This is a genomic window from Cloacibacillus sp. (assembly GCA_036655895.1).
Taxonomy (GTDB): Bacteria; Synergistota; Synergistia; order Synergistales; family Synergistaceae; genus JAVVPF01.
Map to the genome: position 1 here is coordinate 621 of JAVVPF010000006.1, position 57,671 is coordinate 58,291.

Consider the following 57,671-nt stretch of genomic DNA (forward strand, 5'->3'; position numbering starts at 1 on the left):
GTCTTTTAAAGAATATTTCGACAAGGTATTCGCTGCGCCGCAGAGTCTTGAAGCTCAGCAGATGATAGACAAGATATCCACTAATCACACCTTTTTCTTTAGGGAGCCGTCATGTTTTGAGCACATGAAAAACACGGCGCTCCCGGAACTTCTCAAACGCGGAATAAAACAGATTTCGATATGGAGCGCCGCCGCCTCCACGGGCCAGGAATGTTACAGCATCGCGATGCTGCTTGACGATTATCTTCGGGCGCACAAATCGGAGGCTTCATTTACCGTAGTTGGGACCGATATCAATTCGCAGGTCTTAAAGACCGCAGCCGCAGGCGTTTATCCGCAGTCCGAGTTTTTTAAAATACCTGCGGTCTTTCGCGGTCGTTACTGCACCCAGCGTTCCGACGGCTCTTTTGAGATCTGCGCCGATTTAAAATCCAAGATATCGTGGCATAAGAACAATCTTATTGACCCGACGAACGCCGTCTTCCGTTACCATCTTCTTTTTTGCCGCAATGTAATGATCTATTTTGACGCCCCGACAAAACAAAAGCTGATGCAGAGGCTGCACCGCGCGATTTATGACGACGGCTATCTTTATCTGGGCAGCACTGAGACTATCGACCCGGGGCGCAAATATTTTGCCTATATATCTCCCTCTGTTTTTGCAAAAAACAAGGTGACTAAATATGAGCGTTAGCGAGATACGCCTCTTTATTTTAGAACGTTCTCCCAAGATGATGATACGGCTTCTTTCGTTTTTTGAGAGCAAGCTCGATATCCGCGTTGTGGAGGCAAATCAGGATGTCAACGCTTTTTTGAGCGAGGCTGGCAGTTTTGAGATGAAAACGCTGATGGGCCGTCTCAGCCCGGACGTCATAATTGTGGACCTGTGCGAGCCTATAAAGCACGATTTGATAATACTGGCCAAGATAAGGGAGATGTCCTTCGTGCCAGTCATCGCCTTTACGTCGCTCGACCTCACGCGCAAGGAGGTTGCTGAGATGGGCTTCTATTCCGTCGTGCACAGGCCGGCGCACGACGATGAGAACGACCTCGCGCCGTTTAACAGGATGCTCTACCACATAAGAAACGCCGCGTATTTGAACGCAGCGAAGAGCGCGCTTTCCGCGGATAGAAAAGGCGCCGTTTTAACGCAGCCGGCTCATCGAAGGTCCTCTTTTACCAGCTCGATACGGCTCGTCGCGATAGGGGCGTCGGCCGGAGGCACAGAGGCGCTTATGAAGCTCGTTTCCGGTTTTCCCGAAGATATGCCGTGCGTGCTCATCGTGCAGCACATCACGAAAGGCTTTGCCGGGATATTCGCTGAGCACCTTTCTAAAAAGGGTCCCATTCCCGCGCGCGTCGCCTTTGACGGAGCGCCCATCCAGCCAAATATCATCTATGTAGCGCCCGACGACGCTCACATGCGTGTGGAGCGCTGCGGCATACAGTACACCATCAGGTGTACGTCGGAGGAAAAAATTTCTGGGCATCGTCCCTCCATCGACGCTATGTTCAGCTCCGTCGCGGCGAGCGTGGGACGTTTTGCAATCGGGGTCATACTCACCGGAATGGGAAAGGACGGCGCGTGCGGACTGCTTGAAATGCGCCAGGCGGGCGCGGCTACGATAGGGCAGGACGAAGCGACATCGCTCATATACGGAATGCCCAAAGCGGCCTATACGCTCGGCGCGGTCGAAAAACAGCTTCCGTTGGGCGATATAGCGGGAGAGATAAGCGATAAAATTTCCAAATAAATGCGAATAGAAAATAAATAAGAATAAATATCTCGTTTGAAATATGATATTATATAACAATTAACAATTTTCGAAGATTTATCATAGGGGAAAAGGTTCGGTTGTGGGGAGGCCGCTGATGTCAAAATACAACATGCTGATTGCCGATGATTCTGAACTGAACAGGGCCGTTCTGCATAAAATATTTGCGCCGGAATACAATATTTCCGATGTCTCTGACGGTTCTGAAGCAATGGAATATATCATAAAAAACGGAAAGACTCTGAACGTCGTGCTGCTGGATATTTATATGCCCAAGGCCGACGGTTTTGAGGTGCTGAAGGCGATGGCGCAGAGGAAGCTGCTCGATACCGTGCCGGTCGTCATAATAACGGGCTACGGCAATCCTGAAAACGAGGAGCTGTGCCTTGAGATGGGCGCCTGCGATATCATCAACAAGCCCTTCAACGCTGGGACGATAGTCCGGCGCGTGCGCAACGTCGTCCAGGCGTGCCAGCACAGGAACAAATTAAAGGAGATAGCGCTCAGCCTTGAAAACAAGCTTCAGCGCAGCTTAGTCAATATCATAGATACTCTTTCCACCATCATTGAATACCGTAATCTTGAATCGGGCCAGCACATCGTGAGGACAAGGCTTTATACAAAGATACTGCTGCGCGAGGTGGCCGCGGTAAATCCGGCCTACGGGCTGACGGACGAAAAGATAGCGGCCATATCAAGCGCCGCCGCGCTTCACGACGTAGGCAAGATAGTCATACCTGACGCCATCCTCAACAAACCTGGCAGGCTGACGCCGGATGAATTTGAGATAATGAAGACGCACGCGGCCGAGGGCAGCGCGATAGTCGGCCATCTTGGCAACGACCACCATGAGGAATATCTGCGCTATGCGCATGAAATAGCGCTCTGCCATCACGAAAGATGGGACGGAGGCGGTTACCCCTGCGGGCTTGCGGGAGGCGCGATACCTCTTTCCGCGCAGGTGACGGGCGTAGTCGACGTTTACGACGCGCTTACGACAAAACGCGTCTACAAGCCGGCCTACTCCCACGATAAAGCTGTGGAGATGATAGTAAACGGCGAATGCGGAGTTTTTTCGGCTGAGATGATGGATTGTTTTCTAAGCGCCGCGCCAAAATTCAAGGTGCTCGGCGACCGCTACAGCGACGACGCGGAGGAAAACAGGCTTGAGGTGCCTGCGAACAATCTCAACGCGCTGTGGGAGGCGTCTGAGGGCGACGCGGCGGATATCTCCTGCGGCGCCTGTTTCAACGATGCGCTCGACAAATACGGAGAACTGTTTTTCAGAGTCGATATACCAAAAGGGCGCGTGTACTTCAGCAACCAGGACATAACGTCTTTTTCGGCCGCCTTTTCGCTCTCTTTTGAGGAACTGGATGAGATTCTTGCGCCGAACGTGCATTCCGACGACCTGTATAGTATAAAAAAACAGACGATGCTCATTGAAAGCGGAATAGGATGCGACGCTCTCGTCTTTAGATGGCATAACGGCGGCGGAGCTTTTAAAACGGTGCGGGAAGAGACGCATATATATAAGGACTCTAAAGGAACCGGCAGATACGCGCTCGGCGTGCTGAGCGTCACAAACGAATGTAGAGGTGGAGTTTAAGTGAAGAAGATTCTTATTGTAGACGACGCGGTTTTTATGAGGAGCGTTATCCGCGGCATCCTTGAGAAGGGCGGCTATACAGATTTCTGCGAGGCGGAAGACGGCGTCGCAGCCTTTGAACGCTTTCAGGAATACGGGCCGGACCTCACCATTTTAGATATTACGATGCCGCGGCAGGACGGCATAGTCACGCTGAAGCAGATAATGGCTGAATCGCCCCAGGCCTGCGTCATCATGTGCTCCGCTATCGGACAGGAACAGCAGATAGTAAAGGCCGTTCAGTTGGGAGCGAAGGATTACATCGTGAAGCCTTTCATGCCGGAGAACATGCTCCGCGTTGTGCAGCGTCACTTGAATGGCGAAGATGAAGAATAACGACGCGCGTCCCGAATCTATTGATGATTTTAAAAACGATGTGCTGAAAGAGATAGGCAACATCGGCTCCGGCCATGTGCTGACGGCGCTTTCCGCTTTCACGAACAAAGAATTTTCCCTCTGCGTGCCGGAGGTCGAATTTCTTGATTACGACGAACTTCCAGCGAGGCTGGGGTCGTCGGAGGAGCTACGCGTCAGCGTCGCGCTTAAAATTTCGGGCGACATAAGCGGCATGTTCATGTTCCTCGCCGACCGAGAGCTTGCTGGGGCGCTTCTTGAATCGGTCGGGCTTGCCGCCGACACGCGGGACGAGGCGTGGGAGGTGAGCGTCATGCAGGACTCGGCGCTGAAAGAGATCGGAAATATAATCTCAAACTCCTACATCAACGCTATATGCGAACTGACGGGGCTTGATATGACAGTCTCCGTGCCGGCGATGGCCGTCGATATGCTGGGTTCCCTGCTTGTGCTGCCCATCATCCACTTTGCGGTGACAGATTCAAAAATACTCTATGTGCACAGCGCCTTTCGCATCAACGGAGAGAACTATAACGGAAACGTCATACTCTTTCCCGACTACTCCTCTATGGAGACGCTGCTCGGAGCCATCGCGAAGTATTGATGGATATCGTCCAGAAATTTTATGTAGGCATAGCGCAGCATAAGGTTGTCGCGGAGCCGGCGCTTCTTGTATGCAGCGCGCTTGGCTCCTGCGTCGCGGTCTGCCTCTACGATCCGTTTGCGCGTGTGGCAGGCGTCGTCCATATACTTCTGCCGGACGCGCGGCACACTTTGAAGCGTGAGAACCCGGATAAATTCGCGGACGCCGGCGTCGAAAGCCTCGTAGCAGAGATGGCCGGCATGGGAGCGCACAAAAAAAGACTGCGCGCAAAAATTGCGGGCGGCGCCTGCCTCTTTGACTTTGGCCCGCGCGGCTCTTCTTCCGATACGGAAATCACAGCCGCAGCCTCGATAGGGGACAGAAATGTAGAGGCGGTCAAAGCTGTGCTGGCTCTGCTCGGCATTCCCATCGTCGCGGAGGACGTCGGGGAAAGATACGGCCGCTCCGTCTATTTTAATTCGGACGGCGGCGCAATGAGGGTAAAAAGCGTAAAATCAGGAGAAAAGGAACTATAGGGGAGGCGCAGAGATGGGCTTTTTCAGTAAGACACAGACGGAAAGCGCGCCTGAGGTGCAGTGTGTAAGCTATATCACCTTTAAATGCGGAGGCCAGGTGTACGGCATACCTCTTGAGTTTTTCCTGGAGATAACCGCCGTGCCCGAAATATCCAAACTGCCCGACACAAGCGGAGTGACGGCGGGCGTTATCGAGCACAAAGGAAGCGCCTGCGTGGTGACGGACATGTCGATGAAACTGCTGGGGCGTCCGGCGCGCGTCACTGATAGAAGCTGTGTTTTGATATTGTCCGAAAACGGAGCAAAGCGGGGCTGCCTCGCGGAGGAGCCTGGCGAAATAATCAAGGTCCCGGCGAGCGGCATTGATAAAGAAACTACGGAGGGGTTCCGCCTCTGCCGTTTTGGCGGCAGAAACATTCTGCTGCCTGAGAAAAATATTTATTTGTCATAGGCAAGTCCAAAGTACGGGAGGGTTTTATGATGAGACATGGCAAGGAAAAGTTCAAGGCGTCGACGATCATGACGCTGTGTACGCTGGCGACCATAGTGCTCGTTGTTCTTGGCATTGTTGGGGCGGTCAACTGTCTGCAGCAATATAAGAAGATGACGACCGACATCAACAGTCTGACGCGACTTCGCAACACTATCAAGGATTTTCTTTATGTAAACTACGAACAGCGCAACAACACGCAGCTCTTCGCGCTGACGCTGAAACCGAAATACCGCAACAGATGGTTTGATATGGATCGGCAGGGCGACAGGGCGCGTATAGCGAACGAACTGCGCAGCGTAGGCCTCGACTCGAAAGAAAACGCGCTGCTTACCGAGGTGCTGCGTCTGGCGGCGCTTGCCGCCGAGGAACAGGAAAAGGCGCTCCGCGTCGACGAAAAAAGCGGCGTCGACCTCTCGTCTGCGGCTATGGTGTCAGGCCGCGTCGTAAACCAGCAGGCCTACGACGAGCTTACTCGCGCCGCGGCGGAGATAATCGGCACAGACCGTTATCAGTCGCAGCAGGAACAGCTTTTCGACGCCTTTACGAAGCTTCAGGAATCTATGTTAAAGCGCGTGCTGGGCGGACTTGCGGCGTCGCAGAACGTGATGAAGCAGTGGCTGCTCTTTGAAATAGCGATACTTGTAGCGCTTCTGCTCATGGTGCTCATTGTGCATTGCGCGGTCAGAAGACGCATGATCACTCCAATGCAGGTTATCGAAAAACATTTCGCAAAAATAACGGAGGGCGACCTCCACACGCGCATCACGCTGAACGAGGACAATACTGAGACGGGGCAGCTCGTGGCCGCCGCCAACAAAATGCAGGACATGTTCAGCCGGTATATCAAAGAGGTGGAGGTCGTGCTGCATGAACTTTCGCGCGGAAACCTCAACCAGAGCGTGAGCGACGATTTTATCGGCGATTTCGTGAAGATAAGGGAATCTCTGTCTCAGATAATCACCTCGTACAAAGCAAGCTTCGCTGAGATAAACAACGCGGCGTTCGAGGTATCAAACGGTTCTGAACAGATAGCGATGAGCTCTCAGTCGCTTTCGGAGGGCGCCACGGAACAGGCGAGCACCATCCAGGAGCTTACCGCGAACGTAAACGAAGTTACCGCCAGAATAAGCGAGACGGCGGAGAACGCGGAGGGCGTAAAGGGCGCGGCTATCGAGATGACTACGGTCATCAAAAACGGCAGCCAGTCGCTTTCAAAGCTCGTACAGGCCATGAAAGACCTCAACAAATACTCGTCGGACATATATAAAATAGTCAAGACGATAGACAACATCGCCTTCCAGACCAACATCCTGGCGCTCAACGCCTCAGTCGAGGCGGCGCGCGCCGAGCAGAACGGAGCCAGCTTCTCCGTCGTAGCCGACGAGGTGAGGGCGCTTGCGGCGCAGAGCGCGAAATCCGCGCAGGCGACGGCGCAGCTCATCGAAGACACTCTCAATACGATAAAAGAGGGCGGCGAGATAGCCTCTGCTACGGAAGACGTGCTCAGCACCATCGTAGACCGGTCGGAGAACGTGCAGCACCTTGTCACGAAGATAACCGAGGCTATGGAATCGGATTCTGTCGCAGTTCAGCAGGCTCTGTCGAGCCTTGAACAGCTTTCGTCGATAGTGCAGGCCAACTCCGCAAGCGCGGAGGAGACGGCCGCCGCCTCCGAGGAGATCTCGGCGCAGGCCGCGGCGATGATGGACCTTGTCAAAAAATTCAGCTGATGCGCCTGGCGGATCAAAGGCGGTGATGCAATGGCGGACAACGGAGCTTTCAACGAGCAGTTTTTAGACCTCTTTATCTTTGAGACGGGGAAGTACCTTGACGAAGTCGACGGGATACTGCTCTCTAACGAAAGAAAAAAGAGCTTTACGGAAGAAAACATAAACGACCTCTTCCGCGTAACGCACACTATAAAGAGCACCGCGGCCATGATGGGCTACGACATCCTTTCGTCGTTCTCTCACAAGCTGGAGGATCTTTTTTCAGCGATACGTGCGATGGGCAGCCGCGCGGGCGGCCTTGACGAAAAGCTCTTCGACCTCCTCTTCAACTCGCTGGAGGCGATGCGTCAGGAGCTGAAGCGTTCGCCCGGCGTGGAAGACGGCTCTGAGAGCTTTGAAGGGCTTACGCTTGAAATAGCGCGCATTACCGACGCGATGAGCGCGGAGACGAAAAAGCCGCAAAACGCGGACGGCGGCGCGGCCCTTGCCTCCCTCCGCGTCACGCTCGAGCCTGGCTGCGCAATGGCCGGCATCCGCGCCTTTATAATCTGCACGCAGCTGCGCCAGATATGCCCGGAGCTGACAAGCGACCCGGAAGATATGGAAAACCGGCCGGAGACGGCGGATGAGATATTAAAAAACGGCTTCACTGTGACCTTCCCTGCGGAACATCTTGAGAAGATGATGCGCAAGGCCTCGTCGGAGCTTTATGTACAGCGCGTAGAAAACGTGGAACGCGCAGAAAACGCCTGCGCCGATACGGACGCGGCGCTTGCGCGGGAGCCCGCTCCATCCGATGGGAAATCTGAGGCGCAGCGGGCGCCCGAGGAAGAGAAGCCCGCGCCGCCTGCCTCGCAGCCCGCGCCTTCACAGCCGGCCTCTCCGCCTCCCGCGCAGGAGGAGCCGTCCTCCTCGTCTTCTGACGTCTCGCAGCCGGAGGCTTCGTCGGACAAAATGATAAACGTCTACCTCTCAAAGCTGGACAAGCTTCAGGACATAACGGGAGAGCTTGTCATAGCGGAGTCCATCGCTGAGAGCGCCGTGCTCTCGTGCGAGGGGCTCTCGGAGAACGCGGCGGCCGCCATCACGAGGCTCAAAAAACTGACGGACGTCATGCGCTCCGTCATAATGTCGCTGCGCATGACGCAGCTCTCCGACCTTTTTCGCAAGATGCACAGGGTGACGCGCGACACGGCGCGTAAGCTTGGCAAAGAGGTGGAGTTTGAGGCGGACGGCACGGACAACGCCGCGGACAAGCGCATCATCGACGAGCTGAGCGACGTGCTTTCACACGTCGTACGCAACGCCATCACGCACGGCATCGAAAGCGCGGAGGAACGCGCCGCGATGGGCAAGCCGGCTGTGGGACATATAAAAATGACGGCGCGCAACACCGGAAACGGAATAATAATCACCATAGCCGACGACGGGCGCGGCATCTCCCTGCCGCTCGTCATAGAGGCGGCGCGCAGAAAAGGGCTGCCCCTCAAAGAGACGGCCAACTACACAAGCGGCGAGATATTGCAGCTCCTCATGACCTCCGGCCTCTCTACGAACCAGAGCGTAGACCAGTATTCAGGCCGCGGCGTAGGGCTTGACGCCGTAAGGGTCGCGGTAAAAAAACTGCGCGGCACCATAACGCTAGAGACGGAGGAGGGGCGCGGCACCTGCTTCACCATCAGCATACCGCAGACTCTCGCGATAATGGACTGCATCAAACTTGAAGCCGCGGGCAGCCTCTATATGCTGCCTGTCTCGGACATCTATAAAATAGTCGTGCCCGAAAATAAAAATCTTCTGACGCTGCCGGACGGCACGCAGCGGCTGCTCTTTAAGGGATTCACCATACCGCTTCTGCGGCTGGACCTCCTCTTCGGCCTTCCGCGCGGCGAACAGGACTTTGAGCGCGGAATAATCATAGTGATCGAAGGCGAAGAAAACGCCTGCGCCGTCTACGCGGACAGGCTGACGGGCCAGCAGCGCGCCGTCATAAAGCCTATGCCGCGCTTTCTGCGCTATTTCAACACGGAACAGACGGGCATCTCTGGCTGCACCATTTTAGGCGACGGCAGCATAAGCCTCATAATCGACGCAGAGGCGATGCTTGCAAGAGCGGAGGAGATGATGCTGTGATGAAAAACAGCCAGAACGAAGCGCTAGTCTTCGACCTTTCCGGGCGCAGCTTCGCGGCGGAGCTGCGGTATATCGTTGAGACGGTGCAGGCGCTTCCGATAACGGGCGTCCCTATGCTTCCGCGCTATATTCTCGGAGTGTCGAACCTGCGCGGCAACATCATCCCGGTAATAGACCTTGAAGATTTTTTTAAGGAAAAGGCGGGACAGGCGCGGGACGTGCAAAAGGAACGCGAAGGAAACAGCTGCGTAATAGTGCTGCGCTGCGAAGAATCTATCTTCGCCGTGCTCGCCGACAACGTGCTGAGAGTGGAAGAGACGAAAAAAAATCTCCTGAACGAAGGCGCGGCTCAGTCCAGAGGAAGCGGCTTTGAAAAATATGTAAAGGCCTCGCTCTCAGACGGCGACGGCGTTATCTTCGTGCTGGACATCGCAAAGATATTTGAAGAGATGACCGGCGAAAGCTTGGAGACAGACTAATAAAAAAGGCCCGAGCGCGCAGCGCTCGGGCCTCATAACGTCATGCGCCCTATTTCATGTTTTTAAGAAGCGTCTCCGCCGCGTCTGTCAGGTCTTTTTCAGTCGCTACCTGCGATTCGAGCGTAAGCACTCCGTCGCCGCGCACCAATACGAGGCTGTAGCCCACGACGGGCCTGTACTCGAGAACGGCCTTCTCGCCGCCCACCGTAACGTTAGTGGAAGTCTCACCGCCCCAGATCTCGCCGCCGTTGTTGGACATCTCATTTGGCTGCCAGCCCTTCGCTGCGGCTCCGTCCACCCATATAGCGCGGAACGGCACGCCCGCGATGGTCCTGTAGCTGCGTTCGTACCACGTGCCCTTATTGCCGGAGATGGCGCCCAGCTCAGTAGTCCTTATCTGTCCGTTCTCCCAGCCCTGTATATCAGGCAGCTTTTGACCGCCGCAGGCCACGGCCGCAGACGCTACCAACAATACAGCCGCCGTTAAAAATAATATCGTCCTTTTAAACAAGATCTGCACCTCCGCAAATGTTTCTCTGTTATTATTAATTATAGAGCATAAGTAGTTTGATGATAAAATTGTTTTTGCTGATTATACTAAACGTAAAATCCGCTGATTTAAGACGGCGGTCGGAGTCGTTATTTTCTGCGTCAAACGGGCGGCCGCGGCGCGGTCTTGCGTATGACAGGCTGCCGCACGTGGCAAGTTCAAAGAAAAACAGATATAATTGCCTTCGTAAAACCATTTGAAGGGGATAGTTATTTGCATAAATTTGCGATAAAAGTTTTTGGTTGTCAGATGAATTCATACGACGGAGACAGGCTGCGCACCGCGATGCTGCATCAGAACTGGCGGGAGTGCGCGGAGGAAGAGGCAGACGTCGTCATAATGGTGACGTGCAGCATCCGCGAGAAGGCGGAGCAGAAGGCGGCAAGCGAGATAGGGCGCTGCGACGTCCAGCGGCGCAAAAGGGGCGGCCCCGCCGTCGTGCTCGTAGGCTGCATGGCGCAGCGCATAGGACGCGAGATGGCGAAAAAGTTTCCATGCGTCAAGCTCGTCTTTGGGCCGCGCCATCTTGGGCTCGTGCCGCAGGCGATAGCAGAGATGACCGACGACGCTCCAGCGCGCTTTTTCATGGACGACGACCCGCGCGCGCTGCTTGACCTCGAGGTCATCCCGACGGCGCGCACAAATCCGTTCAAGGCCTTCGTCACTATAAGCTACGGCTGCGACCGTTTCTGCTCCTACTGCATCGTGCCGTTCGTGCGCGGACGGCTTCAGTCCCGTGCGCCGGAGGAGATACTCAAAGAGACGCGGATGCTGATAGACGGAGGCGTGAAGGAGATAACCCTGCTTGGGCAGAACGTAGACGCCTACGGCAAAGACTTCACTAACGGATACGGCTTCGCCTCTTTGCTTAAAGACACGGCAAATCAGGATGGACTGATGAGGCTGCGCTTCGCCACGTCGCACCCGAAGGATTTTGACGAGGACATCTTGGAGGTCATGCGCGAAAGGGCCGACATCTGCCGCGCGATAAACCTCCCAGTGCAGGCGGGAAGCGACGAAATACTGCGCCAGATGAACAGGGGCTACACATCAGGCCAGTACCTGGCTCTTGTGGACAAGATACGCGCCGCGCTGCCGGACGTCAGCCTCACGACGGATCTCATCGTAGGCTTCCCCGGCGAGACTGATGACGACTTCCGCGCCTCATGCCGGATGCTCGAAGAGGTGAAGTTCGACATAGTGCACACCGCGGCCTATTCTCCGCGCGAAGGCACGCGGGCCGCGATGATGGACGGGCAGATAGAAAGCCGCGTGAAGGCAGCGAGGCTCAACGAGATAAACGGGATACAGGCGCGCATAGCGAGAAACTCAAACGAACAATACGTCGGGCAGCGCTTTGAGATGCTGGCGGACGGCTTTGCGCCGCGCGGAGAGGGCAAGATACAGGGACGCACCATGACGGACAAAGTCGTCATAATAGACGGCGATCAGTCGGACTTCGGGCGTCTTATCCCCGTGGTCGTGACGCGCGCGAGCCACTGGTCGCTAGAGGGAGAAAGGAGCGACGTCTGATGGCCTTTAGACATTCCGGCAAGCTGCTGGCGGCGGCGGGCGTTCTCTGCTTTGCGCTGGCCTTCGTGCTGCTGGGCTCGTTCAAGGGAGAGTTTGGAAAAGACACGGCAGGCAAAGGTTCTGTGCCGCCTATGATGCAGGATACGATAGACGTCACGCCGTCAAAGACGGCGGCCGACGGGCCGGACGACGCGCCGAAGCAGATAGCGGCCACGGAGCCAAACGCAGACGAAAACGGCGCGAAATGGGTCGTCTATGTGACCGGCGCCGTAAAAAGGCCCGGCGTCTACGAGGTCGCGCCCGGCGCGCGCGTCTATGAGGCGCTTAAAGCGGCGGGCGGTTTCTCCGATTCGGCAAATCAAGAGGCCGTCAATCTCGCGGCAAAGCTTCAGGACGGCCAGCAGATAAAATTCTTGAAAAAGGGTGAAGCGCCAGCTGCCGCCGCGCCCGCGCAAGCCGGCGCAGGTACGGTGCGGCAGACGCCGCAAAGCGCGGAGCTGCCGCCACGCATAAATATCAATACGGCGCAGCAGAGCGAGCTTGAAACGATACGCGGCGTCGGCCCGAAGACGGCGCAGGCCATCATAGAATACCGCACCGCAAACGGCCCCTTCGCGCGCGCGGAGGACATCATGAACGTCAAGGGCATCGGCCCCAAAAAATACGACGCTATGAAAGAACGTATCAGCGCGGGTAACTGAGATAGATATTTTCGGCAGGCGGGAGGCCGCGGCAAGCTGCGGCCCGCTGGCTGAAGCGCCCGCCTTTCTCGTTCTCTTATGTTCGTCGCTTGCCGTGTGGCTCGCGCAGTTTTGCGCGCTTTTTGCAGCGGCCGCGGCCTCCGTGCTTATCACAGCCGCGCTTGCTTTCTGCACGGCGCGCCGCTCTCCGCGCGGCTTTTACGCGGTGTTTGCGGCGGTCGTCGTCTGCTGTGCCTTTGCCTCGTCGTTGTGCCTTGCGCGGCTTGTGCAGGACGAGCCCTTTCCTGATTCCGCGAAGTTTACGGCGCGCGTGCTTTTGGTGCGTCCCTGGGGACGCAGCGCGGCGCTTCTGCTTGAGACTCCGTATGGACGAGCCGCGGCCTACGTGCCGCAAAAGGAGGCGCCTAGGGCGGGCGCTGAGGTTTTTGTACGCGCCGCGTCGTTTGAGTTCAAAAAAGCGGAACGTCCCGGCGGCTTTGACGAACGCTTTTACTGGCGCGCGCGAAATGCGTCGCGCCGCCTCGTCGTCTTTGAGATGAAAGAAACCGGCGCGCCGCGCGGGCTTGCCGCCTGGCGGGCGCGCGTTGAACGGGCCTTCGCCGAAAAGCTGCCGCCGCTTTCTTCTGCGTACATGGCTGCGCTTACGACAGGCGCGCGCGACGACGACATACAGGAGCTCCACAAAAAAGCCGGAACCTCGCATCTTCTTGCCATCTCTGGGTTCCATGTTGCGTTGCTTGCAGGCGCGCTCTTCTGGCTATTTGGAAAAAACCTTCGCGGCGCGATCGTGGTCTCGGCCGCGATATGGCTTTATGTAGCGGCGGCAGGCGCTCCGGCGGGCGGCCTTCGTGCCGCGCTTATGACGGAACTGTGCCTAGCCGCCTTTTTAGCGGGAAGGCCGCGCTCTGCCTTCAACGGCGTAAGCTGCGCCGCGCTTTTTTTGCTGCTTTGGAACCCGTGGTACTTTTTTGACCTTGGCTTTCGTCTCTCCGTGCTTGCCGCGCTGTTTATATCGGCCGCGGCCTCGGTCGTTCCTCAAAACTGGAAGGGCGCGGCGGCCGTCGCCGTCCTCGTATGGTTCGTTACAGCGCCGCTCACCGCCAGCGCCTTTGGCCTCATCCCCATGGCGGGGCTTGTGCTGAACATTGTAGCCGTGCCGTGGTTTTCTCTTCTCTTTCCGCTCGTTGCGCTGCTTTCGCTGCCGGCGCTGGCTGGGCTTCCCTTTGCGCGGCTTGCGGCAGCCGCGTCGGAGGCGCTGCTTTTATTTTCGCACAAGGCGCTTTCGGCCGGTTCTTCGCTCGTTCCGTGGGCGGCCGGCCCATCGTCCGCGCTCACGGCGGCTGCGCTTGTCATTTTTATCTGCGCCGTCTGCGCGCGCTGCCGTGTAAAAATGGAAACGGCGCCTATTCTCTGCGCAATTTTTCTCTTTATCCTACTCTATTGCCCTTCGATGTTGTAAAATATAAAAATTGACCGTATAACGGATTTGGAGGAATTAACCATGCTCCTTGTCTTTGACATTGGGAACACGAATACTGTAATGGGGATCTACAAAGGAAGCGAGCTTGTCAAGCAATGGAGGCTCACCTCAAAGAAGCAGACGGCGGACGAAGTCGGCTTTATGATACTGGGACTGCTTTCGGCCTCCGGCATAAATAAAGAGGAGATAGAGGGAGCCATCTTTGGAAGCGTCGTCCCGTCGCTGGACGAGATGTTCCTCGAAGGCGTGCGCAAGTACATCGGCGTCGAGGCCATGCGCGTCTCCCCGCGCCTCAACACGGGGCTTACGATAAAGATGAAAAACCCTACGGGGCTTGGCGCGGACAGGCTGCTGAACGCGGTGGCGGGAATTGCGAAATACGGCGCGCCGCTCATAGTAGTCGATCTCGGCACTGCGATAACCTTTGACGTGATCTCGCAGGAGGGGGCCTACCTTGGCGGCATCATAGCGCCGGGCATGGAGCTCAGCATGGAATCGCTCTTCTCGCGCACGGCGCAGCTGCCGCAGATAGAGCTTTGCGCGCCCGAGCATTACATAGGCGGAGATACGACCGAGGCCATCCAGTCCGGCATCATATACGGCACTGTGGGGCTTGTGGACAAAGTTATAAAGGGCGTCTTCAAAGAGCTTGGCGGCCCGTGCAGAGTAGTGGCCACCGGCGGACACGCGCCGATAATCTCAAAATATTCAAACCGTGTGGATACAGTGGACCAGTGGCTGACGCTGGACGGTCTTCGGATACTTTATGAGCGAAGCCGCGAAAAATAGATTAAAAGAGCGGGGCTTTGACGCGGCCCTTCCCGGCTTTCCGCGCGAAATAGGCGGCGTCGCCGTTGAAAATCCTATATGGCTTGCGCCTCTTGCCGGAATAACCTTCGCCTCTTTCCGGCGCTTTCACCGGATGATGGGCGCGGGGCTGGTGCATACGGAGATGGTAAGCGCGCTTGGGCTCATCCACAACGGGCGCAAAACAAAAGAACTGCTCTGCCGCACAAACGACGAAGGCCCGTGCGCGCTTCAGCTTTTTGGCGCAAAGGCGGACGACGTAGCGCGCGGCGCGGCATTCGCGCTTGAGAATTACAGCTTTGAGGCGCTTGAGATAAACATGGCCTGCCCGATGCCCAAGGTGACGAAAAAGGGCAGCGGCTCAAAGCTGATGGAATATCCGAATGAGGCGGCGGCTATGATGCGCGCGCTGAAGGGCTTCGGCCTGCCGGTGTGGGCAAAGATACGCGTCATGCCCGGTGCGGACGTGGAAGAGACTGCGGCCTTCAGCGAAAGGCTCTTTGAGGCTGGCGCGGATTTTATCTTCGTCCACGGCAGAACTCCGTCGCAGAGATACGAGGGCGTGGCCGACCGCGACGCGGTAGGCCGGATAGCGGTGCGCTTTCCGGGGCGCATCGGCGGAAGCGGCGACTGCTACACGCCGCGCGACTTTGAGGACTACCTTGAAAGAGGATGCGCCTCGGTACTCGCCGGACGCGGCATACTGCGCGACGCCTTTTTGATAGCGGAGACGCTGAGGCAGCTTGGCGCAAATGTCCCGCAGGAGCTTGCCGCCCCAACGGCTGCGGCGCAGGCCGAGATGCTCATTGAGCTGGGAGAGGCGATATGCGCCGCCGAAGGAGAGCCGCTTGCGATGACGATAGCGCGCAGGATGCTTGGCGCGCTCTTCAAAGGTTTTCCCGGAGCCGCTCAGCTGAGGCGTGAAGGCGCTATGACCAAAAGCTGGGGCGAGCTTGCGCCGCTTTTGAGAAACTGGCGTCCGACAGAACTTGAATAAAAATTTACTCGATTTGGTTTTAAAGAGGCCGTTCGATGCTTCGTCCGGCTGATAATTATAAACAGGATGTGATCCCAATGGCAGAAGAAAAGAAGATCGAACAGCAGCAGCAGACGACAATGCCCGAGGAGGAGATATTTCGTCAGCGTAAAGACAAGCTGATGCGCCTCCGCGCGGAAGAGGGCTACGACCCCTATCAGCAGGATCATTACGAGGTAAAGCATACGCTTGCCCATGTGAAAGAACATTTCGACGGCCTTCAGCCCGAAGAATGGGCCACGGACGAAATTCAGACGGCCGGCCGCATCATCGTGCTGCGCCGCCACGGAAAGACCGCCTTCGCCACCTTTGAAGACGAGCACGACAGGCTCCAGCTCTGCTTCCAGTTTGACGTGCTTGGCGAAACGGACTACGCCTTTTTCAAAAAATGGGTAGACGCGGGAGACTTCATCGGCCTCGTAGGCGTCCCCTTCCGCACGCAGCGCGGCGAGCTTACGCTCTCCGTCAAAAAGTTCACGCTGCTTTCAAAGGCGCTTCGCCCGATGCCCGAGAAATACCACGGGCTTAAGGACATGGAGGTGCGCTACCGTCAGCGCTACGCCGACCTTATAGCTAACCCCGAGGTGCGCGAGACCTTCCGCAAACGCACAAAGATAATACAGACCTTCCGCCGCGTGCTCGACGCGCACGATTCGCTGGAGGTGCAGACGCCGATACTTGCAACAATAGCGGGCGGCGCCAACGCGCGTCCCTTTGTGACGCATCACAACACGCTCGACATAGATATGTACATGAGGATAGCGACGGAGCTCTACTTAAAGCGCCTCGTCGTCGGCATGATGGGCCGCGTCTACGAGATCGGCCAGCAGTTCCGCAACGAGGGCATGGACCAGCGCCACAACCCTGAGTTCACGACGCTTGAAGTCTACTGGCCCTACGGCAACTACGTTGATATGATGAACCTGGCCGAAGAGCTGATAGTGGCAAGCGCCGACGAAGTAGGCTCGCGCGTAGTAAACTATCAGGGCGTCGAGCTGAACCTGAACCCGCCGTTCCGCCGCGCAACAATGACGGAGCTTGTCACCGAGCACACCGGAATAGATTTTGCCGCGATAACCGACGAAGAGGCGCGCCGTCAGGCCGCTCTGCGCGGGCTTGAAGTGAAGCCTACGGACACCCGCTTTGACCTCCTCCCCGTATTCTTTGAGGAATATGTGGAAGAAGAGCTTATTCAGCCCACATTCGTAATAGGACACCCGACGGTCATATCGCCGCTTTCAAAGCGCAACAAAGAAAACCCAGACATCACCGACCGCTTCGAGCTCTTCATCAACTCATGGGAGGTTGCGAACGCCTTCAGCGAGCTTAACGACCCGCTCGACCAGCGCGAGCGTTTCCTCGACCAGGCGCGCAAAAAGGCCGAAGGCGACGACGAGAGCCACCCGTTTGACGAAGATTTCATAAACGCGCTCGAATACGGGCTGCCCCCGACCGGCGGGATGGGCATCGGCATGGATCGCGTCGTCATGCTGCTGACAAATTCAAAGAGCATCAGAGACGTGCTCTTCTTCCCGACGATGAGGCCGAAGGATTAAGCGCGGCCCGGCTTGGAAAAAGAACTGAGTGCGGCAATGACAATGGCACTGCCCTCATCCGAAGAATCGAAAAAAAGAGCGGAGCTGCTGCGCGGCGAGATCGAACGCCACGCGCGGCTCTACTACGCGCAGGACGCGCCGGAGATATCCGACTTTGAGTACGACAGGCTCATGCGTGAACTGCAAGAAATAGAGGCGGCGAGCCCGGAGCTTGTAACGCCGGATTCGCCGACGCACAGGATAGGCGCCGCGCCGCGCGACGGCTTTGTGAAGGTGGAGCACGCCTCTGCCATGATGAGCCTCGACAACGCGCTCGACCGAGAGGAGCTTGCCGTATTTTACACAAAGCTCTGCGAGGCGCTCCACGAAGAAAACGTTCCCGTCCTCTGCGAACCTAAAATAGACGGCCTCGCCGTCTCGCTCGTCTACGAAGACGGCCTATTTTCAAGCGGAGCCACGCGGGGCGACGGCAAAGTGGGGGAGGATGTCACAGCGAACCTCAGAACGATAAAAACGCTTCCCCTGCGGCTTGCGCACCCGATACCCGGACGCTTTGAGGTGCGCGGCGAGGTCTGCATAGACAAAAAAGGCTTTGAGGCGCTCAACGCGGCGCGCGAAGAACGCGGCGAGAGCCTCTTTGCAAACCCGCGCAACGCGGCGGCGGGGAGCCTCCGCACGCTTGACCCTAAAGAGACGGCGCGCAGAAATTTAAAGATATATCTTTATCAGATAATCGACCCGGAGAAATACGGGATAACGACGCAGCGTCAAATGTTGGAAGAGATAGCCGCACTTGGGCTGCCTATGCAGGGCGAAGACAGGCTTTGCCACTCGCTTTCGCAGATATACGACTACCTTCTGCAATGGGAGACGAAGCGTTTTGAGCATCCCATAGACACAGACGGCGTAGTTGTGAAATTAAACGACATTGCGCTGCGCCTCGTGCTGGGCATCACGTCAAAGGCGCCGAAATGGGCCGTCGCCTTTAAATTCCCGCCCGAGGAAAAGCTGACGCGGATACAAAACATCGAAGTTACGGTGGGCCGCACGGGAGTGTTGACTCCTACCGCAGTATTCGACCCTGTGCATTTGGCCGGCACGATAGTCCGCCGCGCCGGGCTGCACAATCAGGACGACATCGACAAAAAGGACGCGCGCGTGGGCGACTATATATGGGTGCGCAAGGCGGGCGAGATCATCCCCGAGGTGGTCCGCGTCGAATACGACAAACGCCCAGACGGCACGGAGCCGTTCAAAATACCGGATATATGTCCCGTCTGCGGCTCGCACGCGGTGCGGCTGCCCGGCGAGGCCGCAATAAAATGCACGAACAGCGGATGCCCCGCTCAGGTGAAGGAGCGCATCATCCACTTCGCCGCTCGCGGAGCGATGGACATAAGCGGCATGGGCGACAAATTGATAGACCGTCTCGTCGAGCTCGGGCTGCTTCACAACTACGCCGACATCTACAGCCTCACCGCGCCGGAACTTGCGGTGCTTGACCGCCTTGGCGAAAAATCGGCGCAGAACATTATAAACGCGATAGAAAAATCAAAGAGCCGCCCGCTTGGAGCTTTGATAGGCGCTCTTGGCATAAGCAGCGTCGGCGAAAAGACGGCGGAGGACCTTGCCGCGCGCTTTGGTTCGATAGAGGCGCTGCAAAAGACCGCGCGCGACAACGAGCCGGAGCTGGAACTGACGGACGGCATAGGCGAAGTTATAGCGCAGTCGCTTCACGCGTGGTTCTCGGAGCCGCACAACGAAGAGATGCTGGCGCGCCTTAAGGCCGCCGGAGTGAACTTTGAATCGCACGCGCCAAAAGTAGACAAAACGCTGCTTCCGTGGAACGGCCTGAAATTCGTGCTCACCGGCGAGCTTGCGAAGATGACGCGGCCCGTGGCGGAGGCCAAAATAAAATCTATGGGCGGCGTTGTGGCGGGCAGCGTCAGTAAAAAGACGAGCTTTGTCGTAGTGGGAGAGGCGCCCGGAAGCAAGTATCAAAAGGCGCTCGCGCTCGGCGTGCCGGTCCTTGACGAAGAACAGTTTGAGAAAAAATTAAAAGAGGCCGCAGAAGAGGCGAAATGACCGCAAGCCTCGCGCGGCTGCATATACAGACCCTCATTTCAGGAGGTATGACGAACAGATGATAAAACAGATGGAAATGGACAAGGAACGCCTTAGCGAGGTGCTTACGCTCTCACGCATCGGCCTTCCCGAAGATAAGTATCAGGAGGTGCTCGACCGCGTCAACGACATTCTGCGCATGTGCGACAAAATGCGGGAGCTTGCCGACGACGACGCGGCGCCCTTTGAATGGGACGTCAAAAAAGCGCCGGGACGCCGCGCCGACGAGCCTGTCAAATGGGACGGCCGCGACGCCTTCCTTGACGGCGCGCCTGTGCGCGACGGAGATTTCTTCCGCGTGCCTCGCATCATAGCGCTTGAAGACGAAGGGGAGGAATAGCGATGGACTTCCAGAAACTTTCGGCGCGCGAAATAGCGGCCGGCGTCAAGGCCGGAAAATTCACGGCCGTTGAGGCCGCCCGCGACGCCATAGAGCGCATCAAAAAATACGACAAAAAATATAATTCCATAGTGACGCTCTGCGAAGAGCGCGCGATGGCGGAGGCGGAAGCGATAGACGCCGCCGTTGCGCGCGGCGAAGAGACCGGCCCGCTTGCCGGCGTTCCCTACGCCGTAAAAGACAACTTCTGCACACAGGCCATAGAGACGACCTGCGGCAGCAAAATGCTCAAAGGATGGCTTCCCCCGTACGACGCAACCGCCGTCAAAAACATGAAGGAAGCTGGCGCCGTCCTCGTAGGCAAAGCCAACATGGATGAATTTGCTATGGGCAGCACCACGGAAAGCTCCGTCTTCGGCCCGACGCTCAACCCGCGCGACACAGGACGCGTACCCGGAGGCAGCTCCGGCGGAAGCGCCGCCGCGGTGGCGGCGGGCTTTGTCCCGATAGCGCTGGGCAGCGACACGGGCGGCTCTGTGCGTCAGCCCGCCGCCTTCTGCGGCGTGCAGGGCATGAAGCCCTCGTACGGACAGATAAGCCGTTACGGGATAGTAGCCTACGCCTCGTCGCTCGACCAGGTGGGCGGTCTTACGAAAAATATCGCAGACATGGCGCTCGTCATGGAGGCGCTTGCAAAGCCCGACGACAACGACACCACCTGCGACGCCTACGAACGGCCCTCCTTTACAGCCGCCGTCTCGGGCGCGTCGCTTGCCGGCAAAAAAATCGCCGTGCTAACAGGCTACGACCGTGACAGCATAGACAAGCCGCTCGTTGAGGCGGCCGACCGCGCGGTAGAGATATGCCGCGCCGCCGGCGCTGAGATAATCGAAGCCTCGCTGCCCGTGACGATGGAACACACGGTCGCCTGCTACTACATGGTGGCGCTTGGCGACGCAAGCTCGAAACTGGCCTGCTACGACGGCATGCGCTACGGCCATCACGAAGACGGCAAAAACCTCTCCGAGATGTACAAAAGAAGCCGCATGGAGGGCTTCGGCGAAGAGGTGCGCAGGCGGATACTCGTCGGCACCTGCATACTGACGCGCGGCTACTACGAAAACTATTTTGTGCCGGCTACGAAGGTGCGCCAGCTCATATCGAACGAATTTAAAGAACTCTTTAAAAAGGCCGACGCCCTCATCTGTCCGATAGTGCCGGCGCTTGCCTACAAACGCGGCCTCGTCGAAGAAGATCCCGTGAGGATGTACCTTGGCGACGTCTTCACCACTATGGCGAACCTCGCGGGCCTTCCCAGCGTCAGCATAAACCTCGGCTTCACGCCGGAGGGGCTGCCGACATGCGTGCAGATGCTCGCGCCGCGCTTTGGGGACGCAGAGCTGCTTTCATGCGCCGCCGTCATCGAAAATGCGGCGGGCGCGCCCGAACCGGTGACAGAGAAGGAGGGCTGCTGAAATGAGCAGGAACGTTGTTATAGGACTTGAAATACATTTGCAGCTCAAGACAAAGACAAAGCTCTTCTGCGGCTGCTCGACAGACTACATCGGCGCCACGCCGAACACCAACGTCTGCCCCATCTGCCTGGCCGTTCCCGGCTCGCTCCCCGTCATAAACGACCACGCCGTAGACCTCGCCGTGAAGATGGGCCTCGGCCTGCACTGCGACATAAAAGACAAGACGCGCTTTCACCGCAAGCATTATTTCTACGCCGACCTGCCCAAGGCCTATCAGATAACGCAGTACGAGCACGCCATAGCTCAGGGCGGCTACCTCGACATAGTGGCCGACGGCAAAGAAAAACGCGTCCATCTCGACCACCTTCACCTTGAAGAGGACGCGGGAAAGCTGGTCCACCCAACATCGGACGGACGTCTTTCCGGCGCCGCCTACTCGCTAGTTGACTACAACAGAGGCGGAATGCCTCTTTCTGAGATAGTCTCCATGCCCGATATGAACTCTCCGGCGGAGGCCATAGCCTACATCACGCAGATACGCCAGCTCGCGCGCTACCTTGAGGTCTCCGACGGAGAGATGGAGTCCGGCTCTCTGCGCGTAGACGTCAACGTCTCGCTCTCAAACGCGGACGGCTCGCTCGGCACGCGCGTAGAACTGAAAAACATAAACTCGCTGAAATCAATAGAGCGCGCGCTTGAATACGAGATAGCGCGCCAGAACCGCGTGCTCGACGAAGGCGGCCAGCTTGTGCAGGAGACGCGCCTTTGGGACGACGCGGCCGGCGTCACCCGCTCGATGCGCAGCAAAGAGGGCGCGCGCGACTACCGCTACTACGCGGAGATGGACCTTGCTCCTATCGACGCAAAGCCCGACTACGTAGAAAAAATCCGCGCGGCGATGCCTGAAATGCCGTGGGACAAACGCGCGCGCTTCACGGAGCAGTACGGAATAAGCTTTGAAGAGAGCCAGCAGCTCACAGAACAGCGCGAGACGGCGGACTACTTCGAGGCGCTTGTTGCATCAGGCGCGCCCGCCGTGAAAGCCGCGAACTGGATGCGAATGGAGGTGCAGCGCATCCTGCGCGACGCCGGCATGGAGATAACCGACTTCCCTGTAGCGGCGAAAGAGCTTGGCTCGCTCATCGCCAAAGTCGAAAGCCGCGACCTTTCAAACACGCAGGCAAAAGACGTGCTGGGCGCCATGTACGACGGCGGCCTCTCGCTTGACGCCGCGCTGAAAAAATGCGGGGCGGCGGGCGGCAGACTTACCGCGGAGGCGCTTTGCGCCGTAATATCCAAAATATTTGCCGAGCAGCCCGGAGCCGTTGAAACGATCAAAAACGGCGCGGACAAAAAAGGCGCGAAGCAGAAATTCCTTCAGGGCCTCGTCATGCGCGAGACAAGAGGGAGCGCAGACCCGACGGAAGTAGCAAAAACGCTGGCCGAAATGCTGGCCAAATAACGGAGTGATTTTGAGGGTTCCGTCAATAGAGGCCTCACATTGAACGTATTATTGACGGAACTCTCCAAAGCAAGTATTATCAATAGGTCATAGCGAATCATTATAAGAAGCTTCAACAGCACAGAAGGAGTGAAAGTAATGGGGACACGTAAACCGGAGGACATTCGCAGCATTGCGCTCATTTCACATGGAGGCGCTGGCAAGACCACTCTCAACGAAACATTTCTTTTTGACGCGGGACAAATTTCCCGCCTAGGACGAATCGAAGACAAGAACACAGTCTCTGACTTTGATTCAGAGGAACAGAAGCGCGGCATTTCAATAAGCACAACTCTTTCAACAATCCCGTACAAAAATAAGACCTTATATGTCATGGACACGCCCGGCTTTGCCGACTTTGTCGGAGAGCAGCGCTGCGCGATGCGCGTGGCCGACGGAGCGCTCGTCCTCGTGAACGCCACCGCTGGCGTCGAAGTGCAGACGCAGAGCGTATGGGAATTTGCCGAGACCTTTGAAACGCCGGCAATATTCTTCATAAGCAAACTTGACAGAGAAAATACCGACTTTGACGAAGTCGTAGATGATATACGCGAAAACATTTCCGAGCGCGCAACGCCGCTCTTTCTGCCGATAGGCCGCGAACTCCAGTTCAAGGGGCTAGTCAACGTCCTCACCGGCAAAGCCTATATGTACAAAGGCGACGGCACAAAAGATTTCACAGAGTGCGCCGCCCCCGCGGAGATGGAAGAGGCCATCGCCTCCGCGCGTGAAACGCTCGTAGAGCGTGCCGTCGAAGCCGACGACGAACTGATGATGCGCTACCTTGACGGAGAGGAAATATCAATAGAAGAACTTCTCGGCGTGCTGCGCAAAGCAATATGCGCGCGCTCCATATATCCCATCATCCCGGGCTCCGCTACGCTGAACGTAGGCGTGCAGCAGCTCATGGACGTCATCGTCGACTACATGCCGTCGCCGAAGGACATGCTTAAACGCGCGGCGCTCAAAGGTGAAGAGGTCGTAAACATCCCGCCCGACGAAAACGGACATTTCCTCGCCTTCGTCTTCAAAGTCATGGTCGACCCCTATGTAGGCAAACTCTCGTTCGTCAAAGTATTCTCGGGCCACATGACGAGCGACCAGACCATCTACAACGTCACGCAGGAACAGGAAGAGCGCGTAAGCTCCTTCCGCCTCATGAAAGGCAAAGACAGCGTTGAAACAAAAGAAATAATCCTGGGCGACATCGTAGCCATCCCGAAGCTTGAAAGCACCATCGCGGGAGATACGCTCGGCCTCAAGGGCGAAGTGCTCCAGTTCCGCCCGATACAGTTCCCGAAGCCCGTCTACAGCGTAGCCGTAGTTCCAAAAAGCCGCGCCGACGAAGACAAGCTCGGAAACGCCATCACAAAGACGCTCAAAGAGGACCGGACTCTCTCCTACACGAAAGACCCGGAGACGAACGACGCCGTCCTTTCAGGAATGGGCGACATGCACCTCGACATCATGCTCTCAAAGATAAAAGAACGCTACAAAGTAGACCTCGAAACGCGCACCCCGAAAGTTCCCTACCGCGAGACGATAAAGAAAAAGGCGAGCGCCCAGGGCAAACACAAGAAACAGTCCGGCGGACGCGGCCAGTACGGCGACGTCTGGTTTGAGCTCGCTCCTCTTGAAAAGAACGCCGGCATCGAATTTATCGACCGCGTAGTCGGAGGCGCCGTACCGCGCAACTTCATCCCGGCCGCGGAAAAGGGACTTCGCGAAGCCGCCGCGCGCGGATTCCTCGCGGGATACCCGTCAACAGACTTCTCCTGCGCGCTATTCGACGGTTCCTACCACGACGTCGACTCATCTGAAATGGCCTTTAAAATCGCGGCCAGCATCGCCTACAAAAAGTGCATGGAACAGGCAAACCCGATACTGATGGAGCCCGTCATGAACGTAGTCGTGACGGTGCCGGAGGACTGCCTCGGAGACGTCATGGGCGACTTCAACAGCCGCCGCGGACGCATCATGGGCATCGACAGCGAAGGCAAACTCCAGATAGTCAAGGCCCAGTGCCCGCTGTCAGAAATGTTCCGCTACGCCATCATCCTGCGCTCAATGACCTCGGGACGCGGCTCCTTCTCAATGGAATACAGCCATTACGAAGAGGTGCCCGGCGACATAGCCAAAAAGGTCATCGACCAGGCCGCGAAGGATCGCAAAGAGGAAGAAGAATAGTACCTTAATACAAATCCGCAAGAGGGCGTCCGTCATGGACGCCCTCTTTTTAAGAGGCCGGCATAATGAAAAACATAAAACAGATAACGCTCATATTTCTCGCCTACTACGGCATAACGTGCTTTTCAAACATCTATTTCATCTTCGGCCCGTTCTATGAAAAAATGGGCGCGACCCCGCAGCAGACGGGCCTCTTCCTGAGCCTCTTCTACTTCGTCATGCTCATCTGCCGCCCGCTTGGAAGCAAAGTGATGGAAAAATTCGACATCAGACGCGCGCTTGTCGGCAGCTCCGCGCTCTGCGCCGCGGCCTCCGTAGGCGTCGCGCTTTCGCTGCACTGCGTGCCGCTGCTGCTCTTCTTCCGCGCACTCACAGGCCTCTGCGTCAGCGTATTTGCCGTCTCAGCCATCGCCGCCCAGTCTCTCTTGCTTGACGAAAAGGCGCGCGGCTTTGGCTTCGCGCTCTTCACCACCGGCTCGCTGCTGCCTATGGCCACCATCGTTCCCTTCTGCGACTGGCTCCAGCAAAATAATTACGACACGCTCTACCTGTGGCTTCCGGCGGCGACGGCCCTTCTCTGCACGGCTGTAAGCTGGCCCGTCAAGAATTTGAATTATCACGGCGAACACAAAAAAGCGTGGGGGAGCTACGCGGACCTGCTCAAAACACCCGCCATCCCAGCGCTGCTCGCCACCGCTATGGTCATGTCGCTCGCCGACGCAATGACGCTCTCCGTGGCCTCGCTTGCGAACGAACGTTTCATTACGGTATCCGCCTTCATGATAGCCTCCTCTCTCGCCGGCATCGCCATCAGAACTATAGCCTTCAGCCTCATCGCTAAAATCCCCCGCGTACACCTCGCCGCACCGGCCGCGGCACTTATGGGCGCGGGACTTATCGGCCTCTCGCTTTCCTCAGGAGGCGCCGCCTTTATGGCCTTCGGCGCGCTCTTTGGCATAGGTATAGGCATTGGCTTTCCAGTCGACCTCGCGCTCGTGGGCGACCTGCTCGCCCCGGAATACCGGCCAAAGGCGACGGGCCTAGTGCTTCTTGTCATCGACATAGGCTGGATGATAAGCCCGCTCATCTTCGGCTTCTTCTCGCCCGTCATAGGCGCCACGTGGACCTTCCGCGTAATGGGCCTCTTCGTCGTCTCAGCCGCCGCCGCCCTCTATCTGCAATTCTGGAGAAAATGTAAAATAGGCTGACGGAGAGAAGAAGAAAAATGATATAATCCAGATAAAATCGGCGCCGCATGCAGGCGTTTCCCTGCTGGGTTATAATAAACGCCCGATTGTAACTACATAGGAGGTGTCTCTTAGGATGAACTTTCGATACAATAAAAAATCACAGGCATTCACGTTGGTGGAACTTTTAATAGTGCTCATAATCATAGGAGTGCTTGCGGGGGGCCTCTGGCTCGCCTTCGGCGGCTCGGACGCCAAAGCCCAGGAGACCGCCTGCCTCGGAAACCGCGAGACGATAAAAACGGCCTGGTCGATGCACAAATTCGCTAACGGTAGCCCTGTCGACTTAAATACATTTGTCACCAACAGCAATTACAAAGAATTTGTAGACAGCGGCAACTGTGCGTGTCCCACGACGCACAAAGCATACACCGTTGTAGATGGCCAAGTTTACTGCGAGGAGCATAGTTCCTCTCAAGCAGAGGCGTCCGTGAGAGATTATATAGCGTTGAAAGATGCCGATACCTTGAAAAATGGTAGCACAGCCGAAATATTAGTAATCATGGATTCATTAAATAAATTGCTCACAGAGGCGATGAAAGATTATAAGATTGATTTTAACGGCGAATTCAATAAAACCAGAATAAACGAAATGCTGGCAGCATTAAGTAAAAACGAAGCTATTGCTAAATCCAATATTAAAGATTTTTTGACAACTGGCACAGGTGGAACTCTGTCTGATTATGCCATAGGATTAAACAGCAGCAAACAATTTAACGCACTAATGGTTAAGTCAGGTAATGATGTGTATGTCGTCTATGCTAATGGTGCGGTTTATTATTGCGCAAACCAGCACAGCGCAGATAGTAAGTCTTATTTAGCAGATCAAGCTAAAGCTGATGCCTACTGCGTTGATGGAGCCACGGTTATGGTTAACGGCACACCGGCCCCATCCAATTGGAAAAAGGTTAGGTAGGAAGGTCATTCGGTAGTGGCTGGATAAGCGTTAAGTGTTATTTGAGGCGTAGATTGAGAGGTGATTTTTCTATATAAACTAATCACCTCGGAGTAACCGACGCCGTGTTGATGATATTAAATTTCTTGCCGTTTTCTTTTGTTAAAGTTTTTGATGAAGTATCATGATATCAGCTGCAAACAGGGAACCGCGCCCTCCCCAGAGTCAGCATCGAGATATCTTGATCGCCTTGCCTTCGTCTATCCGGTAGTTTCTGTAATAGAGCGCGAGGTCGCAGAGGACTAGCGTGGTGTTTAGCGTGTATGGGATGAGCAGGTAGGCGCTTGTGTTGGCAAACAGCACTTTGGCGATCCCAGCGGCGTATCCTACTAGGATGATGAGCATGAAGGAGAGGCTCTTGCCTTTTCTCGTGCGGCTGACCCATGACTTGTAGATTGAGGCGGGCCACGCCGCGGCGAAGCAGAGCAGCATCACTGTTTCGAGTATGGAGCTTAAATACATTTTTATCTGTTCCTTTCACGTATATATCAAAATTTTCGTTTATTATACCCTAAAACGCCGCGCCTTTGGGTGCGGCGCGGCGTTTGCAAGCGGCCTGACGTTACGCGAACGCTGTCATTCTCTTTGCCGCGTGCGCCGTCTGCGGCAGCAGCTCCCATATCAGCTCGCGCTTCTCTGTCACGTTTTGAAGCGCTTCAAAGGAAATAGTCCATATCTCGCATGGCTCGGCCTCTTGTGGGATTTTTGTAAAGAGGGGAGCCAGCTCCCGTGCAAGTTCTGCCGCGCGTTCTTCTTTTTCCGTGACGAAGACGAGCCAGCAGACGCTGTCCTGCTCCTGCGTGTCTATGTCGAAGTAGCCGGGGAGCATGACGCGGCGCTCCAGCGTCGTCCATCTGAAAAATTCGGAGGCCGTGCGCGCGGCCGAGGCGCTTTCTTCGCAGAAGACGAAGAGGAAGCGGTCCGCGTTTATGAGGCGCAGCGGGTCGTGCGGGTGGCCTTTGAAGTCCGTATAGTGGATGTAGTCGTAGTAGCAGATGTAAAGAAGGTCCGGCGTAAAACCGCCCATGTTTTTTTCGTTTGCGGCAAGCCACGCCGCGGTCTTTTTTGCGTAACGCTCCGTTGTGCGGCTTTTCAGCCCTACTGTGGGAAATTCTTCGAGCATCTTTTGATAGGCTTCGTTTTGCGTGTAGCTCCAATCCACGCAGCGGTCGCTGGGGAATATTTTAAGTTTCTGACTGTTGAGGTATTTTTTTATGCCCCAGCGCTGCGCGTGCTTTTTGTTGAGCAAGTCCATCAGTTCCGCAGCGCGCGCCGCTTTTGCGGGTGCCTCGGGTCGCCCACCGGGCGCATCTTCTATATAGGAGGCTTTCGCGAGCGGCGCAAAGCGCGCCGCGCCCTCTTCGGTAAGAAAGAAGCAGCCGTCTTTTTCGGCAACGAGCCCCGCCTCTTTGAGTTCCTCCAAAGATGATATATCCTCGTTTTCTCGGCGCAGCATTTCAACGGTCCAGCATGGATGCAGAGAGTCGAAGCGAAGCAGCAGGTTTTCGTCCATTTTATATCGTCTCCTTTCTGTTTTAGGCGGCGGCGATATTATGTCGGCCGCAAATCCAGCATAACATATTTTGCTTTAAAATTCCCGCGGATGATTTTCACTAAATGGGAAAAATTAGTGATAAAAATCAAAAATTCCGCTTGACCCTTGTAATAAAGTGGAATAAAATATCCATTATTCCATTATATCTTTGGGAAAGGGGAAATTAAGCTGAATCCAATCGTAGACCTGCCGGAACCGCTGCTTCTTGGCCTGCACGCACTGGGCGAACTTGCTCAGGAACCTGACAGGTGTCTCACGACGCAGCAGGTGGCCGCGCTGCTCGGTACGACGGAGCCTCATCTTTCAAAAGTTTTGCAGCGCCTCAACAAAGGCGGCCTTATAAAATCTGTTCGAGGCCCGGGCGGCGGTTACAAGCTGAACTGCGTGCCCGCGGAGACGCCGCTTTATTCTATTTTTGTCCTTTTGGGCGGCCCCTTTGAAGCGAGGGGATGCAGCTTGGCCGGCTGCCGAGAGCACAAATGTTTCATCGGCGACATGGTCGACGAGCTTTCGCGCGCTCTCTTTCGTTATCTTGAATCACGCACGCTTGCGGACTTCACCTCTTATTATTCTTCCGGCACAGACGTAAGCATCGAAATTTCCGTTATCACCCCCAGCCTGGGGCAGAAGCACCCAAATTTTGGGAAAATAAACTAGAAATACAGAGAGGATCGTGTTCATTTGAAGATTTTGAAAGGTATTGCCTGCGCTTTGGCCCTCCTTTGCGCGGCGCAGACGGCGGCATTTGCGGAAGGCTTCGGCGTCTATGAGTGGAGCGCGTCGGGAACCGCTATGGGAGAGGCCTACATGTTCGGCGAAAACGACCCGGCCGTGCTCGCCTACAACCCGGCCCAGATAACAAAGCTGGACGGAAAATATATGAGCATTGGTACAAGCTGGGTCAACCCGGCGGTTTCCAGCTCATTCAACTTTATGGGCAAACCGGAACAGGATTGGGACAACGAATACAGCCCCGCAGTTATTCCTTATTTCTATTACGCGCAAAAAGCCGGTAAAAATTCATGGTGGGGCCTCGCCCTCTTCGCGCGCTACGGCAACCAGATAGAGTACGATGATATGTGGCCGGGACGCTACGACACGGTCTATTCTGGAATAAAGGGCCTAACGCTTCAGCCGACCTATGCCTTTAAGATCAACGACAAACTGTCGATGGGCGTCGGGCTGGACATCAACTACATTGAGCTTAGGATGAAAAAGGACGTTCCCTTGATAAAAGACCTGAGCAAATTTGGCGCATCTAAATCGTCATATCTTGCGGATACGCACTCCGATTTACAGGGCGACACTACGAGCATAGGCTGGGTCGCCTCCCTCATGTACGATTTCACACCCAAGACCTCTATGGCCGTTATGTATCGCGCGAGGGTCAAGCATACGATGGATGCCGACACAGATTTTGATTATTCCATGACTCCATACGGCAGGGCCCTGATGGCCGCAAACCCGGCTGTTGGCAAACAACTGCTTGCCGGCCTTCCCCGTACATCCGGCTCGCATGGAACCGTCACGCTGCCTGATTCCATCACCATAGGTTTGGGCCATAAGTTCAACGACAGAACGAGAATGGAATTGAGCGCTGTTTGGACGAACTGGGCCACCTATGACAACCTCGACATCTATTTTGACGCCGCCGCGCTCAAGAACACGCCTGCGCTCGCAAGAAAAGACTGGAAGGCCTCGTGGCGCCTTGGAGTAGGCATTGAGCATAAACTGAGCGATAAGTGGAGCATTATGGGCGGTTATGTCTTTGACCAGAGCCCCGTTCCCTACGACACGATGGATTTCACCGTTCCCACAGGCGACCGCCACAGGGGAAGCATAGGCTTTAAATATCGTCCGAACGCGAACGGCGAGTTGGCCTTTGCCTACAGCGCGATATGGGCTGGCACAAGAGACGTATATTCGCATGTAGGCAATATGGACTTCACCTCGGCGCATCTGCACGACGGCCTTACTCAGATCGTTTCGCTCGGCTACACCATCAAACTTAAGTAACGACTGCACCAAATAAGAACCTGAATTTCACGCGGCCCGCGTTTTTTTGGCGGGCCGCTTTTTTAATATTCTGAAATTGTCGGTTTTATCTCCAAACTCTTGTCAATTTAAATTAAAGTTGTATGCTACACCTGTGTGCGGGTAATGTAAAGTGTTTGTTACTTTTTTCTTAAAGTAACGATATTCAGCTTAATATGGACAGAACTTTGAGGAGGAAATTTTTCATGGCAACGCAGGGTCATTTTGTAGATTTGGAGAGCTTTAAAAGACTCAACGCCACACCAATCAGAACAACCATCGAGACGGCCTTCTATGGCAACAATGTAACTCCGGCAGACGACCTTAAGATGGCTTACGACATTGCAAAAAACAGCCCGGGAACTGTCGAGCTGACCGGTATGCCCGTATTTCGCCCCACGGAGCTTGGACTCCCTGAAGATTCAAACGTTCTGCTTTTTAACGACGGTGCGATCTTTGGACGCTGCGCCGCGGCGCGCAGGATAACGGGCCAGCCCGGCGTATCTGTGCCGGAAATGGCGACTCTTATCCGCGAGGCCATACACAACGGGCGTTTCCGCCGCTTCTATTCAGCGCAGGCGGTGATCGGCCTTGACGAGGACTTCATGGTCAAAGCGCACCTTATGACCCCAGAGGGCTTTGAAAACAACCTTTACAGTTGGATGCTGAACTTCCAGTATCTGAACGAAGAGTACGCTAAACGTTACGCGAACTCGCGCGACCTGCCAAACGACGGAGACCTTTTCGTCTACACAGACCCATATTGGACGCACCCCGACTATCCGCTTGGTCTCGCCTTCTTCTCGCCAGAGCAGAACTGCGCCGCCATCCTTGGAATGCGCTATTTCGGCGAGTTCAAGAAGGGGACGCTGACGCTCGCCTGGGGAGCCGCCGCGCGCAACGGATACGCCTCATGCCACGGCGGACTGAAACGTTACAAGCTTAAGGACGGCAGCGACAAAAAATACGTCCTCGCGGTATTCGGTCTCTCCGGCTCTGGAAAGTCCACCATCACTCACGCGAAGCACAACGATAAATACGACGTGACGGTGCTGCACGACGACGCCGTTATCATCAACGTCAAGGACAAATACGCGATAGCGCTTGAACCGGCCTACTTTGACAAGATGCAGGATTACCCGATAGGCTGCCCAGACAATAAGTATCTGCTTTCATTGCAGAACTGCGGCGTCACAGTCATGGAAGACGGCAAAACAGTCGTCGTCAGCGAAGACATCCGCAACGGCAACGGACGCGCCGTGAAGTCGCGCTTCTGGTCGCCGAACAGGATAGACCGCATCGACGAGCCGCTCAACGCCATTTGCTGGCTGATGAAGGACCCGACTCTGCCCCCCGTCGTCAAGCTTACAGGCCCCGCGCTTGCCTCTGTTATGGGTTCGACGCTGGCCACGAAGCGCACTTCGGCTGAGCGCCTCGCCCCCGGCATCGACCCGGACGCGCTCGTCATCGAAAGCTACGCAAACCCGTTCCGCACCTATCCGCTTGCTATGGACTACATCCGCTTCCGCACGCTCTTTGAGGACGGAGTGGAGTGTTACATCATAAATACCGGCTCGTTCATGGACAAGAAGGTCGAAAAGAACACGACGCTTTCCATCCTCGAATCTATAGTCGAGGGGAAGGCAGAATGGAAGAGCTTCGGCGGCGTCCCTGGGATGGAGCTTATGGAGGTTCCCGGCTTTGTTCCCGACTTTACCGACTGGACCTATAAGCAGCAGTTTACAAACAGGATGAACGACCGCCTCGCCTTTATAAAATCACGCGACACGGAAAAGGGCGGCATCGACGCGCTCCCGCCGGACGCGCTGCGGGCGATAGAAAATGTGATCACGTCGCTTAAGTAAACGACGGCTGATAAATAAACAACGCGCCGCCTTCGGAAAGATTCTACGCCGAAGGCGGCCTCTTTTTATCGTAAGGCGGAGCTGCGGAAGAAGTTTTTGCAGTGCGCTGATAAAAAAATGACCGCGCCGTCAGGCGAATTTCGGCAGCGCGTCAAGCAGCGCCCTTGTGTAAGGGTGGCGCGGATTTTTCAGCACTTCGCAGGCGGCTCCGCTTTCGCATAGCTTTCCATCTTTTAGCACTATGATGTTTTTTGCGGCGCGCGCGGCAAGCAGCAGGTCGTGCGTAACGAAGAGCATCGACATTCCCGCCTCCGTGCGGCGGCGCAGCACCTCTATTATTTCGCCGCGCGTGGAGGCGTCCTGCATTGAGGTTGGCTCGTCGCACAAAAGCAGCTCGGGACAAAGCGTCAGAGCGCGCGCAAGCTCCACGCGCTGGCGTTGGCCCCCGGAGAGGCCGACGGCGCGTGAGTTCAATATCCTTTCGTCTGTGAGCCCTACCTCGGCAAGCAGCGACTGCGCGCGGGCTCTGCGTTCTTCTTTTGAGCCGCGCACGTTTGCTATGACCTCCGGCTCCATGACCGCCTCTATTACGGAGAGGCCCGGCGGCAGCGCGCCGTACGGGTCCTGCGGGACATAGCCGCAGCGCCTGCGCAGAGCTCTTAGCTCGGAGGCTGAAAGTTTCGCCGTGTCGCGGCCAAAGAGGGAGACTGTGCCCGACGTGGGAGGGATGAGCGCCATCACGGCGCGTAGTAGCGTGCTTTTGCCGCTGCCCGATTCCCCCACGATGGAGAGCGTTCCGCCCCTTTCAAGCATAAGTTCGAGGCCGTCTATCGCGCGGTTTTTATGTTGTGCGCCTCGTGATTTGAAATCTATCGTAAGTCCTTTTATCTCGACTGCTTTGTTGTTTTCCGTGGTCGCGGTCATATCGTTCACCTACAGCATCGCCGCAATTAGCGCCTTTGTGTGCGCCTCGCGCGGTGCTTCTATTAGATTTTTCGGGCTGCCGTTTTCGATGAGCCGTCCGTCCTTCATCACAAAGAGCATGTCGCAGGCGGAGGCGGCAAGCGGCAGGTCGTGAGTGACGAGCAGCACTGTGAGCTTTTTGTCGCGGCGCAGGCGCTCCAGCAGCTTTAATATGGCGGCCTGCGTTATGACGTCGAGCGCCGTCGTAGGCTCGTCCGCCAGCACAAGCTTTGGCGCGCATGAAAGCGCAAGCGCTATGGCGGCGCGCTGCTTCTGCCCGCCGGATAGTTCGTGCGGGTAGCGTCGCGCCGTATCCGCCGGAAGCTCGACTTCGGCAAGCAGCTCCGTTATCCTCTGACGCGCGCCGTCGCCCTTTAGTCCGAGATGGACATAAAGCACCTCTTCTATGTGCCGGCCTATGGTTATTACGGGCGTGAATGAGTTCAGCGCCCCCTGCGGTATGAGCGCGATCTCACGCTGGCGCAGCCGCGCCAGCGTCTCTTCCGGCGCGTTCAATATGTTGTTTCCCCTGTATGATATTTCGCCGCTTGCGAAAGCGCCGGACGGAAGCAGCCCAAGCAGCGTCATCAGCACGGTGCTTTTGCCGCTTCCTGATTCTCCGATGAGGGCGCTGAAGGATTCTTCCGGCAGCGAAAGCGACAGGTCACGGACGGCACGGCCGTCCGCCGATGAGCTCTCTTTTACGTTGTATGTGACGTTTAGGTTTTTTATTTCTAGCATCATTTCGCGTTGAGCCTCGGATCTATCTTTTCCTCCAGGAATTTCCCCATATCCAAAAATATGAGACAGACCGCCACTATGCCAAGGCCCGGAGGCAGCAGCAGCCACCACGCGCCCTCCGTGAAGGCTCCGAAGGAGTGCGCTTCGTGCAGCATTCGCCCCCATGAGATGAGGCGCGGATCGGAGAGGCCAAGGAAGGCAAGCCCGGCCTCGGAGAGTATCGCGCCGGGCACTCCAAGCGCGATGTTTGCAAGCAGTATAGGCGCCGTCTCCGGCACGAGGTGGCGCCGCAGGATATAGCCGCGTTTTGCGCCAAGCGCGCGCAGCGCCTCGACCCACGGGCTCTCGCGCACCGTCAGCACCAGCGCGCGTATAGAGCGCGCCGTCCCCATCCATGAGAATATCGAAAGTATCAGAACGAGCTGCCAGAGGCCCTTTCCCCAGATGCCGGCGAGCACCATGAGGATGGGCAGCGTCGGAATGGAAAGAAGGATGTCTACAAACCGCATGATGAGCGCGTCGCACCAGCCGCCGATGTAGCCCGCCGCCAGTCCGAAGCCCATGCCCAGCAGGCTCGCTATGACAGTCGCCGCAATGCCGATGATGAGCGAGGTGCGTATGCCGTAGATGAGCAGCGTAAAGACGTCGCGGCCGCGCTGGTCGGTGCCGAGCAGCCCCTGACGCTCTCCGGGCAGCGAGAGCGAAAGCTCCGCGCGCGCCGCTCCTGTGACGTGAAGGCTGTACTTGCCGTGCGTGGGGAAGAGGCGCGATGTGCTTTTGCTGACAAGGGGCAGCCCGATGCGTTGTTTGAAGATCATGTCGCGCCCGTCCATGTTTATCCAGTAGACGGCGCTGCCGCTAAGTTCGTCAAGCAGGATGTCGCCTTCCGGCGTGCGCCAGATTATTTTTACCGCGGCGCCGCGTGCCGCCTCAATTTTGCCTGTTAGCGAAAATATCGCAGGAGGCCCGCAGTTCCAGTCTATCTCCACGCCGTTCAGCTTCGTTTCGTAGCTTTGCGTTGCGGAGAGGGTGCCCGCACGCCACCAGACGGGACGCGCAAACGGAGCGCCAGCCAGCGTGTATGGAGACTGCGGGAGTAAAAACGGCCCCGCCGCGCCTATGAGCGAGATCAATATGAAGGCTATGACGCTTTTTCTTGTAAGTATCTCCTTCATTGCATCCGGCCCTCCACGCGCACGCGCGGGTCCACGAGGCCGTAGGCCGCGTCCGCGAGAAGATTGCAGAAGACGGTGATGAGCGCAAGCAGATAAAAGGCCGCGCCCGCGCTGGGGTAGTCGTTTCCAGATACCGCGTCAAGCAGGAAGGTGCCGACGCCGTGCAGCGAAAAGACGGATTCCGTGATGACCGCGCCAGAGACGAGGCCTGGTACGGACATCAGCAGTATCGTAAGTATCGGCGGCAGGATGGTGCGGAAGGCGTGCCAGACGACGCGGCTTTTTGAAAGCCCGCGGGCGCGAGCCATCAGCGCGAAATCTTCGTTGAGCGCGCGCACCATGAGGTTGCGCACGTAGAGCGCCCAGCCGCCGAAGCCCATCAGCGCAAGCGACAGCACAGGCAGCGCCATGTGCCAGCCGTAGTCGGCTATCACGTTCAGGAAGCCCTGCGGAGAGGGCACGGAGAGCGTGCCGCGCAGCGGGAAAATAGGCAGCGCCTTCGCGAATATCATAAGCAGCACGAGCTGCACGAAAAAGCTTGGGAACGACGAGGTGACGGCGCTTGCGCGCAGCACGATGCGCTCCGCGAGCTTTCCGCGGTCAATCGCCGCCTTGATGCCAAGCCATATTCCAAGCGCCGCGGAAATTATCATAGAGCTTACGGTGAGAGTCAGCGTCACGGGCAGACGCGAAAGAAGCTCGTCCCAGACAGGCTTTCTGCTGAGGAATGAAAGCCCGAACTGGAAGGTGAGCATCTGGCGCAGATAGAGCGCGAACTGTTCCCACATGGGCTTGTCAAGCCCGTATATGGCGCGCAGGTTGGCCTTCGCCTCAGGCGAGAACGACGGGTCTATTATTGTGCTTACGGCGTCTCCCGGCATGAGCCGGAAGAGGACGAAATTCAGCACAAGCACCGCGGCGAGCACTACGACGGATGAAAGCGCGCGTTTTAAAAGCCACCGCCAGCTCATTTCGCGCCGCCTTTTAACATTCTAAAATTGGGGTTGCGCCGCATTATCACATATTCGCCGGGCTTGTAATTTTTCAGCGTGAACGGGCCGCTGCCGACCAGGCCGTATGGGCCGTATTTTTCTTTTTTATCGAGCGGGTCCCAGTTCTGCCAATCCTTTATTTTGTCCACGACCTTTTTGGGAAGGCAGGGAAGCCCCGCGATGTTGTCGAGATACCAGTAGCTCACGCCGTTCATCGAGACGCGCAGCGTAAGGTCGTCCGGGGCGTCTATGCTTTTTATATTTTTTACCGCGTCAAAGAAGCGAGGTATCTTGTTTTTTTGCAGGAACTCCGCCGTCGCTTTTATGTCGCGCGCGGAAAGGCGGCTTCCGTCGCTCCATTTAAGGCCCTTTTTTATCTTAAAGACGAGCTCCGTATGAGCGCCCGCCTTGTCGTTTATCGTGCGCACCTGCCACGACTCCGCGATGGCCGGCATGTTTTCAAGCGTATACGGGTCGACGCCGGTCATAGATTCGTAGATCATCCCAAGCACCTGCCACGAATAGGCGGACGAGGCGGAGAATGGGTTCAGATTGCGCGGCTCTTCCGGCAGCAGCATCACGAGCGGGCGCATTTTTCCGTCGCGCGGCTCCGCCGTAAGCAGCGTCCAGACGTTGTCCGCCGTCATCTTATCTGTGGAAAAGATATTCTTCCATTTTTTTGAGACGGCGGAGACGGAGATGCGGCTGTAGATGGGCACGGTCGGCATCAATTCAAGCAGCAGCCGCTGCGCGCGAGCCGACGCCGCCTGCGCCGCCGCCTTGTCCGGCGCGAAACGCAGCGCGGAAAGAGAGGCGTCCAGCCGCTTGTCTTTTATGCCGCTTACGTTGTAGCCGCCCTCGACGCTCATTGAGCTGTGATAAAAGCTGAAAAGGGAATCAGGGTCGCGGCCCATGCTCCACGCAAGCACCGCCATTGAAAAATCCTTCCTGTCGAGGCGCGATATGAGCGCGGAAAAATCTATAGGGTCCACCTCGACCGGAAAGCCTACGGCGCGCAGAGAGTCCGCGATAAGCTCTGCAAGCTCCGCCGTAGTAGGCGCTACGCGCGCCATAGGCGTCATAAGCTTCATGGGCGCGAGCGCATGGCCGTTTGGCGCGACAAGCGTTCCCGCGATGTCCCATCTGTAGCCTTTTTTCTTGAGCAGCGCGCGCGCCGCCTGAGGGTCGTATATGTCCTCCGTGCTGTTTGGCAGCGCCCACGGAGAAACGGGAGGAAGCCACGAATTGATAGGTTCGCAGTAGCCGGAGAAGATCATGCGCACGATGCTGTTTCTGTCTATCGACATCGCGGCGGCGCGGCGCAGATCCTTGTCCTTCCACGGTATCGACGCGTCGTTCAAAATCAGGAAAAAGGCGTGCATACCCCGCGCAAGCGAGAGTTCTATGTTTTTATTCGTGCTCAGCCGGTCTATGTCGGAGGGGCGCGCGATGTCGCTCAAAATGTCGAGTTCTCCGGCCTCCGCCGCCATTATCTGCGCGTCGGGGTTTGCTATTATGAGCATGGCGACCTCTTCTATCTTCGGGCCGCGGACTGCGTTCAGGTCAAGCTTCGCGGCGCGGCCCGCGCCGGCGGCCGCTAAAATAAAAATTATGGCAATGATGGGCACATATAGTTTTGCAAATTTCACCTGTCTTTTTGTTACTCCTTTGAACTTTTTACGACGATCTCGCGTCCCGGGATCGGCCTGCCCGTCACAAGCTGCAAAATCAGCCGTCCGGCGAGCACCCCCGTCTCGAATGTCGGTTCGTCGGAGCTCTCCTCCATTGTGACGGAGCAGCAGTCCGGCGCTTTGAATCCGAAGGTGACGGCGGGGACGTTCAGCTCGTCCGGGAAACTTGCGGCATCACACCAGACTATACCCTCGGCGTGTCGCTCGTAAAGGGAACTTCTTACATTTTTTGCACGCAGGGGATTGTTTTGCGTCGATTTCAGTAAAATTTCATAGGAAGAGTTTGAAAAGGCGCGGTCAAGCCCCGCGAGAAAGGCGCCGAGCCACGGCCTGTTCAGGTCGCCTACGACGACGCCGACCAGCCCGCTTTTATGCGTGGAGAGGCTGCGAGCGCTGCGGTCGAGCCTGTAATCCAGCGCCCGCACGCTCTCCATCACCTTTATTTTCGTCTTTTCGGAAATTCTGTGGTCGCCGCGCAGCACCCTGCTGACAGTAGCCTTGTCAACGCCGGCGCGCTCCGCGACCTCCTGCATAGTGACCTTCATGCGAAACCAGCACCTCTTTATGCAACCGATTGAATGAATTATAACAGATTGCAGAGAGGGCGTAAAATGTTCAGCGGGAACTTTCTAAATAGTAGCGCGCCTCGGGTGGCACTTGTATGTCGATGCCTGTCTTTTCCGCCATTTTCTCTAATTGACGCCATACGTCGCTATCTGTTCCATTTTTCGGTTCGTCGATGTGGCCGGCATAGGCGACCCAGAGATCGTTAGAGAGTTTTCCGACATAATAGGCGTTGCCTAGCTTTGCGCCGTCCAGATATTTATCCAGCGAATTGGGTGACCCCATAAATATTCTTGTGTCCATCGGCAATTTTCCGTTTTCTAGCTGATACATGATGACCGCGCTTTTCAGAGTCCTCAGGTTCGACACTATCCTTGTAGCCTCCGCCTTGGCGATGACGCCTGTGGTCGCCAGCATCATCATCCCGGCCAGTATGCCTATTATGATTATTACGATAAGCAGCTCCACAAGGGTGAAGCCTTTTCTCCCCGCGCCCATAGTTTTGCCCTCCCAAAATTTAATCTCGCGTAGTTGTCACAATAATACCATTCTATACGAAACGGGGCAAAAAAAGAACCGCCTTTCGGCGGCTCGGTGTTCGTCTGTTGTGCCGGTTGTCCGGCGCGGCAACGGCTTATCGCCAGCGTGACAGGAATTTGGCGTACTCTGTGTCGTCTGTCAGATGGCGGATGGAGTGCAGAAAAGAACGCCCGCCGTCCGCGGGTATTTCCTGCGTCAGGCAGCGCACTCGCGTTTTGGGGATGGGGTGGATATATTCTCCCTCCACAAAATGCGGCGCCATCTCCATCGGCACCGCCTCCGGCACAGTGTCGAGCGCCCAGCTGAAATAGACGGTGTGGTTCGTGTGGTCGTTTACGTCGAGGTCCTGCCAGCGCACCTTCCACGTCTCTTCGATGTCGGGCGCGTCAAGCTCCTCTATCTTTGGATCCTGCGGCAGCGCGTCGGATATTTTTCCAAAAAGCGGAGCCATAAGCTCGCACCTGTCAAGCCGAATCGGGCGCTGTTTTTCAATGTCTATGAGCACCCACCATGTGTAGGCCGAGCCGAGGAATTTCCCCTGCGCGTCCCACAGCTTGAAACTTCTCAAAGAAAAGAGGTTGCGGTACGTCTCCGCGTAGGTTTTTATCCTGATGGCGCCGCTTTCCTTTGTGGGGCAGCTTTCAAGGTCCACGCGGTATTTCCGCAGCACCCACGTCATGTTGTGCGCAAGCGTCTGGCGCACGGAAAGCCCGTACTTTGAGGCGTCAATGTCGGCCATCTGCTGGAACATCTCCAGCAGCACGGAGAATTTCACGCGCCCGCGCGGGTCGATGCCGCTGAACGGGAGCGTGTTTTCAAGCTCAGTCATCGAGGTAGTTGTCGAAATAGCCCTGTATGTATATTACGGGCGTGCCCTTGTCGCCGGAGCCGGAGGTGAGGTCGCAGAGCGAGCCTATGAGGTCGGTCAGGCGGCGCGGCGTCGTGCCGAGCGTCGAATGGCCGAAACGGTCGAGCGCGCCTTTTGCGCGTATCGCCTCTTTGACGGCCTCTTCGGGATTCCCGCCGCTTGCGTTGTCCGCTACGTATTTTAATTTGATTTCTTTGGGCATTCCGCTTAGGCCGTCGGTGAAGCCAGGCGAGACTACAGGGTCCGCCAGCTCCCATATACCGCATACCGGGTCTTTGAAGGCGCCGTCTCCGTAGACGAGCACCTCCGTATCTATTCCCGAGCATTTTTTCAGCTCGTCCTTGAGCTTGTTGACGAAGGCTGTGCAGTCGCGCGGGAAGAGTTTCACGGAATTGTCGTTTGTGTAGTTTGAGCCGAGCAGGCCGTAGTTTTCGTTCCAGCCCATGCCGGGACGGTGCGGCTCGCTGCATATCTGGTCCATTGTGACGACTTTTTTCGCTCCGCCCTTTTCCAGTATGTCGCGGTGTATCGTGCGCGCGTGGATGCTGGCCACGATCACTTGATCTGCGAACTTCAGCGCGGAGAGCGGGTTGTTTGAGAAATGGACGCTGACGCGCTCCGGCGCGATGCTTTTGTATAGCTGTATGTAGTCCACGCCCGTGAAGGGGTGCTTGTATTCTCCGAAGACCTCATAATATTCTTTTTCATCAAAGCATTCGCCGGAGAGATTTTTGTTGTTCAAGTAGTAGTTCATCGGCTCGATTATCTGGTTGCCCACTTCGTCCGACGGATAGGTGAGCACAACGTGCACGCGGCCCTTTATGCCGGCCACCATGCCGCGCAATAGCTGATGAAAGCGGTTGCGCGAAAGTATGGGGCAGATGACGGCTACGTCCCCATCGGGGAATTTTGCGGCGACGTCGTTTGAAATGTCCGCAAGCGTGACATAGTTGCCCTGTGAACGCGCCACGAGAGACTCTGTAACGCCTATGACGTCTCCGTTGCGCATCTCAAATTTATCGCGCGGCGACTGAGCCGCCTTCACTATGCTTTCTGTGATTATTTTTATTATGTCGTCTCCCTGTGTGACGACCGGCAGGCGAATGCCTCTGGAAACTGCGCCAACGTAACGCATTATGATCGTTCCTCTCTGGAATTATATATTTTGAGTTACATCTTATTGTACCACACCTGACCAAAATAATACCAGAAAGCGAAGGCGGACGAGGCTAAATTTGTTCGCCCGTCCGGCTTCGCTTGATTTATTTTGTAAAGAAAGTTTCAAAACACGCGTTTTCGCGCGGTTTGCGGCGTGCGCGCGCCGCAAAAGCGCCGCTATTTAGTGAGCGGGAGCACCTCGTCTTTGAAAAAATCTTCGACTTTATCGGGGTCCACGGAGCAGAATTTGTCGTTTACCGTAACGCAGACGCCCTCCTGGCATTTTCCCATGCAGAAGACGCCGCCCAAGTTTATTTTGTCTTTGAGTCCGTTTTCGGCTATCTGGAACTGCAGCCCCTCTACCACTCTGCGTGAGCCTTTTACGTGACAGGCGCTTCCGATGCAAACTTTGATTTTTATCATAATAAAGACCGACCTTTCATACCGTTATTCGTAATCGACTACGTTGACCCAGTAGAGCAGAAATTCGCGCTCCTCCGCCTTTCCGAGCGAAAGCCTTTCGGCGGCGCGGAGGGGTATCCATTTTTCTATATCCGATTTTGAGAGGCCGCTCTTGTTGCAGTAGAGCGCGGCGTATTTATCAGCGCCGTCTATGTCTCCGGCAAGCCAGAAGAGCAGGTAGGTGCGCGCGGCGTCGGCTGCGGGCGCGCCCTGTGCGGCGCGTTTCCAGTCAACTATATAGTCGCATCCGTCCTCCGTCACGATAAGGTTGCTAGGCGCAAAATCTCCGTGGCAGAGAGCGGCGCCGTCGGGAAGAGATTCCATGCGGATCATCAGGTCGTACATGGCGGTGCTTGAGAGCTCCGCGCCGCGGAAACTTTCCGCAAGGCGCTCTTTGAGCTTCGGAAGCGACGCGCCGTCCTTTGCGTTTATCATGATATGAGCCGCGGCGAAACGTTCCATATATTCGTCGAATTTTTCTGGCGCCTCTTCCATAAGGCGGTCGAGCGTCTTGCCCGGTATGTATTCGGTAACTATCGCCCATTTGCCGTCGGCCTTCGTCACTTCAAGTATCTTTGGAACGCGCAGGCCGCTTTCTTCGACCTTTGCGTGAGCCGCCGCCTCCGCGAGTATAGCGGCCTTTGCGTGGTCTTTGTCAAATACCTTTATACATTTGTCTCCGTCGCGGAAAACGGTTTTTGTGGTGCGGACCGCGATTATTTTTTCCAGCTTCATCTCTGTTACCTCCTATTTGCCGTAGTAGGCTTTAAGGTACATCTCTTTTATTTCAGAAAGCAGCGGGTAACGGGGATTGGCGCCGGTGCACTGGTCGTCAAAGGCCTGTTCCGTCATTGCGTCGAGCGTTGAGAGAAAGGCCGCCTCGTCTATGCCGTATTCTTTTATTGTCTTTTTGATGCCGACGCGTTCTTTGAGGTCGTTTATCGCTTTGATGAGGCTCTCAAGTTTCTCGTCGGCGTTCTTGCCGGAAAGTCCCAGGTAGTCTGCAACCTCCGCGTAGCGCTCCTTGGTGTGCGGGTAGGCGTACTGCGGGAATGTCCCCATCTTGGGCGGCGTCTCCACTGCGTTGAAACGCAGCACATATTCTATCATCAGGGCGTTGGCCGTGCCGTGCGGCAGATGGTGGAAGGCTCCGAGCTTGTGCGCCATTGAGTGGCAGACGCCGAGGAAGGCGTTCGCAAAGGCCATTCCAGCCATAGAGGCGGCGTGCGCCATCTTTTCACGCGCGGTGGGGTCGTTTGCGCCGTTTTCGTAGGCGCGCGGAAGGTAGTCGAATATCGACCTGAGCGCGCGCAGCGCCATTGCGTCTGAGAACTCAGAGGCGAGCATAGAGGCGTAGGCCTCAAGCGCGTGCGTCACCGCATCTATACCGGAGGCGGCCGTCAGTCCCTTCGGCGCGTCCATCATCATGTCGGCGTCCACGATGGCCATGTTAGGCATCAGCTCGTAGTCGGCAAGCGGGTACTTCACGCCGGTCTTTTCGTCGGTTATGACGGCAAACGGCGTCACTTCGGAGCCTGTTCCGGCGGATGTTGGTACCGCGATGAAAGATGCCTTTTCGCCCATCTTTGGGAAGGTGTAGACGCGTTTTCTTATGTCTACGAAACGCATCGCCATGTCAAGGAAATCAGCTTCGGGATGCTCGTACATCACCCACATTATCTTGCCGGCGTCCATAGCCGATCCGCCGCCGAGTGCGATTATGCAGTCCGGGGCAAAGGCGCGCATAGCCTCCGCGCCTTCGCGGGCGCAGGCAAGCGTCGGGTCCGGGGCAACGTTGTAGAAGGTGGTGTGAGTGATGCCCATCTCGTCCAGCTTTTCAGTGATTGCCTTTGTATAGCCGTTGTTGTAAAGGAAGGAGTCCGTCACGATGAAGACCTTCTTTTTGCCAAGCACGTTCTTAAGTTCGCAAAGCGCCACCGGCAGGCAGCCCTTCTTTATATAGACTTTCTGAGGTGTGCGGAACCAGAGCATATTTTCTCTCCTCTCGGCCACGGTCTTGATATTCAGCAGATGTTTGACGCCTACGTTCTCCGAGACGGAGTTGCCGCCCCATGAACCGCAGCCCAGCGTAAGCGACGGCGTTGTGTCGAAGTTGTACATGTCGCCGATGCCGCCGTGCGACGACGGCGTGTTTACAAGCACGCGGCCCGTCTTCATGCGGCCCTTGAAATAATCGAGCTTCTCGCGCTCCGTGACGGCGTTCAGGTAAAGCGACGAGGTGTGGCCGAAACCGCCGTCCGCCACAAGCTGCTCCGCCTTTGCGACGGCCTCTTTAAAGTCCGCCGCACGGTACATGGCAAGGACGGGGGAGAGCTTTTCATGCGCGAACTCCTCGCTTATATCGACGCTCTCGACCTCGCCGATAAGTATCTTTGAACCTTCAGGCGCCTTAACGCCCGCCATCTGCGCTATCTTGCAGGCGCGTTGGCCTACTATCGCCGCGTTTAACGCGCCGTTTACGATTATCGTCTTGCGCACGCGCTCCGTCTCCGCCTTGTTCAGGAAGTAGCAGCCGCGCGCGGCAAATTCCTTCCTGACCTCGTCGTAGATTGTAGATAGCACGATGACGGACTGCTCAGAGGCGCAGATCATGCCGTTGTCGAATGTCTTTGAATGGATGATGGAACTGACGGCAAGCTTGATGTCGGCGCTTGTGTCGATGACCGCCGGAGTATTTCCCGCCCCTACGCCAAGCGCAGGTTTGCCGCTGGAGTAGGCCGCCTTCACCATGCCGGGGCCGCCAGTCGCAAGAATTATATCCGCGCTGTGCATCACTTCGTTTGTAAGTTCAAGCGACGGCACGTCCACCCACGCGATGATGTTCTGCGGCGCGCCCGCCGCCACAGCCGCGTCAAGCACGGTGCGCGCGGCAAGGATCGTCGCGTTCTTCGCGCGTGGATGCGGGCTTATGATTATCCCGTTGCGCGTTTTCAGAGCAAGCAGCGATTTAAAAATGGCGGTAGAGGTCGGGTTCGTCGTCGGAATGACGGCCGCTATTACGCCCACAGGTTCCGCAATGCGCTGCGTCCCGAAATATTTGTCTTCGTCTATGACGCCGCAGGTCTTGACGTCTTTATAATAGTTGTAAATATATTCTGAGGCGAAGTGGTTTTTTATAACTTTGTCTTCAAGCACGCCCATGCCGGTCTCTTCAAAGGCCGCGCGCGCAAGCGGTATGCGGGCTTTGTTTGCGGCCATTGCGGCGGCTTGAAAAATTTTGTCCACCTGTTGCTGTGTGAATCCGGCGAATGCGCGCTGCGCTTCGCGGACCTCGTTCATCCTTGCCGCAAGCGCCTCAACGCTGTCAACTACGGCAAAGCTCTTTTCTGTCTCTTTTTTCATAAATCAACACTCCTGTCAGTCTGCCCAATATCAATGCCAACTTAACTAGTGAAAAATATCTCAATTCGTTGAGTTAATGATAACTTGCCGTATGAGAATAAAGAAGAGACGAGAAAAGAATATCGCTATGCAATTATCAATATAGCATTATCTATTTTTCCTAAAAGAAAAAAGTACGATAAAATTTATAGAGGAGCGTCAGAGAAGAAAAGAATGACCGCGCGCACCGTTTTCAAAAAAGCAGATAACGGTGCTAAAAAGACATGTTATCTGCATTGTTAGAAATGGTATTTTTATTTTTACGCATTACAGTTGAAAAAAGAACCATTATGTGTAAAAATGAAAATAAGAAGGCGGTGAGAAAATGAAATATTATGGAAAGTTAGTTGAACTTGGCTGTTTTTCACGCGAGGATGTAATTGCGCTTACAGGCACAGAGGCCGCGGCGCATTCGCTGCTGCGCGATTATTTGCGAAAGGGTCTGATAGAACGTGTGCGGCGCGATTTTTACGCCGTCATCAGCATAGAGACAAAACAGCCCATACCGACTCGTTATCAAATCGGTTCTCAAATTTTTGCGGATGCCTTCATCTCACATCACAGCGCGTTTGAATATTACGGATGTTCAAATCAGGTCTTATATGAAGTTTATGTCACTTCAAACAGCCGGTTTCAGGATTTTGAGTTTGATGGAGTTTCTTATTGCAGGGTGGCCTCGAAAGGTCGGATGATCCCAGCGCTGTCTGAGGGCGTTCGTGTGACCGATATCGAACGCACTGTTGTTGACAGCATAAACGATTTTGAAAAGATTGCGGGTGTTGAAGAAACGGTACGCTGTATCTCCCTCATACCGACGCTTGATGCGGCAAAACTGCTTGAAGCTCTGGACGTTTATGACAACGGCTTTCTTTATCAAAAATGTGGCTGGCTGCTCGAAGGCTTGCGCAATGTAATAGATTTACCGGATGATTTTTTTAAGGAATGCCGCCGCCATATTTCAAAGAGTAAGAAATACTTGACAAGAGAACGCCGCAATTTTGTTTTACATGAAGTCTGGAGCCTGTATGCCCCAGCCGATGTAAGTATACTGTTAAATAAAGGGACGGCAGACTATGATGCGGTTTGAACGCGTGGCTTTTGGAAGGCTGGCGCGTGAGCTTGGTTTTGTGCGTGACACATTTGAAAAAGTATGCCGCCTTGCCGATATTTTAAAATGTATGGAAGACGACGCGCTGCTTTCAAATTTTCTTGCTTTGAAAGGGGGCACAGCAATCAATCTTACGATTTTGGACCTTCCGCGTCTTTCTGTGGATATAGATCTCGATTTTTCAGAAAATCTCCCACGCGACGAAATGTTCTCCACGCGTCAAAAAATTACAGAACGCCTTGAGAAATATATGAGAGCCTTCGGATATTCTTTAAGTCTGAAGTCTAAAAATTATCATGCGTTGGATTCATTTGTGTATGAATATCAAAATTTAGGCGGAATGAAAGACAATCTGAAAATAGAAATCAACTACATGATGCGCTGTCATGTGCTTCCACCTTTGCGCAGACAGGTAAACATCCAGTGGTTGGACGATAGTCTGACAGTTTTGTGCGTGGCGCCGATAGAGATTTTTGCGTCAAAAATAGTGGCGCTGCTCAACAGAACAGCGCCGAGGGATTTATATGATATTCATAATATGCTGACGCGTGATTTGTTTGGGGCAAACGAGCAGGCCATGCTTCGTAAATGTGTGATGCTGTACAGCGCCATAGCTTCTGACTCTGTGCCGGAAAGTTTTGTTTTTGACAGTATTGCGCGCCTTAAGCAATATAAAATAAAAACTGATTTAATGCCTGTTCTGCGCCGAGGCGAGCAATTTAATTTAAACTATGTACAGAACGAGGTCATTGAATACCTATCAAAACTATTGACGCCTGAAAAGGAAGAACTAAGCTTTTGGGAGGATTTTAACAGAAAAGAATATCGTCCAGAACTGCTCTTTGGCGACAGCGAGGAATTTAAACGTATTGTCGATCATCCGATGGCGATATGGAAGTGCAGCGTTCGAGACGCAAATAAACAGCGCGGCTAGAAAATATTTCTAGCCGCGAGCTTCTTATGAGATGATGTCTGAAACTTATAAGGAAGAGCAAAGCAACTGGAGAATAAATATATAAAACTCAACTCCGCACACTTTGACAGACGGGTTGGCGGCGGGTGGGCGCTGGACCGGCGCAAAGGAACGTCTGTTGTGTCTAATGCAGCATGCCAAAATTTTTATTTTATCGCATTAGCCACTATCTCGGCGGCCTCTTCGTTTATCTTGGCAAGATGTTCTTCTCCCTTGAAGCTTTCCGCGTAAATTTTATAGATATCTTCTGTGCCGGATGGACGCGCGGCGAACCAGCCGTTTTCCGTCGTTACTTTGAGGCCGTCTATCGGCGCTCCGTTGCCTGGTGCGGCGGTCAGCTTCGCCGTGATTTTTTCTCCAGCGAGGCTCTCTGCCGATACGTCGGCGGGGGAGAGCTTTTTGAGGCGTTCTTTTTCTGCGCGCGTCGCGGGCGCGTCTTTGCGAGAGTAGAGCGGGCTTCCAAAGCGCCGCGTCATCGCCGCGTAATGCTGCGCCGGGTCCATGCCGGTTACGGCGGTTATTTCGGCCGCGAGCAGGCTCATTATGAAGCCGTCTTTGTCCGTGCTCCAGGGGGTGCCGTTTCTTTTAAGGAACGAAGCGCCAGCGCTTTCTTCTCCTCCGAAGGCAAGCGTTCCGGTGAGCAGTCCGTCTACGAACCATTTAAAACCTACCGGCACTTCGTAGACTTTGCGCCCAACTCCGGCCGCAGCGCGGTCTATCATGGAGCTTGAAACGAGCGTTTTTCCGGTCATAGCGGAGCCGTTCCATTCTTTTCGGTGGGTAAAGAGATATTCTATGGCCACTGCGAGATAGGCGTTCGGCTGCATGAGGCCGGACTTAGTTACGATGCCGTGGCGGTCGTAGTCTGGGTCGTTGCCGAAGGCGATGTCGTATTTGTCTTTAAGCGCGACGAGGTTTGCCATAGCCCACGGAGAGGAGCAGTCCATGCGTATCTTGCCGTCGTGGTCGAGCGGCATGAAGGAAAAGGTCGGGTCGACCTTTTTGTTGACGACTTCGATGTCGAGGCCGTACCGTTCCGCTATCGGCTCCCAGAAGAAGATGCCGGAGCCGCCGAGAGGGTCCGCGCCTATTTTGAGGCCGGAGGCGGCGATCGCCTTCATGTCGATTATTTCAGCCAGCCCCCCTATGTACCGCGCGACGTAATCAATGAGCTTGACGTTTTGCATGGAAAGCGCCTGTTTGAACGTCACGCGTTTTACTCCTGCGAGTTTTGCGTCAAGCAGATCGTTTGCGCGGTTTTCTATTATTTTTGTTATCTCTGTGCCAGCAGGACCGCCGCTTGGCGGGTTGTATTTGAAACCGCCGTCCTGCGGCGGGTTGTGGGACGGAGTGATGACGACGCCGTCCGCCGTGGGCGCGCCCTTTTGGCTGTTCCATTCAAGTATCGCGTGCGATATGACGGGCGTCGGCGTGTAGGTGAAACCTTGCTGCATACGCAGTTCTACGCCGTTTGCGGCAAAGACGCCAGCCGCGGTGCGCAGCGCCGCTTCGGAGAGCGCGTGCGTGTCCATGCCCATAAAAAGCGGCCCCGTTATGGCGCGCGCCGCCCTATATTCGCAGATGGCCTGCGAGACGGCTGCTATATGGTCCTCGTTGAAGCTGCCTTTCAAAGGCGTTCCTCTGTGCCCCGAAGTGCCGAACGAGACGCGCTGCGCCTTGTCGCCAGTATTTGGGCTTTCCGTGTAATAGGCTGTCATGAGCCTTGGTATATTTATGATAGGACGATCCGTCATATAAAACCCTCCCTTTTCGTTATTTCTTGTTAGCTGCTTTCTGTATCAATAATAACTCATATTTGTCCTTTGATAAACAAAGTTCGCGTTATAATATCGGGATAACGGAGGTGTTTGTGGTATGCCTTTACTTTTGGGAATAGGCGCCCTGCTGATTCTTGCAGGCATTTACATTGTGATGTCGCTTTCGCGTTTTCGCGAAGGCGCGGGCGCCATGGAGCAGACGGCGCGCGAGCTGTTGACGCGGCTGCAAAAGATGGAGGGCCGTCTTGACGATTCGGAGGAACGCGTAGGCTCGGCGCTTGCTCAGATGCGCAAGGAACAGCGCGAGTCCGCAATCGACAACAGAAACGAACAGACGCGCAACATCGGGATATTCGGCGACGCACAGGCGCGGCGCATCAAAGAGATCGGCGATATGCAGCGAGAGAGCCTTACTGCGTTTTCGGGGCAGCTGACTGACATAAGCCGCCTCAACGAAGAGAAGCTCGAGGCTGTGCGTGAGACGGTTGAGAAAAAGCTCTCCGAGCTTTACAAAAGCAACGAGGAAAAGCTTGAAAAGATGCGGGCTACCGTGGACGAGCAGCTTCACTCTACGCTTGAAAAGAGGCTCGGCGAGGCCTTCGCCACAGTCTCCGAACGCCTGGAGCAGGTGCACAGGGGGCTTGGCGAGATGCGTGCGCTAACTTCGGATGTAGGCGATTTAAAGCGCGTGCTGGCAAACGTGAAGGTGCGCGGAAGCTGGGGCGAGATGCAGCTTGGCGCGCTGCTTGCGCAAATACTTACGAAGGAGCAGTACGAGGAAAACGTCTCGACGCGGCCCGGGAGCGCGGAGCGCGTTGAATTTGCCGTCGTGCTGCCTGGCGCGGGCGATGGCGGGAGCCGAGTGCTGCTGCCGATAGATTCAAAGTTCCCGCTTGAAGATTATCAGCGGCTTGTGACCGCCTCTGAAAACGCGCAGCCGCAGCAGGCGGCGGAGGCGCGCCGCGCGCTTCGTCTTAGGGTGCTTGCTGAGGCGGCGGATATTCGCAACAAATATCTGGAACCGCCCTTCACCACCGATTTCGGCATACTTTACCTGCCGATAGAGGGCCTCTATGCGGAGGTGCTTCAGATAGACGGCCTCTGCGAGCAGATGTCGCGCGACTTCCGCGTCGTGCCGGCGGGGCCGACCACTATATGCGCGCTGCTCAACAGCCTTCAGATGGGCTTTAGGACGCTTGCCATAGAAAAGCGTTCCTCCGAGGTGTGGGCGCTTCTTGGCAAGGTGAAGAGCGAGTTTGAAAAGTTCGGAGAGGTGCTTGACAAGACGCGCCAGAAGATAGACCAGGCCGGCAAGGAGCTTGAACGCGCCGGCACGCGCACAAGGGCTATCAACCGCGCGCTCTCCGGCGTGCAGAAGCTTTCCTCGTCAGACGAAGCTCTGCCCGCGGTTTTTGACGCCGACTGTGAAAAAGAAGAAGAACGCGGCGATATAATTGACGATTGATTGCAAACTGGCTATTATGGCTTATAAATAATCAATGAAAGGAAGTTTTGCAATATGAATAAAACTCTTCATGATATAGCTGACGCGCAGTTTGAGCCCATGCTTAGGGATCTTCGCGCATCAATATCCATTCCCAGCACTCTGGACGAGGCCGCGGCCACAAAAAAGGATCCGTTTGGGCCGAAGGTCTCCGCGGCGCTTGAACAGTTTCTTGCCTGCGCGGCATCGCTTGGCTTTGAGACAAAGAACATCGAAAACGCCGCAGGATGGGCGGAGATCGGTTCTGGCGACACGCTTGTCGGCATTCTGGCGCATCTTGACGTCGTGCCAGTCGGCGACCTGTCCGAGTGGAAATATCCTCCGTTTGCGGCGGAGGTGGCGGACGGCGCGCTTTGGGGCCGTGGCGTTGCTGACGACAAAGGGCCGGCCTTTGCCGCGCTCTATGCGCTGAAGGCGGCATCCGATGCCGGCGTGCTGAACGGCAAGCGTTTTCGCGTCATCGTAGGCGGCGACGAGGAGAGCGGCAGCCGCTGTATGCGGCGCTATAAAGAGACGGAAGAGATACCGGCTTACAGTTTCTCGCCAGATTCGTCGTTCCCGCTCATAAACGCCGAAAAGGGAATGGCCAAGGTCATCTTCTCGAAGAAGATAATCAAAGAAGAAGAGTTTGCTGACCTTCCTGCGCTCGTATCACTTGCGGGCGGTTTCCGCTACAACGTCGTGCCCGACAGGGCGGAGGCGCTCTTTGAGGGCCTCTTCCCGGAAGAGGAGATGCGCCGCATATCTGAAATGAAAAATATCGAAGTCCGCGTCGAAGGCGCGCAGACGCGCGTCAAGGCCTTTGGAAAAACGGCGCACGCGATGGCTCCTCACACGGGAGAAAACGCGCTGCTTACGCTCTTTGCCGCCGTCGGCAGGCTCATGTGGAAGCCTGTAGAGGCAAAGGATTTTATCTGCGACATGGGCTTTCTTTTTGCCGACACCTACGGCAAAGAGGCGGGCATTGCAAAGAGCGACGAACTCTCCGGCCCGCTTACGTGGAACGCGGCGATAGCCGATGTGACGCCTAAGTATGCGGAGCTTAAGGTGGACATACGCTATCCCGTCACCGTGAATTGGGACGAACTTTGCGCGGAGCTTAAAAATGCCGCAAAACGCGCGGACGCGGAGCTTGTTGTGGATATACACAGCGCCCCTCTCTTTGTGGACCCGAAATCGCCGCTCGTTGAAAAACTGCTGAAAGCCTACAAAAACGTCACGGGAATAGAGGCGCAGGCCGAAAGCACCGGCGGCGGAACCTACTGCCGTTCGATACCGAACGCCGTCTCCTTCGGGCCGAACTTCCCCGGAGAACCTGACCTCGACCACCAGCCCAACGAGATGATGACGCTCGAAAACCTGAGAAAGCTGCTGCATCTTTACGCGGAGGCGGTGGCGCTGCTCGCCGAGTAGGAGCGGGCTGCTATAAAATAAAGGTGCAAGAGGCGGCGAACTGGGATACCCGTTCGCCGCCTCTTGCGCCTTTACAGTATTTTGCCTTTTTAGGGTTTCGTATATTTTCCTATGAAAATTATTGCGCCGCTTCGGTTGTCCTTTATCAAATAGATGAAGGGGCGTTCGGCGCGGAATACCACTGCGTCGTTGTCCTGCGGAGGAAGCGACATCTTCATCATGATGACGGCGGTCGCGGCCGCAGCCTCGGTGCCCTCTTCACCTACCTCGATGAAGGTCTTGTGCAGTATGTTGCTGATGTAGATATTGTTTTCTCCCGTTATGCCGGAGAAGTTCGCCTCGCCGGCCTTGAAGGCGGAGGGCATCCCAAGCGCCGCAAGCACGGGCGCCAGTTCGTAGTCGTTTTCCTGCTTGAATTTAGGGAGGAAGATTTTAACGCGCCGGGGCGACATCGCCGCGAGCCATTCGTCGAACTGATTTGCGTTCATCGCCTTTTCAAGCGTCTGTATATTTGAGCTTTTGTCGGGCAGCAGCACTATCATCGAAAAACGGTCGTCCTTGTAGGGCAGCTCCACCATCTCAGCGTCGCTCAGTTTCGCGTAGTTCACTTTGTCGCCGGTGCGGCTCATGGTGACGACGTTCACGCTTTTTGCCGGCGTCGGCCAGAAGGCGCGCGGCTGGCTTTTTTCCGGCTCAAATTCCTCAAGCCACGAAGATTTGAAGTAGACGGCGTTGGCCAGCACCATTAGAGTGTTTTGGGTGAGGATGCCGGGCTGGATGATGTTTTCGATTTTTTTGTTTGTCTGCTTTGAGACCCAGTTGTTTATCGTTTTGCGCGCCGCCTCGGGGCTTGCTTTGTAGTTCAGCGGCGTCATTTGAGCGTTGTACCAGTGTTTTACGGTCTGCGAAAATTCGGGAAGTATTTTCGTTCCCTTCGCGGGCCAAATGGAATTTGCAGCGCGCAGCTGCGCCGTATCCTGCGGGACGGCGTTCAGTTCGTTGATGAGCGCGCCCATGTTCTTATGAATATCGGGAACGAGGAAAAGCACCTTCGCCATCTGGGCCTCCGTCACTCCGCGAGCGCCGGCGTAGCACATAGAGAGGGCCGAGATGACGCTGTAGGGCGAGACGAAAAGGCTTTTATCCTTCTGCGCGGCGGCGAGTCTGCCGTAGAGGTCAAAGGTGAAGCCGTTTACCGCGGATGCCGCCTTTACTGTGAGCGCTTTCGGATTTGCGGAGAAATCGTCGTTTGTCTCTATGGCGCTGAGGCCAGCGCGCATCGCCGCCATCTCGATGTCGTTGCGTATGGTCTCATAATCGTAGCCCGCCTCTTTGAAATAGGGGCGGTAGGACTGCGCCAGCGTGCGCATAGCGGCGAGGCCGTCGCTGTCAAGCTTGTCGATCTCCTTTTCAACATGCTTGAGCGCCATGACGAGCATACTTACCACCTGCGGCTGAGTGAACGCGCTCTTTCCTGGCTCCACCTTTTCGTCGATTAGCCCCTTGTCGGAGAAGCTCCTCAGAAGATGGTAGGTCCAGTGGAACGGCGGAATAAGCTCCTGCGTCTGGGCCGAAGCGGCAAGCGGCATCAAGAAGGCCGCCGCCATCGTTAATATCAAAATTTTTAGTTTCATTAAATTTCCTCCTGTTTATAGGTGTGTCGCCAAATATTCAATTTACGGCTGCTCCGCATGTGGCATAGATTATAGCCTAAAAAAAGAGAAAAAGCCCGTTATAATTGCCGCCATTGCGTCATAAACTTATTGGCAGGTGATAAAATTAGCCTGTAGGCAAAAGAATATCAGATACTCACAGGAGAGTGACATCTTAAAATGAACGAACTTAGAGTAGACGAAGGTAAATGCACAAAGTGCGGCTTATGCGTGCGCCTGTGCCCGACGCAGATCATAAAATTCGGAGACTTCGGTTTCCCGGAGATGGACGAAAGACGTAAAAATCGCTGCATAGAGTGCGGCCAGTGCGTGCTTTTCTGTCCAGCCTGCGCGAACGACCTTTCATTTATGGAAAAAGAGAGACTTGTAAAGGTCGCGGATATAAAAATGCCGACGGACGAAGAGGCGCAGGACCTTCTGCGTACACGCCGCAGCATTCGCCAGTTCGACGAAAGGCCGCTTTCGCGCGACGAGCTCCATCGTATATTTGAGACGGTGCGCCAGGCGCCCACAGCCGTCAACGAACAGCCTGTGCGCTGGATAGTTTCTGACAGCCCTGACAAGACGAAGGAGATAACGAACCTCGTGCTCTGCTGGCTCCGCGAGGAGATATTCAAAGACCCGACAAGCCCTCAGGCGCTGCTTGGCGCCTCTATGATAGCGCACGCGAAGGAGGGGCGCGACCTGCTGCTGCGCGGCGCGCCGCACGCGGCGATCGCCGTCGTGCCGAAGAGCCATCGCTGGCCCGAGGACGGCGTCATAGCGCTCACCTATTTTGAGCTTTCGGCGCACGGTATGGGCGTCGGATGCTGCTGGGGCGGCTACCTCACCACCGCGATACGGAATTTCAAGGGCCTGCGCGAATATCTTGGCATAGGCGAGGACGAACACGTCTGCGGCGCGCAGATGTTCGGCTGGCCGAAGATAAGGCCGTCGCGTCAGTACGCGCCGCGCAGAGATGTAAAGATAGATTGGGTGAAATGACGCAAACCCGCACTCTGACCATCGGAGTGATGGCCCATGTGGACGGCGGAAAGACGACGCTTACGGAGCAGTTGCTTTTCAGATCCGGCGCAGTGCGCTCCCTTGGGCGCGTTGACGACGGCAGCGCCCACACGGATTTCATGGACTTTGAGCGCAGACGCGGCATCTCCGTGCGCTCTGCCTCCGCTCTCATACACTGGAACGACGCTAAGATTTTTATTATCGACACGCCGGGACACAGCGACTTTGCGGGCGAGGCGGAACGCGCCATGCGCGCCATAGACGCGGCTGTGGTGGTCGTCTCCGCCGTGGAGGGCGTCCAGTCGCATACGGAGCTTATATGCCGCTCACTTGAAGAGGCCGGCATCCCGGCCGTCTTTTTTATAAACAAGACGGACAGGACGGGCGCCTCAGTAGAGGATACGCTTTCCTCGCTTCGCGCGCTTTTGGGCGTAACGCCGCGCGCCGTGGATGTGGGCGACGACGAGGCGCTTGCGGAGGCGGCGGCCGAGTATGACGACGCGGCGCTTGAAAAATATTTTGACAAAGGCGCCGCCGCGTTTACGAAAGAGGAGCTGCTGCGGCTGCTTGCCTCCGCCTTTTATTCAAAAAAGCTCGTTCCATATATCAAAGGCTCCGCGTTAAAAGGCGAAGGCGTTGACGAACTTCTCTCACTGCTTGCGATGCTTGCTGAAAAAAAGAACGAAGATGGGCCGCTTTCAGGCGTCGTCTTCAAGGTCGAGCACAACGCAGCGCTAGGCCGCGTCGCCCATCTGCGACTTTTTTCCGGCACGCTGAAAAACAGAGAGGTCATTCGGGCCGCCTCCGGATGCTGTGAAAAGGTGACGCAGATTCGCGAAGTGACGGGCGCAAAAGAGTTCGACACAGGCATACTTTCGGCAGGGGAGGCGGGCGCCGTCTACGGACTCGCCTCTATCGCAAGCGGAGAGGTGATAGGAGAGCCGGCCTTCGTGCCGCCGCGAGCCGCGATGGCCTCTCCCATGCTCCGCGTAAAGATAGAACCAAAAGACGAGCAGCGCTATCCCGCGCTTGTCGCGGCTCTTGCGGAACTCTCCGCGGAGGAGCCGCTGCTTGACGTTATATGGGAGAAGGAAAGCCGCGAGCTGCTTGCGCGCGTCACTGGGCTTATCCAGATAGAGATACTGGAGGCCCTCTTAAAAGAGCGCTTCGCCATTGAAGCGAATATCAGCGCTCCGATGATCATATATAAGGAACGGCCGTTGAAAAAGGCGCGAGGCTACGTGGAATATACAATGCCGAAGCCCTGCTGGGCCGTGATGGAGTTTGAGATAGAACCTCTTGCCCCCGGTTCTGGCGTAGTCTTTGAGAGCGTCGTAGACAACGACAAAATATTTACGCGCTATCAGGCGCAGGTGCGCCAGACGATACCGGAGGCGCTTCGTCAGGGGCCGCAGGGCTGGGAGACGACCGACTTAAAGATAACGCTGACAGGCGGGGAACATCACACCGTCCACACTCATCCGCTCGACTTTATGCTGGCTACGCCGATGGGCGTGATGGACGCGCTCGTAAACAGCGGAACGGAGCTGATGGAGCCTATTCAGAAATTCAGACTTGCGTTCCCCGAGGAATACAGCGGAAAACTTATAGGCGAAATAATCGCGATGCGCGGCCTCTTTGATACTCCCTCCGTGAGAAAGGGGACATTCACAATAGAGGGGCTTATACCGCTTGCCTCGAGCATGGATTTCCCGATACGGCTTGCGTCGCTTACAGGCGGAAGAGGTGCGTGGTCAGCTGCGGGCGCGGGGTACGCGCCCGCTCCGCCGGGCGAAGGGGCCGCCGTGCCATACCGCGGCGTCTCGCCGCTTGACCGCGCGAAATATATTTTATATAAGCGAGGAGCGCTTGGAGCATGAAAAACGACAGCCACGAAATTATAAGCGATTTTGAGCTTGCCCTGGCAATGCGCGTACGTTACAGTGAGACAGACCAGATGAAAGTTGTCTACAACGCCAACTATCTCGACTGGTTTGAGGTGACGCGCACGGAACTCTGCCGCAAATGGGGCGCGGCCTACACGGAGTGGGAGGAAAAAGGAATCATTCTTCCCGTAGTCGAAGCCTACTGCCGCTACAAGCACCCGGCGCGGTACGACGACGAGATAGAGCTTTGGGGGCGCATTACGGAGCTGAAGGTGCACAGCGTGAAGTTTGAATACAGGATAAAGCGAGCGCCGGACGGCCTCCTGCTTGCCGAAGGATGGACGAAGCAGGCGTGCGCAGACGCAGAAGGACGCCTCTTAAAAAAGGAGCACGGCTTTTACCTGTGGCTGAACGCTGAACTGGAAAAAAGGGCGAAAGCCGCGAAATAATCCATGCGCCGCGGTTTTATGCTTTGTGAGCTTATCGCGGTCATCGTCATCATCTGCTCAGCGGCGGCAGTAGTTATGGTTTTGATGCCGCAGAAGAGCGAACGGCAGGTGGTGGCGGAAGAGGCGGCACGCGCCGCCTCTTGGTTCAAGTACCGTATGTCAAAGGCCGCAAGAGAAAGGGTCGCCTTCGACGTGCAGATGACGAGCGGCGGCATCAACGACTATGAAGCGACCGTAACATGGTATGGCGGCGCGATGTACATGAAGCACGAGAACTTTGCGTTAAAGGCGGCTGATTTGAACTACCTCGGCGGCGCGAGCCTGCTGACCTTTGACGGGCGCTGGCATACGATGACGCCGGCCGCGACGTTTGCGATAAAATCAAAGTCCAGAAGCGACATCCGCCTCTACATGACCATTTCTGGAACTGGCTATATTGATATAAGGGAAAAGCTGTGATAATCTGGTCCTTTAATAGATAGAATAACTGTAGAGACAAACGGGAGCTGTTCGTCGTGGAAAATAAATCGTGGCAAAAAGAAATAGATTTTCATTGCAGGTTTGGGATATGGCCGTTTCAACGGAGCCTTGACATCACGCCGGCCGGTTTTTTGTACTGCGGCGAACTGATGCCGCTTAAGACCATCAC

The 57,671-nt window shown here is 55.8% G+C and carries 50 protein-coding genes and 2 pseudogenes (1 of these 52 only partly in view); 35 read left to right on the forward strand and 17 right to left on the reverse strand.

The window, feature by feature from the left end; translation table 11 throughout:
• The 10 genes and pseudogenes from RRY12_03090 (at position 1) to RRY12_03135 (ending at position 9,731) form a co-directional block, all read left to right on the forward strand.
• Positions 1–694 (forward strand): annotated as a pseudogene (locus RRY12_03090) (protein-glutamate O-methyltransferase CheR).
• A complete protein-coding gene (locus RRY12_03095) occupies positions 684–1,754 on the forward strand; it encodes a CheB methylesterase domain-containing protein (GenBank protein MEG2183641.1) in 1,071 nt (356 codons plus the stop codon). Before RRY12_03090 ends, RRY12_03095 begins: the two are co-directional and overlap by 11 nt.
• A 118-nt stretch (positions 1,755–1,872) precedes the next feature.
• Entirely contained in the window at positions 1,873–3,384 is a 1,512-nt protein-coding gene (locus tag RRY12_03100; GenBank protein ID MEG2183642.1) for a response regulator, read from the forward strand.
• Entirely contained in the window at positions 3,385–3,759 is a 375-nt protein-coding gene (locus tag RRY12_03105) for a response regulator (GenBank protein MEG2183643.1), read from the forward strand. It begins immediately after the preceding gene.
• Complete coding sequence (locus RRY12_03110) at positions 3,740–4,381, forward strand: chemotaxis protein CheC (protein MEG2183644.1); 642 nt, start codon at positions 3,740–3,742, stop codon at positions 4,379–4,381. Before RRY12_03105 ends, RRY12_03110 begins: the two co-directional genes overlap by 20 nt.
• Complete coding sequence (locus RRY12_03115; protein MEG2183645.1) at positions 4,381–4,896, forward strand: chemotaxis protein CheD; 516 nt, start codon at positions 4,381–4,383, stop codon at positions 4,894–4,896. The genes RRY12_03110 and RRY12_03115 overlap by 1 nt, the downstream gene beginning before the upstream one ends.
• A 13-nt stretch (positions 4,897–4,909) precedes the next feature.
• Positions 4,910–5,347 (forward strand): chemotaxis protein CheW, encoded by a 438-nt coding sequence (locus RRY12_03120; protein MEG2183646.1) that lies wholly within the window; start codon positions 4,910–4,912, stop codon positions 5,345–5,347.
• 29 nt (positions 5,348–5,376) lie between these two features.
• Positions 5,377–7,119, forward strand: a complete 1,743-nt coding sequence (locus RRY12_03125; protein ID MEG2183647.1) for a methyl-accepting chemotaxis protein — start codon at positions 5,377–5,379, stop codon at positions 7,117–7,119.
• A gap of 30 nt (positions 7,120–7,149) precedes the next feature.
• Positions 7,150–9,252 (forward strand): chemotaxis protein CheA, encoded by a 2,103-nt coding sequence (locus RRY12_03130; GenBank protein MEG2183648.1) that lies wholly within the window; start codon positions 7,150–7,152, stop codon positions 9,250–9,252.
• A complete protein-coding gene (locus RRY12_03135) occupies positions 9,252–9,731 on the forward strand; it encodes a chemotaxis protein CheW (GenBank protein ID MEG2183649.1) in 480 nt (159 codons plus the stop codon). Before RRY12_03130 ends, RRY12_03135 begins: the two co-directional genes overlap by 1 nt.
• A 49-nt stretch (positions 9,732–9,780) precedes the next feature.
• On the opposite strand, the gene RRY12_03140 is transcribed toward RRY12_03135, so the two are convergent.
• A complete protein-coding gene (locus RRY12_03140; GenBank protein ID MEG2183650.1) occupies positions 9,781–10,203 on the reverse strand; it encodes a hypothetical protein in 423 nt (140 codons plus the stop codon).
• Between the two features lie 210 nt (positions 10,204–10,413).
• On the opposite strand from RRY12_03140, the gene miaB reads away from it, so the two are divergent.
• From miaB to RRY12_03205, 13 genes are all read left to right on the forward strand, one after another.
• Positions 10,414–11,814 carry a tRNA (N6-isopentenyl adenosine(37)-C2)-methylthiotransferase MiaB gene (gene miaB / locus RRY12_03145; protein ID MEG2183651.1) on the forward strand — a complete coding sequence of 467 codons (1,401 nt, stop codon included), beginning with the start codon at positions 10,414–10,416 and terminating at the stop codon, positions 11,812–11,814.
• Entirely contained in the window at positions 11,814–12,515 is a 702-nt protein-coding gene (locus tag RRY12_03150) for a ComEA family DNA-binding protein (protein MEG2183652.1), read from the forward strand. The genes miaB and RRY12_03150 overlap by 1 nt, the downstream gene beginning before the upstream one ends.
• A gap of 142 nt (positions 12,516–12,657) precedes the next feature.
• On the forward strand, positions 12,658–13,974 hold the full coding sequence (locus tag RRY12_03155; GenBank protein MEG2183653.1) for a ComEC/Rec2 family competence protein: 1,317 nt from the start codon (positions 12,658–12,660) through the stop codon (positions 13,972–13,974).
• A gap of 42 nt (positions 13,975–14,016) precedes the next feature.
• Complete coding sequence (locus tag RRY12_03160; GenBank protein ID MEG2183654.1) at positions 14,017–14,784, forward strand: type III pantothenate kinase; 768 nt, start codon at positions 14,017–14,019, stop codon at positions 14,782–14,784.
• Positions 14,762–15,799: a tRNA-dihydrouridine synthase family protein gene (locus tag RRY12_03165; protein MEG2183655.1), complete on the forward strand. Its 1,038-nt coding sequence runs from the start codon at positions 14,762–14,764 to the stop codon at positions 15,797–15,799. Before RRY12_03160 ends, RRY12_03165 begins: the two co-directional genes overlap by 23 nt.
• Positions 15,800–15,876: 77 nt before the next feature.
• On the forward strand, positions 15,877–17,394 hold the full coding sequence (gene lysS, locus RRY12_03170; GenBank protein ID MEG2183656.1) for a lysine--tRNA ligase: 1,518 nt from the start codon (positions 15,877–15,879) through the stop codon (positions 17,392–17,394).
• A gap of 42 nt (positions 17,395–17,436) precedes the next feature.
• Positions 17,437–19,479: an NAD-dependent DNA ligase LigA gene (ligA, locus tag RRY12_03175; protein MEG2183657.1), complete on the forward strand. Its 2,043-nt coding sequence runs from the start codon at positions 17,437–17,439 to the stop codon at positions 19,477–19,479.
• 58 nt (positions 19,480–19,537) lie between these two features.
• On the forward strand, positions 19,538–19,858 hold the full coding sequence (locus RRY12_03180; protein MEG2183658.1) for an Asp-tRNA(Asn)/Glu-tRNA(Gln) amidotransferase subunit GatC: 321 nt from the start codon (positions 19,538–19,540) through the stop codon (positions 19,856–19,858).
• A gap of 2 nt (positions 19,859–19,860) precedes the next feature.
• On the forward strand, positions 19,861–21,333 hold the full coding sequence (gene gatA, locus RRY12_03185) for an Asp-tRNA(Asn)/Glu-tRNA(Gln) amidotransferase subunit GatA (protein MEG2183659.1): 1,473 nt from the start codon (positions 19,861–19,863) through the stop codon (positions 21,331–21,333).
• Position 21,334: 1 nt separating this feature from the next.
• A complete protein-coding gene (gatB, locus tag RRY12_03190) occupies positions 21,335–22,795 on the forward strand; it encodes an Asp-tRNA(Asn)/Glu-tRNA(Gln) amidotransferase subunit GatB (GenBank protein MEG2183660.1) in 1,461 nt (486 codons plus the stop codon).
• A 138-nt stretch (positions 22,796–22,933) separates the two neighbouring features.
• The gene (gene fusA, locus RRY12_03195) at positions 22,934–25,021 is read left to right on the forward strand and encodes an elongation factor G (protein ID MEG2183661.1); all 2,088 of its coding nucleotides are present in this window, start codon (positions 22,934–22,936) and stop codon (positions 25,019–25,021) included.
• A 65-nt stretch (positions 25,022–25,086) separates the two neighbouring features.
• Positions 25,087–26,229 (forward strand): MFS transporter, encoded by a 1,143-nt coding sequence (locus RRY12_03200; GenBank protein MEG2183662.1) that lies wholly within the window; start codon positions 25,087–25,089, stop codon positions 26,227–26,229.
• A 115-nt stretch (positions 26,230–26,344) separates the two neighbouring features.
• Positions 26,345–27,184: a prepilin-type N-terminal cleavage/methylation domain-containing protein gene (locus RRY12_03205; protein MEG2183663.1), complete on the forward strand. Its 840-nt coding sequence runs from the start codon at positions 26,345–26,347 to the stop codon at positions 27,182–27,184.
• Positions 27,185–27,388: 204 nt separating this feature from the next.
• Here the strand turns inward: RRY12_03205 and RRY12_03210 are convergent, their stop codons facing one another.
• Together RRY12_03210 and RRY12_03215 are read right to left on the reverse strand one after the other, a co-directional pair.
• Positions 27,389–27,685, reverse strand: a complete 297-nt coding sequence (locus RRY12_03210) for a hypothetical protein (protein MEG2183664.1) — start codon at positions 27,683–27,685, stop codon at positions 27,389–27,391.
• A 100-nt stretch (positions 27,686–27,785) separates the two neighbouring features.
• Complete coding sequence (locus tag RRY12_03215) at positions 27,786–28,736, reverse strand: hypothetical protein (protein ID MEG2183665.1); 951 nt, start codon at positions 28,734–28,736, stop codon at positions 27,786–27,788.
• A 261-nt stretch (positions 28,737–28,997) separates the two neighbouring features.
• Here RRY12_03215 and RRY12_03220 point away from each other — a divergent pair, with 261 nt between their 5' ends.
• From RRY12_03220 to RRY12_03230, 3 genes are all read left to right on the forward strand, one after another.
• On the forward strand, positions 28,998–29,435 hold the full coding sequence (locus tag RRY12_03220) for an Rrf2 family transcriptional regulator (GenBank protein MEG2183666.1): 438 nt from the start codon (positions 28,998–29,000) through the stop codon (positions 29,433–29,435).
• Between the two features lie 24 nt (positions 29,436–29,459).
• Entirely contained in the window at positions 29,460–30,794 is a 1,335-nt protein-coding gene (locus RRY12_03225) for an outer membrane protein transport protein (protein MEG2183667.1), read from the forward strand.
• A 224-nt stretch (positions 30,795–31,018) separates the two neighbouring features.
• On the forward strand, positions 31,019–32,677 hold the full coding sequence (locus RRY12_03230; protein MEG2183668.1) for a phosphoenolpyruvate carboxykinase (ATP): 1,659 nt from the start codon (positions 31,019–31,021) through the stop codon (positions 32,675–32,677).
• A gap of 129 nt (positions 32,678–32,806) precedes the next feature.
• Here RRY12_03230 and RRY12_03235 read toward each other — a convergent pair whose 3' ends face one another.
• The 12 genes from RRY12_03235 to adhE form a co-directional block, all read right to left on the reverse strand.
• Positions 32,807–33,601, reverse strand: a complete 795-nt coding sequence (locus tag RRY12_03235) for an ABC transporter ATP-binding protein (protein MEG2183669.1) — start codon at positions 33,599–33,601, stop codon at positions 32,807–32,809.
• Between the two features lie 9 nt (positions 33,602–33,610).
• Positions 33,611–34,384, reverse strand: coding sequence for an ABC transporter ATP-binding protein (locus RRY12_03240; protein MEG2183670.1), 774 nt, complete (start codon positions 34,382–34,384; stop codon positions 33,611–33,613).
• Entirely contained in the window at positions 34,381–35,556 is a 1,176-nt protein-coding gene (locus tag RRY12_03245; protein ID MEG2183671.1) for an ABC transporter permease, read from the reverse strand. Before RRY12_03245 ends, RRY12_03240 begins: the two co-directional genes overlap by 4 nt.
• Complete coding sequence (locus RRY12_03250) at positions 35,553–36,527, reverse strand: ABC transporter permease (GenBank protein ID MEG2183672.1); 975 nt, start codon at positions 36,525–36,527, stop codon at positions 35,553–35,555. The genes RRY12_03245 and RRY12_03250 overlap by 4 nt, the downstream gene beginning before the upstream one ends.
• Positions 36,524–38,197 (reverse strand): ABC transporter substrate-binding protein, encoded by a 1,674-nt coding sequence (locus tag RRY12_03255; GenBank protein MEG2183673.1) that lies wholly within the window; start codon positions 38,195–38,197, stop codon positions 36,524–36,526. The genes RRY12_03250 and RRY12_03255 overlap by 4 nt, the downstream gene beginning before the upstream one ends.
• Positions 38,198–38,208: 11 nt before the next feature.
• Positions 38,209–38,784: a LacI family DNA-binding transcriptional regulator gene (locus RRY12_03260; GenBank protein MEG2183674.1), complete on the reverse strand. Its 576-nt coding sequence runs from the start codon at positions 38,782–38,784 to the stop codon at positions 38,209–38,211.
• A 70-nt stretch (positions 38,785–38,854) separates the two neighbouring features.
• Positions 38,855–39,301: a prepilin-type N-terminal cleavage/methylation domain-containing protein gene (locus RRY12_03265; GenBank protein MEG2183675.1), complete on the reverse strand. Its 447-nt coding sequence runs from the start codon at positions 39,299–39,301 to the stop codon at positions 38,855–38,857.
• A 136-nt stretch (positions 39,302–39,437) separates the two neighbouring features.
• The gene (locus tag RRY12_03270) at positions 39,438–40,172 is read right to left on the reverse strand and encodes a thioesterase (protein MEG2183676.1); all 735 of its coding nucleotides are present in this window, start codon (positions 40,170–40,172) and stop codon (positions 39,438–39,440) included.
• Positions 40,165–41,346, reverse strand: a complete 1,182-nt coding sequence (locus tag RRY12_03275; protein MEG2183677.1) for a coenzyme F420-0:L-glutamate ligase — start codon at positions 41,344–41,346, stop codon at positions 40,165–40,167. The genes RRY12_03270 and RRY12_03275 overlap by 8 nt, the downstream gene beginning before the upstream one ends.
• A 200-nt stretch (positions 41,347–41,546) precedes the next feature.
• Entirely contained in the window at positions 41,547–41,792 is a 246-nt protein-coding gene (locus tag RRY12_03280; GenBank protein MEG2183678.1) for a (2Fe-2S) ferredoxin domain-containing protein, read from the reverse strand.
• A gap of 24 nt (positions 41,793–41,816) precedes the next feature.
• The gene (locus tag RRY12_03285; protein MEG2183679.1) at positions 41,817–42,566 is read right to left on the reverse strand and encodes a phosphotransferase; all 750 of its coding nucleotides are present in this window, start codon (positions 42,564–42,566) and stop codon (positions 41,817–41,819) included.
• Between the two features lie 12 nt (positions 42,567–42,578).
• A complete protein-coding gene (gene adhE, locus RRY12_03290) occupies positions 42,579–45,194 on the reverse strand; it encodes a bifunctional acetaldehyde-CoA/alcohol dehydrogenase (GenBank protein MEG2183680.1) in 2,616 nt (871 codons plus the stop codon).
• A 364-nt stretch (positions 45,195–45,558) separates the two neighbouring features.
• On the opposite strand from adhE, the gene RRY12_03295 reads away from it, so the two are divergent.
• Positions 45,559–46,320, forward strand: a complete 762-nt coding sequence (locus RRY12_03295) for a type IV toxin-antitoxin system AbiEi family antitoxin domain-containing protein (GenBank protein ID MEG2183681.1) — start codon at positions 45,559–45,561, stop codon at positions 46,318–46,320.
• Entirely contained in the window at positions 46,307–47,275 is a 969-nt protein-coding gene (locus tag RRY12_03300; protein ID MEG2183682.1) for a nucleotidyl transferase AbiEii/AbiGii toxin family protein, read from the forward strand. Before RRY12_03295 ends, RRY12_03300 begins: the two co-directional genes overlap by 14 nt.
• A gap of 185 nt (positions 47,276–47,460) precedes the next feature.
• Here RRY12_03300 and pgm read toward each other — a convergent pair.
• A pseudogene (gene pgm / locus RRY12_03305) lies at positions 47,461–49,074 on the reverse strand (phosphoglucomutase (alpha-D-glucose-1,6-bisphosphate-dependent)).
• A 115-nt stretch (positions 49,075–49,189) separates the two neighbouring features.
• Between pgm and rmuC the strand changes: the two are divergent.
• Both rmuC and RRY12_03315 read left to right on the forward strand, forming a co-directional pair.
• Positions 49,190–50,557 carry a DNA recombination protein RmuC gene (gene rmuC, locus RRY12_03310; protein ID MEG2183683.1) on the forward strand — a complete coding sequence of 456 codons (1,368 nt, stop codon included), beginning with the start codon at positions 49,190–49,192 and terminating at the stop codon, positions 50,555–50,557.
• 54 nt (positions 50,558–50,611) lie between these two features.
• Positions 50,612–52,009 (forward strand): Sapep family Mn(2+)-dependent dipeptidase, encoded by a 1,398-nt coding sequence (locus RRY12_03315; protein MEG2183684.1) that lies wholly within the window; start codon positions 50,612–50,614, stop codon positions 52,007–52,009.
• An 89-nt stretch (positions 52,010–52,098) separates the two neighbouring features.
• On the opposite strand, the gene RRY12_03320 is transcribed toward RRY12_03315, so the two are convergent.
• The gene (locus RRY12_03320) at positions 52,099–53,643 is read right to left on the reverse strand and encodes a serpin family protein (protein MEG2183685.1); all 1,545 of its coding nucleotides are present in this window, start codon (positions 53,641–53,643) and stop codon (positions 52,099–52,101) included.
• A 198-nt stretch (positions 53,644–53,841) separates the two neighbouring features.
• Between RRY12_03320 and RRY12_03325 the strand changes: the two genes are divergently transcribed.
• The 5 genes in view from RRY12_03325 to RRY12_03345 are tightly spaced (at most 56 nt apart) and all read left to right on the forward strand, a layout consistent with a single transcriptional unit that may run on beyond the window.
• Positions 53,842–54,666: a nitroreductase family protein gene (locus RRY12_03325; GenBank protein ID MEG2183686.1), complete on the forward strand. Its 825-nt coding sequence runs from the start codon at positions 53,842–53,844 to the stop codon at positions 54,664–54,666.
• On the forward strand, positions 54,663–56,567 hold the full coding sequence (locus RRY12_03330; GenBank protein ID MEG2183687.1) for a TetM/TetW/TetO/TetS family tetracycline resistance ribosomal protection protein: 1,905 nt from the start codon (positions 54,663–54,665) through the stop codon (positions 56,565–56,567). The genes RRY12_03325 and RRY12_03330 overlap by 4 nt, the downstream gene beginning before the upstream one ends.
• Positions 56,564–57,022, forward strand: coding sequence for a thioesterase family protein (locus RRY12_03335; protein MEG2183688.1), 459 nt, complete (start codon positions 56,564–56,566; stop codon positions 57,020–57,022). The genes RRY12_03330 and RRY12_03335 overlap by 4 nt, the downstream gene beginning before the upstream one ends.
• A gap of 18 nt (positions 57,023–57,040) precedes the next feature.
• A complete protein-coding gene (locus RRY12_03340; GenBank protein ID MEG2183689.1) occupies positions 57,041–57,481 on the forward strand; it encodes a hypothetical protein in 441 nt (146 codons plus the stop codon).
• A 56-nt stretch (positions 57,482–57,537) separates the two neighbouring features.
• Positions 57,538–57,671, forward strand: partial view of a hypothetical protein gene (locus tag RRY12_03345; protein ID MEG2183690.1) — the 5' end (the start) only. It continues 478 nt past the right edge of the window; the window shows 134 of its 612 coding nt (coding positions 1–134); it begins with the start codon at positions 57,538–57,540; the stop codon falls past the right edge of the window.

Excerpts from the sequence above, each read along its gene's own strand:
- RRY12_03095 (MEG2183641.1), top strand. The coding sequence starts at position 684 with ATGAGCGTTAGCGAGATACGCCTCTTTATTTTAGAACGTTCTCCCAAG.
- RRY12_03100 (MEG2183642.1), top strand. The coding sequence starts at position 1,873 with ATGTCAAAATACAACATGCTGATTGCCGATGATTCTGAACTGAACAGG.
- RRY12_03110 (MEG2183644.1), top strand. The coding sequence starts at position 3,740 with ATGGCGAAGATGAAGAATAACGACGCGCGTCCCGAATCTATTGATGAT.
- RRY12_03115 (MEG2183645.1), top strand. The coding sequence starts at position 4,381 with ATGGATATCGTCCAGAAATTTTATGTAGGCATAGCGCAGCATAAGGTT.
- RRY12_03120 (MEG2183646.1), top strand. The coding sequence starts at position 4,910 with ATGGGCTTTTTCAGTAAGACACAGACGGAAAGCGCGCCTGAGGTGCAG.
- RRY12_03125 (MEG2183647.1), top strand. The coding sequence starts at position 5,377 with ATGAGACATGGCAAGGAAAAGTTCAAGGCGTCGACGATCATGACGCTG.
- RRY12_03130 (MEG2183648.1), top strand. The coding sequence starts at position 7,150 with ATGGCGGACAACGGAGCTTTCAACGAGCAGTTTTTAGACCTCTTTATC.
- RRY12_03135 (MEG2183649.1), top strand. The coding sequence starts at position 9,252 with ATGAAAAACAGCCAGAACGAAGCGCTAGTCTTCGACCTTTCCGGGCGC.
- miaB (MEG2183651.1), top strand. The coding sequence starts at position 10,414 with ATGACAGGCTGCCGCACGTGGCAAGTTCAAAGAAAAACAGATATAATT.
- RRY12_03150 (MEG2183652.1), top strand. The coding sequence starts at position 11,814 with ATGGCCTTTAGACATTCCGGCAAGCTGCTGGCGGCGGCGGGCGTTCTC.
- RRY12_03160 (MEG2183654.1), top strand. The coding sequence starts at position 14,017 with ATGCTCCTTGTCTTTGACATTGGGAACACGAATACTGTAATGGGGATC.
- RRY12_03165 (MEG2183655.1), top strand. The coding sequence starts at position 14,762 with ATGAGCGAAGCCGCGAAAAATAGATTAAAAGAGCGGGGCTTTGACGCG.
- lysS (MEG2183656.1), top strand. The coding sequence starts at position 15,877 with ATGGCAGAAGAAAAGAAGATCGAACAGCAGCAGCAGACGACAATGCCC.
- ligA (MEG2183657.1), top strand. The coding sequence starts at position 17,437 with ATGGCACTGCCCTCATCCGAAGAATCGAAAAAAAGAGCGGAGCTGCTG.
- RRY12_03180 (MEG2183658.1), top strand. The coding sequence starts at position 19,538 with ATGATAAAACAGATGGAAATGGACAAGGAACGCCTTAGCGAGGTGCTT.
- gatA (MEG2183659.1), top strand. The coding sequence starts at position 19,861 with ATGGACTTCCAGAAACTTTCGGCGCGCGAAATAGCGGCCGGCGTCAAG.
- gatB (MEG2183660.1), top strand. The coding sequence starts at position 21,335 with ATGAGCAGGAACGTTGTTATAGGACTTGAAATACATTTGCAGCTCAAG.
- fusA (MEG2183661.1), top strand. The coding sequence starts at position 22,934 with ATGGGGACACGTAAACCGGAGGACATTCGCAGCATTGCGCTCATTTCA.
- RRY12_03200 (MEG2183662.1), top strand. The coding sequence starts at position 25,087 with ATGAAAAACATAAAACAGATAACGCTCATATTTCTCGCCTACTACGGC.
- RRY12_03205 (MEG2183663.1), top strand. The coding sequence starts at position 26,345 with ATGAACTTTCGATACAATAAAAAATCACAGGCATTCACGTTGGTGGAA.
- RRY12_03210 (MEG2183664.1), bottom strand. The coding sequence starts at position 27,685 with ATGTATTTAAGCTCCATACTCGAAACAGTGATGCTGCTCTGCTTCGCC.
- RRY12_03215 (MEG2183665.1), bottom strand. The coding sequence starts at position 28,736 with ATGGACGAAAACCTGCTGCTTCGCTTCGACTCTCTGCATCCATGCTGG.
- RRY12_03230 (MEG2183668.1), top strand. The coding sequence starts at position 31,019 with ATGGCAACGCAGGGTCATTTTGTAGATTTGGAGAGCTTTAAAAGACTC.
- RRY12_03235 (MEG2183669.1), bottom strand. The coding sequence starts at position 33,601 with ATGACCGCGACCACGGAAAACAACAAAGCAGTCGAGATAAAAGGACTT.
- RRY12_03240 (MEG2183670.1), bottom strand. The coding sequence starts at position 34,384 with ATGATGCTAGAAATAAAAAACCTAAACGTCACATACAACGTAAAAGAG.
- RRY12_03245 (MEG2183671.1), bottom strand. The coding sequence starts at position 35,556 with ATGAAGGAGATACTTACAAGAAAAAGCGTCATAGCCTTCATATTGATC.
- RRY12_03250 (MEG2183672.1), bottom strand. The coding sequence starts at position 36,527 with ATGAGCTGGCGGTGGCTTTTAAAACGCGCGCTTTCATCCGTCGTAGTG.
- RRY12_03260 (MEG2183674.1), bottom strand. The coding sequence starts at position 38,784 with ATGAAGGTCACTATGCAGGAGGTCGCGGAGCGCGCCGGCGTTGACAAG.
- RRY12_03265 (MEG2183675.1), bottom strand. The coding sequence starts at position 39,301 with ATGGGCGCGGGGAGAAAAGGCTTCACCCTTGTGGAGCTGCTTATCGTA.
- RRY12_03270 (MEG2183676.1), bottom strand. The coding sequence starts at position 40,172 with ATGACTGAGCTTGAAAACACGCTCCCGTTCAGCGGCATCGACCCGCGC.
- RRY12_03275 (MEG2183677.1), bottom strand. The coding sequence starts at position 41,346 with ATGCGTTACGTTGGCGCAGTTTCCAGAGGCATTCGCCTGCCGGTCGTC.
- RRY12_03280 (MEG2183678.1), bottom strand. The coding sequence starts at position 41,792 with ATGATAAAAATCAAAGTTTGCATCGGAAGCGCCTGTCACGTAAAAGGC.
- RRY12_03285 (MEG2183679.1), bottom strand. The coding sequence starts at position 42,566 with ATGAAGCTGGAAAAAATAATCGCGGTCCGCACCACAAAAACCGTTTTC.
- adhE (MEG2183680.1), bottom strand. The coding sequence starts at position 45,194 with ATGAAAAAAGAGACAGAAAAGAGCTTTGCCGTAGTTGACAGCGTTGAG.
- RRY12_03295 (MEG2183681.1), top strand. The coding sequence starts at position 45,559 with ATGAAATATTATGGAAAGTTAGTTGAACTTGGCTGTTTTTCACGCGAG.
- RRY12_03300 (MEG2183682.1), top strand. The coding sequence starts at position 46,307 with ATGATGCGGTTTGAACGCGTGGCTTTTGGAAGGCTGGCGCGTGAGCTT.
- rmuC (MEG2183683.1), top strand. The coding sequence starts at position 49,190 with ATGCCTTTACTTTTGGGAATAGGCGCCCTGCTGATTCTTGCAGGCATT.
- RRY12_03315 (MEG2183684.1), top strand. The coding sequence starts at position 50,612 with ATGAATAAAACTCTTCATGATATAGCTGACGCGCAGTTTGAGCCCATG.
- RRY12_03320 (MEG2183685.1), bottom strand. The coding sequence starts at position 53,643 with ATGAAACTAAAAATTTTGATATTAACGATGGCGGCGGCCTTCTTGATG.
- RRY12_03325 (MEG2183686.1), top strand. The coding sequence starts at position 53,842 with ATGAACGAACTTAGAGTAGACGAAGGTAAATGCACAAAGTGCGGCTTA.
- RRY12_03330 (MEG2183687.1), top strand. The coding sequence starts at position 54,663 with ATGACGCAAACCCGCACTCTGACCATCGGAGTGATGGCCCATGTGGAC.
- RRY12_03335 (MEG2183688.1), top strand. The coding sequence starts at position 56,564 with ATGAAAAACGACAGCCACGAAATTATAAGCGATTTTGAGCTTGCCCTG.
- RRY12_03340 (MEG2183689.1), top strand. The coding sequence starts at position 57,041 with ATGCTTTGTGAGCTTATCGCGGTCATCGTCATCATCTGCTCAGCGGCG.